Raw genomic sequence first — 56,712 nt, forward strand, 5'->3', positions numbered from 1 at the left:
CACCCACCTGCCCAAGGACGGCAAGAACAACGCGGTGGTGGGCGATGGTGTGCGCCTTTACGACTGCGGCCGGAACATGGTGCATGTCCACGATGGCCGCATCACCGTGCTGCAAGGGCTGGACGGCCATATCGTAGTGAGCACCCCGGAGGCCCTCCTCGTGTGCCGCTTGCAGGACGAGCAGCTTATCCGGCAGATCGTCAACGACCTGAAGGCCGACGGGGCCGACGATGCCCTCTGAGCCATGGGCACCGCCGGCCGGGTGACGCTGGTGGTCATGCTGGCCGTGGCGATCGTCCTGCTGTGGCATTTCACGCCCGGCCCGGACGATGGTTTCCAGGCCTGTGGTTTCCGCGCCATCACCGGCCATCGCTGCCCCGGCTGTGGCGCCACACACGCCCTGCACCACCTGCTGCACGGCCGCATCCTCGAAGCCTTCCAGCACAACGCCCTGGTGTTGCTGGCCCCGCCCCTGATGATGCTGCAGGCGGTTGTGGCGCGCCGCTGGCCCAAGCTACCCAACCCCCTGGCACCCATGGGCCTGGCCATCTGGGCCATGGTGGCGGCGATCTGGGCCATTTGGCGCGAATGGCCGTAGGCGCAGGCAGCGCGCTGGGCCAGCCACTACCTTGCGCCCCGCCGCCGAGCATCCGTCCGCAGCGATGACACCGCCAGAGCCTTACGAATTGATCACCGAGCCGGCCGTGCTGGCCGAGCGCTTGCGTGAGATCGGGTCGGAAAAGGTGCTGGCGCTGGATACCGAGGCTTCCAGCTTCCACCGCTACCGCGAAAGCGTCTGCCTGGTACAACTCAGTTCGCGGCAGCGCACCTGGTTGGTGGACCCGCTTGCCCTGCCCGACCTGGCCCCCCTTGGCTCCCTCCTGGCCGACCAGCGCATGGAAGTGGTGATCCACGATGCCGACTACGACCTGCGCATCCTGGCGAAGTACCACGGCATCCGCGTGGAGAACGTTTTCGACACGTTGGTGGCGGCGGAGTTGGTCAACGAACCGGAGATCGGTCTGGCCGCCTTGCTGGGCCGCCACTTGGGGATCCAGGTGGACAAAAAGTTCCAGAAGGCGGATTGGAGCAAGCGCCCCCTGCCGCGACCCATGCTGGACTACGCCGCCGGTGACACCAGCCACCTGATCGCGCTGCGCGACATCCTGGAAGCGCGGTTGAAGGCATTGGACCGCTGGAGCTGGGCCGAGGAGGAGTTCGCCCTGTTGACCGATGCGCCCTTCAATCTGCCGAACGAGGAGGAACCCGCCTTCCTGCGCATGAAAGGCGCCAAGACCCTCAAGCCGCACCAACTGGCCGTTCTGCGCGAAGTGCATGCCTGGCGAGAAAGCGTGGCGGCCAAGCAGGACCGCGCCACCTTCATGGTGCTTGGCAACGAGGTCCTGCTGTCCCTGGCCACAGACCCCCCCATGGACCTGAAGGGCCTGGACGGACGAAAGGGACTTTCACCCAAGTTGGTGGAACGGCATGGACGCGCCATTCTTCAGGCCGTGAAGCGTGGAGTAGATATGCCCAAGGAAGAATGGCCGCGCATCCCCAAGCCCAAGCGCTGGCAACGCGACGACGAATACGAAGAGCGCCTCAAACGGCTGAAGCAAATGCGCGACGCACTGACCAGCGCGCACGAGTTGCGTCCCGGCATCGTGGCGGCCAACCAGCTGCTCATGGACATCGCCCGCACCAAGCCCGGCGATCTGGAAGCGCTGGCCGCGCTGCCGGGCATACGCCGCTATCAAGTGCGGCATTTTGGGGAGGAGTTGTTGAAGGTCGTATAGGTTTTTGGAGCCTGCCCTGCCTGCCCACAGGCAGGGTTGTGCAGGAGGTTGGATACTGGCCAACCTCCACCCGATCAAGCCTCAACTTCCAGCCTCGGTGACCCAAGTCACATTATCACATAGCGATACGGCTATACTTTTGTGCTGTTGATGAACGCGCACATGACCATGAACTCTCTGGATGAACGCGTGGGCAGTGACAAGCTGGCCAAGGCGAGTGAACTCCTTCGTACCGCCGCGCATCCGCAGCGCCTGGCCATTCTCGACCTGTTGGGGCGCAGCGTGCGATTGTGCAACCGGGAGATCCAGGAGATGCTCGGCATCGAACAGGCCATCCTCAGCCAGCACCTCACCCTGATGCGTGACAAGGGGCTGCTGGAATTCGAGAAGGAAGGCAAATTCACCTTCTGGCACCTGAAGCGGCCCGAGTTCTTGAAGATCGTGAACTGCCTGGAGCATTGCTGCGATACCCTTTGAGCATGGAGATCATCGGCTACATAGGCGCTGTCATCATGGGTCTCTCCCTCGGCCTCATCGGCGGGGGTGGCAGCATCCTCACCGTGCCCATCCTCGTGTATCTTTTCCATGTGGACGCTGTGCTCGCCACGGCCTACTCCCTGTTCATCGTGGGCCTCACCAGCCTGATCGGCAGTGGCAGCCACATGCGCTTGGGCAACATCCACTGGCGCACGGCCATCGTCTTCGGCATACCGAGCATTCTGGCCGTTTACGCCACACGTGCCTGGCTGGTGCCCTGGTTGCCTGATCCGCTTTTCACGATGGGCGACACGGCCGTGACCAAGGCCTTGGGCATGCTCATCTTCTTCGCCTTGCTGATGGTGGCAGCGGCCTACAGCATGATCAAGAAACCCAAGGCGCCGCTCGGCCCTGACCAGCGCGCCGAAGAGGCCATCAGATTCAACTACCCGCTGATCCTGGCCGAAGGTGTCATCGTGGGCACCATCACCGGTCTGGTGGGCGCAGGAGGAGGATTCCTCATCATACCCGCACTCGTGCTGCTGGCCAAACTGCCGATGAAACAGGCCGTGGGCACCTCGCTGATCATCATCGCCGCCAAGAGCCTGTTGGGCTTCCTGGGCGACCTCAAGGGCGGCGAGTCCATCGACTGGGGCTTCCTGGGCATCTTCAGCGCGGTGGCCATCGGCGGCATCCTGCTCGGCAGCATGCTCAGCAAGCGCATCCCCAACGAAAAACTCAAACCCGCCTTCGGATGGTTCGTGCTCGTGATGGGCGTGTACATCATCGGAAGGGAGCTCTCGCAACTCTCCTAACCCACGGGCGCATCATGATGCCCCCCAACCAACCCACAACAAACAACCTCCCCTTACCATGAAGATCGAACAGATCTATACCGGCTGCCTGGCACAAGGCGCCTACTACATCGAGAGCAGCGGCGAGGCCGTGATCATCGACCCGCTGCGCGAAACCCAGCCCTACCTGGAACGCGCTGAAGCAAGCGGCGCGAAGATCAAGTACGTGCTGGAGACCCACTTCCACGCCGACTTCGTGAGCGGCCATGTGGACCTCAGCAAGAAGACCGGCGCGCCCATCGTTTACGGCCCCAACGCCAACCCAACATTCGAGGCGCATATCGCCAAGGACGGCGAGGTGCTGAACGTGGGCAAGGTGACCATCACCGTGCTGCACACCCCCGGCCACACCATGGAGAGCACCACCTACCTGCTGAAGGACGAGAACGGCAAGCCGCACGCGATCTTCAGCGGAGACACGCTGTTCATCGGCGACGTGGGACGCCCTGACCTGGCGCAGAAGATGGGTTCGCTGACGCAGGAGGACCTGGCCGGCTACCTCTACGACAGCCTGCACAACAAGATCATGACCCTGCCCGATGACGTGCTGGTATACCCCGCACACGGTGCCGGCAGCGCCTGCGGCAAGAACATGAGCAAGGAGACCTGGGACACCCTGGGCAACCAGAAGAAGACCAACTACGCGCTGAAGGCCGCCACCAAGGAACAGTTCATCAAGGAAGTGACCGACGGCCTGCTGCCACCCCCGGCCTACTTCCCGCAGAACGTGGCCATGAACAAGGGCGTGATCGAAAGCGTGGACAGCGTGAAGGAGCGCGGCATGCGCGCCCTCACCCCCGACCAGTTCGAACTTGTGGCCGAGACCGAAGGCGCGCTGGTGCTCGACACGCGCGGCGCACAGACCTTCAAGGACGGTTTCGTACCCCGCAGCATCAACATCGGCATCAAGGGCGACTTCGCTCCCTGGGTGGGCGCCATGATCCCTGACGTGAAGCACCCGCTGCTGCTGGTGACCGACGAAGGCATGGAAGATGAGGTGGTGACCCGCCTGGCCCGCGTGGGCTACGACAACGTCTTCGGCTTCCTGAAGGGCGGCATCGACGCGTGGAAGACCAGCGGCAAGGAGGTGGACACCATCGAGAGCATCTCCGCCGAGGAGTTCGCCAAGCGTTTCAAGGAGAACAAGCTCCGCGTGGTGGACGTGCGCAAGGACGGAGAGTACGAAGCGGAGCACGTGGACGGCGCCTGGCACGCATCGCTCCAGTACATCAACCAGAACCTGGCCGCCTTCAGCAAGGAGGAGCCCAATTACATCCACTGCGCTGGCGGCTACCGCAGCATGATCGCGGCCAGCCTCTTGAAAGCCCGCGGCTGGCACAACATCATCGATGTGGCTGGTGGATTCAACGCCATCAAGAAGAACCCGGACGTGAAGGTGACGGACCACGTCTGCCCGAGCACGTTGAAGAAGTAAAGCACAAGCGAATGGCGAATGGTCCATGGTGAATGGGTCGCCCCTCCGGGCATTCCCATTCACCAGTCACCTCCGACCATCCACCGATACCCTCACCCCATGCTCGAAACCCTGAAACAACCCTGGTCGTGGTATGTGGCCGGTACGCTCATCGGCCTCACCGTGCCCTTCCTGTTGCTCGTGGGCAACAAGACCTTCGGCATCAGCAGTTCGCTGCGCCACCTCTGTGCCGCCTGCATGCCGGGCGACATCAAGTTCTTCAAGTACGACTGGAAGAAAGAGGCGTGGAACCTCTTCTTCGTGGGCGGTATCGCCGTGGGCGCCTTCCTCGCCGCCACCTTTCTGAGCGACCCCAACCCCATCGTGCTCGCTGACCCCACGCAGCAATACCTCGCCAGCAAAGGCATCACGGACACCAGCCATCTGTTGCCCGCCGAGATCTTCAGCTGGGAGCAATTGTTCACCTTGCGCGGCCTGATCTTCTTCGTGATCGGCGGCTTCATGGTGGGCTTCGGCACACGCTACGCCGGGGGCTGCACCAGTGGCCACGCCATCATGGGCCTCAGCAGCCTGCAGTGGCCCAGCCTCATCGCCACCGTGATGTTCATGGTCGGAGGCATCATCATGACCTGGTTCATCCTCCCAACCCTCCTCACCCTCTGATCGCCATGGAAAAGATCGTCAACAATATCCCCGCGGTGGAAACGAACACCGACTTCGAGGTGCGTTCGCTGGACACCATGTGCGTGAATGAGAGCCAGGTGGAGCGTCCCTGGTGGGACAACCTGAAATACAGTGCTTGGGGCGTGCTCTTCGGTATCGTCTTCTTCAAGGCGGAGATCATCAGCTGGTTCCGCATCCAGGAGATGTTCCGCTTCGAGAGCTTCCACATGTACGGCGTGATCGGCACCGCCGTGGTGGTGGGCCTCATCAGCGTACAGCTCATCAAGCGCTTCAACATCAAGACCCTGCAAGGAGAGACCGTGGTCATCCCCAACAAGACCTTCAACAAGGGCCAGATCTATGGCGGCCTGCTGTTCGGTCTGGGCTGGGCCATCACCGGTGCCTGTCCGGGTCCGCTCTTCGCGCAGATAGGTGCGGGCTACTCGGTCATCGTCGTCACCTTCCTCAGCGCCTGGCTGGGCACTTACGTGTATGGCGTCTTCCGCGAGAAGCTGCCGCACTGAATGCGGCGAGAATTGTGAAAGAGGAGAGAATGGCGAGAAGGAACGGCGCTGTGCACCACCTCACCATCAGGACCACCTTCACTGCTTTCACCGCTTTCTCCACCCTCACCATTCTCACCGCCGATGCTCATCCCGATCCTCATCCTGCTCACCACCCTGCTGGTGCTGGTGGTGATGTACGTGTTGGATGACGCCGTACGCGTGCTGAACGCAAGGGCCGGTCTTCCGCCAGGCGGCAGCATGAGCTGGAGCAAGCGCATCGTATGGATCATTCTGGCAGTGGTCTTCGCACAGCTCTTCGTCCCAAAAGCGTGGCTCGAACCGCGCCCACCACAGGTGGCCACCTACGGTCCCGACAGCCTGTGGACCGGTGCGGATACCACGCGGTTGATATACCTGCCGAAGGAACGACGTGACCTGGTGCGGTACGGCCGCGAGCTCATCGCCAACACCGCACATTACCTCGGACCGAACGGCATGGTGATGCGGAACACCAACGCGCTCAATTGCCAGAACTGCCACTTGGACGCGGGTACCAAGCCCTGGGGCAACAACTACGGCGCGGTGTGGAGCACATACCCGAAGTTCCGCGCCCGCAGCGGCACACAGGAGACCGTGGCGAAGCGAATCAATGATTGTGTGGAGCGCAGCCTGAACGGCACGGCGCTGGACACCAACGGCCGTGAGATGCGCGCCATGCTCGCCTACATGGAATGGCTGGGCAGCGGGATAGAAAAGGGCTACAAGCCCAAGGGCAGCGGCATTGTGGAAATCGCCTTCATGGATCGCGCCGCCGACCCCGTGAACGGAGCGGAGATCTACACCGCGAAGTGCGAAAGCTGCCACGGTGCCGATGGCCTTGGCCAGTTGAAGGCCGATGGCCGCACCCACCAGTACCCGCCGCTTTGGGGCGAAGGCAGCTACAACGATGGTGCGGGCCTCTTCCGCATGAGCCGTTTCGCTGGCTACGTGAAGACCAACATGCCACAAGGTGTGACATGGGAATACCCGCAATTGAGCGATGAGGAAGCGTGGGACGTGGCAGCCTACGTGAACTCGCAACGCCGTCCCGTGATGGACATCACGGGCGACTGGCCGGACATCGCCGCCAAGCCGATGGACCACCCCTTCGGACCTTTCACCGATACCTTCCCGGAGTCGCAACACAAGTACGGACCATTCGGACCGATCGCAGAATTCAAGAAGAAACCCGCGGCCACGCCATAATGGGGTCGACCAATCGAATCACCATGAGCAAGATCCACCACCCACCCGGCTGCACCTGCGGCGCACACGATGAGAAGGAATACGGTGTAAGCCGAAGGCAGGCGTTGAAGTCGCTGGGTGCCCTGGGCGCCGGCCTCACGCTGGGGCCCACGGTGGCATTGGGCTCCATGGGCGATGCGCAACGGCGGGAGGAACTGATCGGCAGCCGCGCGCTACAGAGCGGCAAGGCAGGCAAGTTCAGCATCCTCTTCACCAGCGATATCCACTCGCAGTTACACACCCACGACGAGTTCTTCCTGGAGAACGGAAAACCGGTCTACAAGAAGCGCGGCGGCTACGGGGTGCTGAAGACGATGGTGGATACCCTGCGCAACGAGGACCCTGCCAACACCATCGTGATCGATGGTGGCGACTGCTTCCAGGGCGGTGGGGTGGCGGCCAAAAGCGAAGGGCGCGCCATCGTGCCGCTGATGAACCGCGTGGGCTATGACCTATTGCTGCCCGGCAACTGGGAGGTGGTGTACGGCAAGGACAACATGCTGAAGGACCTCGGCGGCTACAAGGGCGCGAAGATCTGCGCCAACATGTGGCACGAGCCCCTGGCCGACTATTGCGGCGACATGGTGGACCCCACCGCCGACATGGCCGGCGAGATGATCTTCCAACCCTACTGGACCAAGGTGGTGGCCGGAGTCAAGATCGGCTTCATCGGTTACAACGATCCGCTCACGCCCAAGCGCCAATCACCGGCTTACAGCTGCGGCATCAAGTTCACCAAGCCGGAGCAGAACGTGGCGCGCTACATCCGCATCCTGCGCGACTACGAGCAGTGCGCCATGGTATTCCTGGTCACGCACATGGGCCTTGCCCAGCAGGTGGACCTTGCCAACAAACCCGAAGTGGAGGGCGTGGACCTGATCCTCGGCGCCGACACCCACGAACGTGTGCGCAAGCCCATCGAAGCGAAATACAGCAAGGTGGTGGAGCCCGGTGCGTTCGGATCCTTCCTGGCCCGCCTAGATGTGGTGGTGGAGAACGGCGAGGTGAAAGACAGCCACTACGAACTGTTGGACGTGGACCCCGAGAAGTATCCGGCCAACAAGGAAATGCTCCAGCTCGTGGACGAGGTGAGCGCACCCTACCAGGAAGAACTTTCCAAAGTGGTGGGCAGCACCAAGAACACGCTGGTGCGCTACTACGTGATCGAGAACCCGATGGACAACCTGATCACGGACGCCATCATGTGGAAGCTGAAGCCCGATGTGGCCATCAGCAACGGTTTCCGTTTCTGTCCGCCGATCGTGGCCGATGGCAAGACACCCACGCCGATCACCAACGACCACATCTGGAGCATGATCCCCGTGGACAGTGCCGCCAAGTACGGTGAAGCCAGCGGCGAACAGCTTTGGAACTGGCTGGAGAAGGAACTGCACAACGTGTTCGCCAAGGATCCCGCCAAGCGCTTCGGCGGTTGGGTGGTGCGCTTCAAGGGCATGACGGCCAAGTTCACCATGCACAATGAACTGGGCAAGCGCGTGAACTGGATCAAGATCGGTGGCAAGCCCATCGACCGGAACAAGACCTACCTGGTGGCCGCCTGCGAACGCGAGGGCGACCCAGAGGATACCCTTTGCCGCTTGGAGAAGGTGAAAAACCCGCGCCTGGCAGGCGTCACCATGCACACCATCCTGCGCGAGTACTTCGGCAAGTTCAGCCCTGTGGCACCGAAGGTGGAGGGCCGCATCACCGCCACCGATGCGCCGCAGGATGTGCTGAGCCAGTTGGAGGGGTATGATTACGAGTTCCGTTGAACCACCCCGGAAGCCATGAAAAAGCTCCTCCTACTCTCCCTCCTCGGCCTCGGCCTCTTCGCTACGGTCCAAGCCCAGGACAAAGCCCCCCGCCAGCACCGCATCGTGATGCAGCTGGTAAGCGGCGACACGCTCGTTCACAAGGGCCTGATGCGCCAGTTGCGCAATATTCGGGAAGCGGCCCCCACCGCACATGTGGAAGTGGTGTGCCACGGCCCTGGCCTGGACCTGCTGATGAGCGATCGTAGCGTGGTGCAGGGCAAGGTGAAGGAGTTCGCCACGCAGGGCATCGTCTTCATCGCGTGTGAGAACACCCTCCGTGAACGCGATCTTGACCGCGCGTCGGTGATACCTGAAGCAGGTTTCGTGAAGGCCGGGATCATCCACATCGTGGAGCGGCAGGAGGACGGCTGGAGCTACGTGAAGGCGGGCTTCTGAGCAAGAAGACCGCGGACCTGCCTGTCGGCAGACAGGGGCACGGGAACACTGAGGAGCGCAGAGATGGCAAGGCCGATACGGAACATCAAGTGGCCGTGGATACGGCGGTCGTTGCTCCTGTCCTTGCTCGTGCTCGCGGCGGCGACCGCTTCAGCCCAGCAGGAGGAACTCGATCTGCCCCGCAGCGACACCCTGCGCAAGGGTTCCGCGCTGAACGAGATGATGCAGGGCGGCACCCTGGAAGGGCGCTTCCGCCAGTACACCATGTTCACCATCAACGATGGATCGCTGTCCGACTACCATGCGCAGGCCTTCGGTGGATCGCTGGGATTCTCCTCACGCCGCTACAAGAACTTCCAGTTCCGCATGAGCGGCGCTTACACCTTCGACCTGTGGAGCGCCGACCTGACGCAGCCCGACCCTGCCACCGGCGCCCTCAACCGCTACGAGGTGGGCCTCTTCGATGTGACCAATGTGCGGCGCGACAACCAGGTGGCCTTCCTGCAACTATTCCAACTGAACTACGAACGCAATGACGGTCGCACGCGGATCATCTTCGGCAAGCAGGATCTGAACACGCCCTTCATCAATGCGCAGGACGGCCGCATGCATCCGGGCATCGTGGAAGGCTTGTGGGGCCAGCACCGCACAGCGCGTGGCATACGTTACGAGGGCGGTTTCCTCTACCGCATGAACCCGCGATCCACCGCCGAATGGTACAGCGTGGGCAACAGCGTGGGCCTGTACCCCATCGGAAGGGATGTGGAAGGCCGCCCCAGCCTGTACCAAGGCAACATGCGCACAGCGGGTATCGCCACGGGCGGCATATCCGCTCCTCTGATCGGAAAATGGCACGCCACGGTGTGGAACGTATTCGTTGAGAACGCCTACAACACCGGCATGCTTCAGGTGGAGCGTGGCAACCGCGAGGACAAGTGGATGTGGAGCGCCATGGCCATCCGGCAGGACCGGGTGAACAACGGCGGCAATGCGGTGGACAGCCTCGCCTACTTCCAGGATCCCAGCTCGTGGACCTTCAGCACGCGCTTCCGCATGGTGCACGGCGCGTTCCGCTGGCAGGCCAATTTCACCCGCATCACCGCGCACGGACGCTACCTGATGCCCCGCGAATGGGGCCGGGATCCCATGCACACCTTCCTGCCCCGGGAACGCAACGAGGGCTATGGCGACCTGCATGCGGCAACGCTCAATCTCATCCTGCACACACGCAACGGCTGGCGCGTACAGGGCGATGCCGGACTCTACTGGCTGCCTTCCCCGGACGACTTCCGGCTCAACAAATACAACTTCCCCTCCTACCAGCAGTACGGCTTCAACATGCAACACCGCTTCGGTGGCGGCTGGCAGGGCCTCGCGATCCAGGTGGTCTATCTCGTGAAACTGCCCTTGGAAATGGAGGAACTTACCGACCGGGAGCGCTTCAACAAAGTGGACATGCACCACGGGAACATCATCCTGAACTACGCGTTCTGATGGGGCGTGAAGGAGTGGGATGGCGCTAGGCTGTGGAAGTGCCCCTCCCTCGCACCCTTGCACCATCAATCCGCCATGGCGATACGCGATCTTGCGGACCACACATAGCGGAACACTATGTGACCCACATCACTGAAAGAGGCATCATCTCCGCCGGAACTTTGTACCGCCAATGGGAACATTGGCCATCAACAAGCAAGACCACAACACATGTTCAAGACATTGTTCGGCATGAGCGGCCCCAAGGTCGACCTCGGCCAGAAGATACAGGAAGGCGCTGTCATCGTGGACGTTCGAACGCCGGACGAGTTCCGCGCGGGGCACGTCAAGGGCGCCATCAATATCCCACTGGACCGCATGCAGGGCCAGCTGGGCAAGCTTGACAAGAGCAAGCCGGTGATCACCTGCTGCCGCAGCGGCGCACGGAGCGGCATGGCGGCGGAGCTGCTGAGGAGCGCCGGTTTCGAGGCCTACAATGGAGGCCCTTGGCAGAACGTGCAAGCCATGCTGAAATGAGCTTGCTGAAGAACTGGCACTGGACACGGTGGCTGCGCGCGGCGATGGCCGGGGTGTTCATCGCACAAGGCTTCGCAAGCGGTGATGGCATAGCCCAAGCGATCGGCGCCTTCTTCGGCATCCAGGCCATCTTCAACACAGGCTGCTTCGGCACAGGCACTTGTGCCCCGGCCACGGCGACCCGGAACAACAGCGAGCGGGATATCATCTACCACGAGATCCGATGACGACACAGGAAAGGACCTTGGGCTTCAAAGAGCTGATCAGCGGCGACAAGCCCGTGCTGGTGGATTTCTACGCGGACTGGTGCGGCCCATGCAGGGCCATGAAGCCCATCCTCGAGGACCTCAAACAGCGCATCGGCGACCAAGCCACGGTGATCAAGATCGACGTGGACCGCAATCCGGCCGCCGCACAGGCCTATCGGATACAGGGGGTACCCACGCTGGCCATATTCAAGAGTGGCCAGATCGTCTGGCGCCGCAGCGGGGTGGTAGGAGCCGAAGAGCTGCAGGAGGTCATCTCCGCCTACATGTGACCCGCCATCGACGATATTCGCAAATCAAGACCAAGAACCATGAGAACCTTGTTGCACCTCACCCCGGCCCTCTTCCTTTTAATGGCAGGCTCCTGCACGGGACAGCCATCGTCCAGGGATCTCAACGTGGAGGAGTTCGGACGTGCATTGCTTGCCGACCACGTGCAGTTGGTGGATGTGCGGACACCGGGTGAGTATGCCGCAGGTCATTTGAAAGGCGCCAAACTGATGGACTGGAACGGCGGTCAGTTCCAAAAAGAAATGACCAAGCTGGACAAAGACAAACCGGTACTGCTCTATTGCGGTTCAGGCCGCCGCAGCGATGCCGCGCTGCAGGAACTTGAAAAGGCGGGATACCGGGATGTGAAGCACCTGGTCGGTGGGATCCAGGCCTGGACCCAGGGGGGCAGACCTGTGGCCCGCTGAGCCTGTCAGGGAAGCCCCAACTCCAGTGCCATGGCACCCGGTGCCATCTCCAATTGGTCCAGGTGGCCCATCATGGCACCATCGATGGTGATCAGATGCAGGTGGATGTTGCCGTCGTGATGGGTGAATACCCCGCGATGGTCCTTGGAGAAGAATCCGAGCAGTTCCACTTTACGATCCTTCAAGTCGAAATGGCGGCGGTGGCGATGCGCGTCCTCTGGTGATGAGATGACCGCACCAGGCGGGACATCCATGACATGGATGCGGGCTTGCCGCACCATTCCCGTCATGCGGAAAGCGAAGGGCACATCGCGATCACCGGCCTGCCGATCCAGGAACGCATCGAGCGAGGGCAGGTCGCGCACCCCATCATCCAATATCACAGACCGCCAATCCGCCACTTGGGCATGCACGAAGAATGGTGCCGCCACATCATCGCGCTGCTCCACCACCACGCTTCCGTCCCGGGCCACCGTGCCCACATGGCAGACGCCATCAAGCAGAATGATCTCCCCTTGCAGATACTCCAAGGGACCCAGTCCGTAGATGCCGGCCATGGCGATGGTGTCCATGCGCACCAGTCCGCCCAACCGGCCCTCCCGCATGGTGGCCCGCATGGAACCCGTGGCTATGACCTGGGCTTGGAGCGTCACGACCATCAACAGCGGAACCGATAGGAAAGCCGGGCGCATCATCCCCCGCTCACCATGTCCGCCGGATCCACCCACTTGTCGAAGTCCTCCGCCGTGACGTGGCCCAGCGCGATGGCGGCCTCCTTCAACGTGGTGCCTTCCTTGTGCGCCTTCTTCGCGATCTCGGCCGCCTTGTAGTAGCCGATGTACGGGTTGAGGCTGGTGACCAGCATCAGCGAGTTCTCCAGGTGGCGCTTGATGATGGCGTGGTTGGGCTCAATGCCCGCTGCGCACTTGTCGTTGAAGCTCATGCAGGCATCGCCGATGAGGCGTGCGCTCTGCAGCACGTTGGCCGCGATCAGCGGCTTGAAAACGTTGAGCTCGAAATGCCCGTTGCTGCCGCCAATGCCCACGGCCACATCGTTGCCCATCACCTGGGCACACACCATGGTGAGCGCTTCGGGTTGGGTGGGGTTCACCTTGCCGGGCATGATGGAGGAGCCGGGCTCGTTGTCGGGGATGACGATCTCGCCGATGCCGCTGCGTGGGCCGCTGCTGAGCATGCGGATGTCGTTGCCGATCTTCATCAGCGAAACGGCGAGCCGCTTCAGCGCACCGCTCAGCTCCACCATGGCATCGTGGGCGGCCAGCGCCTCGAACTTGTTGGGCGCGGTAATGAAGGGCAGGCCCGTCAGTTCGGCGATCTTCTTCGCCACCAGCACGCTGTAGCCCTTGGGGGCGTTGAGGCCGGTACCAACGGCCGTACCGCCCAGCGCCAGTTCTGCCACCATCCTCAGCGCGTTGTCCACCGCCCGAAGACCATTGTCCAGCTGTTGCACATAACCACCGAACTCCTGGCCCAGGGTGAGCGGTGTGGCGTCCATGAAGTGCGTGCGGCCGGTCTTCACGATGTCCTTGAAGGCCGCGCTCTTGGCGGCGAGGGTATCACGCAGCTTCCTCACCCCGGGGATGGTCACCTCCATCGTCAGCTTGTAGGCCGCGATGTGCATGGCCGTGGGGAAGGTGTCGTTGCTGCTCTGGCTCTTGTTGACGTCGTCGTTCGGGTTGAGCACCTTCTGCTCGTCGGTCAATTTTCCGCCATTGAGCACATGCGCGCGGTAGGCGATCACCTCGTTCACGTTCATGTTGCTCTGGGTGCCGCTGCCGGTCTGCCAGATCACCAGGGGGAACTGGTCGTCCAGCTTCCCGGCGAGGATCTCAAGGCAGACCTTGCCGATGAGGTCGCACTTCTCCTTGGGCAATTTGCCCAACTCCAGATTGGTGAGGGCGGCGGCCTTCTTCAGGTAGGCGAAGGCATGCACGATCTCCAGCGGCATGCTGGCCGGTGGGCCGATGCGGAAGTTGTTGCGGCTGCGCTCGGTCTGTGCTCCCCAATACTTTTCGGCGGGCACCTTCACCTCGCCCATGGTGTCCTTCTCGATACGGTATTCCATGGATCCAGTTGTCAGTTGTTGGTTGTCCGTCGCCATGGTCGGCAGCATGACGATCGACAACCCGTTTCAGACTTTCTGCGACTGCCCGTGCATCATCAGGTAGGCCTTGAGGAACTCGTCGATCTCCCCGTTGAGCACATCGTCCACACTGCTGGTCTCGTGCTCGGTGCGCACGTCCTTCACCAGTTTGTAGGGCTGCAGCACGTAGTTGCGGATCTGGCTGCCCCACTCGATCTTCTTCTTGCCGGCCTCGATCTCGCTGCGCTTGGCCCGGCGGCGTTCAAGCTCCATCTCGTAGAGCTGGCTCTTCAGCAGCTGTATCGCCTTGTTCTTGTTGTCCAGCTGGCTGCGCGTCTCGGTATTCTCGATGATGATGCCGCTGGGCGCGTGCTTCAGACGCACCCCGGTCTCCACCTTGTTCACGTTCTGGCCGCCGGCACCACCACTGCGGAAGGTGTCCCAGGTGATGTCCGCCGGATTGATGTCGATCTCGATGCTCTCGTCCACCAGCGGGTAGACGTACACGCTGACGAAGCTGGTGTGTCGCCGTGCGTTGCTGTCGAAGGGACTGATGCGCACCAGGCGATGCACACCGTTCTCACCCTTCAGCATGCCGAAGGCGAACTCCCCATCCACCTCCAGCGTGGCCTGCTTGATGCCCGCCGCTTCGCCGTCCTGGTAGTCCAGCACCCGCACCTTGTAGCCGCTCTTGTCCGCCCACATGCGGTACATGCGCAACAGCATCAGCGCCCAATCGTTGCTTTCGGTGCCGCCCGCGCCGCTGGTGATCTGTACCACGGCACTGAGAGGGTCCTCCTCGGCGCTGAGCATGTTCTTGAACTCGAGCTCCTCCAACAGATGCCCGGCCTTCTTGAACTGGCCGTCCACCTCCTCCTCGCCCACCTCCTTGGCCTTCCAGAACTCATACATCACACCCACGTCGTCCACCTCGCGTTTCACGGTCTCATACAGCTCCACCCAGCGCTTCAACTCGCGGATCTTGTGCATGGTGGCCTGTGCCTTCTTCTGGTCGTTCCAGAAGTCAGGATCGTGGGTGTATTTCTCCTCCTCCAGGATGCGGCCGCGCTTCTCCTCCACCTCGAGATAGCCCTTGAGGGCCTCGAGCCGGGTGTGCAGCTCGTCGATCTTGTCCTGGGTGATCATTGTTCGCCGGGAATTCCTGGCGGCGCGAAAGTAAGCCTGGCCGCTGGGCCGGAGCCCCGTGGCCGGTCAGTGCGGGATCTCGTTCCCCTCACCGTCTCGGATGGAGAAGGCAAGGTATTGCAGCTGCCCGTCAGGGATCACCTTTACACGCTGTTTCCACCGCCACCACCACTTGTGCGCGATGCTCGGAAGCCCCTTGGTGAGGTAGGCATGTATGAATGGATGGACCCGGAGGACGAGCCCGCTCATGCTCTGCTCACCCAGCAGGTAGTTCAGCACATTCTCGATCTCGTCCACGATGAGCACTGGGGCCTGGACCTCGCCGGTACCATGGCAGGTGGGGCAGCCTTCACTGGTCTCGATCTCGGTCTCAGGGCGCACCCGCTGACGGGTGAGCTCGATCACACCGAAGCGGCTCGGGGGCAGGATGTTGTGCTTGGCCTTGTCGTCGGCCATGGCGTCCTTCAGGGCCTTGTGCAGGGCCCGCCGGTTCTCCGGTTCGTATAGGTCCACGAAGTCGATGGCGATGATCCCGCCCATGTCGCGCAGACGCAGCAACCGGGCTATCTCCTGGGCCGCCTCGATGTTGAGTTCCAGCACATTGGTCTCCTGGTCCTTCTTGCCCGCGCCTTTGCGGCTGCCGCTGTTCACGTCGATCACGTGCATGGCCTCCGTCTTCTCTATGATGAGGCTTGCGCCGCTGGGGAGCACCACCTGCCGGCCGAAGGCCTGTTTGATCTGCTTGTTGATGCCGAACTGGTCGAAGATGTCCAGCCGTCCCTTGTGCACCTTCACGATGCCCTTTTTCTCGGGGGCGATGCGCTCCAGGTTCTGGGTGATCTCCTCGGCCAGCAGCTCGTCATCCACGTGGATGGCCGTGAAGTCCTTGTTGAGCAGATCGCGCAGCACGGCGTTGGTACGGTCGAGTTCACCGAGCACCTTCTTTGGCGGGATGCCATTGCGCAGGTTTCGGAACATCGTCTCCCAGCGGGCGAGGAGCGAATTGAGGTCGGCCTCGAGGTCCTCGGTCTTCTTGTGCTCGGCGTTGGTGCGGATGATCACCCCGAAGTTGGGCGGCCGGATGCCCTGCATGAGCTTCTTCAGGCGCGAACGCTCTTCTTCATCGGTGATCCGTGCCGAAATGCTCACCTTGTTGATGAAGGGCACCAGCACCATGTAGCGGCCCGCGAGCGTCACCTCGGCGGTGAGGCGCGGCCCCTTGGTGCCGATCGGCTCCTTGGCGATCTGTGTCAGGATCGTCTGGCTGGCGCTGACCGCGTCGGCGATCTTGCCATCCTTGGGGATGTCGGGGTCCAATTTCCAGTCATCCAGCCGATGTGAACGGATGCTTCCATTCACCGCCCCCTTGGAGAACTTGTAGGCGTTGCGGTACTGGGGACCCAGATCGAAGTAGTGCAGGAAGGCATCCTTTTCGTGGCCCACGTCCACGAAAGCGGCGTTGAGACCGGGCGCCACCTTGCGCACCTTGGCCAGGTGGATGTCGCCCACGGCGTAGCCTCGCTCGGTCTTTTCCCGGTGCAGTTCGGACAATTTCTTGTCCTTCACCAGGGCGATGGCCACTTCCGATGGACCTGAACGGATGATCAGGTCTATGCTCACTGGATGGAACGCGTTGTTGGGAAGAATGATGACGCCCGAAGGCGCCGATGACACGATAGGACCGTGCCGCGCACCGGGAACCCTTCCCGGGCGGCACGATCAATAGAGGAAGGACCTACCGGTTCTTCTTCTTGTGTCGATTCTTCCGCAGGCGCTTCTTGCGCTTGTGCGTGGCCATCTTGTGCCTCTTACGCTTCTTTCCGCACGGCATGGTGCTTATCGTTTTTCGTTCGCCAACTTTTCCATGGATCGATCCAGTTCCGCGATGCGTTCCGGATCATCCAGCAATGTCCTGTATGTCCCCAGGCATTCCAGCGCCTGGTCGATGCTGTCAAGTGCGGCATACACGTGGCCCAGATAGAACCACGCGTCCGGGTACCCCGCCTCATCCAACTCCAGCACTTTGCGCAAGCGCTCCGCGGCCTTGTCGAATTGGCCGCTCTGCGCGGAGAACATGCCCAAGTGCCACTGCACTTCGGCGTTCCCTGGATCCTCTTCGGCCAATTCGCGCAGCATCATGATGCCGCGCATGGGGTCCGGTCCATTCACCAAGGCCACGGCCTCGGCGGTGCGCATCTTGAGGGGGTCCACTTGGGCCGCCTCTTTCTTCCCGGCGGGTATCCGGGGCGCCAACATCAAAAGAACGACCGCCACCAAGGCAGCTCCCAAGGCCAGGGCCTGAGGTTTGCCCAACCGCATCACGACTTGTCACCGCCGGAGCGGTTCTTCACCTTGTCCACGAACACATCGGCAGGCTTGAACGCGGGCACGTCATGGGCCGGGATGATGATCGTGGTGTTCTTCGCCAGTATCCGCCCGGTCTTCTGGGCCCTGTGCTTCACCACGAAGCTGCCGAAGCCCCGCAGATGCACGGCCTCGCCCTTCTCCAGACTGCTCTTCACCTCCTCCATGAACGCCTCCATAACGACCAGCACCACGTTCCTTTCCACGCCGGTGCGCTTCGCGATGATGCCGACCAGTTCCGCCTTCGTCATACCCGTGGTTCTTTTTGGGGCCGCAAAGATAGACTTATGACCGATCCGCGCAATGCATCTTTGCCCTGTATGTCAAGGCTTTCTTGGCTTGGCCAGGCCCTGCTTCCGTGGTACGATGCCCAGCGGCGCGATCTGCCCTGGCGGGATTCCGCGGACCCCTACGCCATCTGGTTGAGTGAAGTGATCCTGCAACAGACCCGGGTGGACCAGGGCATGGCCTACTGGCACCGGTTCCTGGAGCGGTTCCCTGATGTGGCCACGCTTGCCGCAGCTACAGAGGATGAGGTGTTGAAGCTGTGGCAGGGCCTGGGGTATTACAGCCGGGCGCGAAACCTGCTGGCCGCAGCGCGCGAGATCGCGGCCAGGCATGGTGGCCACCTGCCCGGACGGTACGATGAGCTGCGAAAACTGCCTGGTATAGGTCCATATACGGCTGCGGCCATCTCGTCCATCGCCTTCCATGAACCCCAAGCGGCGGTGGATGGCAATGTGTATCGCGTGCTGGCGCGCGTCTTCGGCATCGACGCGCCCATCGACCAGCCTGCGGGCCAGCGCCGCTTCGCCGAACTGGCCCAGCAAGTGCTCGACCCGGCAAGGCCGGGCGACCACAACCAGGCCATGATGGAGTTGGGTGCATTGGTGTGCCTGCCGAAGCGGCCAGTTTGCACGGAATGTCCCTTGGCGACACGTTGCGTGGCGCTCGCCGATGGTTGCGTGGACCGCCTGCCGGTGAAGGCTGGCCGAACCCAGGTGCGGGAGCGCCACTTCAATTTCCTGCACATCGAAGACGCTGGCGGGATCTTCATGGAGCGACGGAATGGGCAGGACATCTGGAAAGGACTTTACCAGCTTCCACTGCTCGAGACCGCCCGTGCGGCAGGGAGGGCCGGTCTTTTGTCCGCGCTCCGCACCAACGTGCCGGGGCCTTGGACCGGAGCCTCGAAAAGGATGGAGGCGGTCCATTTGCTCACCCACCAGCGCATCCATTTGGTCTTCTGGCACTTGCAAGCCCCGTCCGGGGTCGAACCACCCAGTAACTGGTTCGAGGTGGGGCTCGAAAAGGTCGGCGAACTGGCGGTGCCCAAACCGATCGAACGCTATCTGGCGGAGGTGGTCAAGCCGGTTCGAGGGCGCCGGAGGTGAACTTCTATCTTTGGATCGCACCACAGAAAGCATTCCCCATGGCAGGCGTGAACAAAGTGATCCTCATCGGCAATCTGGGCGCCGACCCCGAAGTGCGGCACCTGCAGAACGGCGCCACGGTGGCCAACTTCCGCCTGGCCACCACCGAGAAGTTGCGCGTGAAGGTGACCGGTGCCGATGGCCAGGAAGCTTGGGAGAACCGCGAACAGACCGAATGGCACAATGTGGTGGTTTGGCGTGGCCTGGCCACCGTGGTGGAACGCTACCTGCGCAAGGGCAGCAAGGTCTTCGTGGAAGGCAAGCTGCGCAACCGGCAATACCAGGACAAGGACGGCCGCGACCGGTACGTCACCGAAGTGGTGGCCGACGAGTTGCTCATGTTGGACCGTGCCACAAGCAGCGACCCGGCGACCATGCGCCAGCCCGCCACGCAAATGGATACCGCGCCCAACGCGGCCACCGCCCCCTCCGAGGATGATCTGCCCTTTTGAACCGGCTTCCGGCCCCGGCGCGCTGCAGCACCGCTGAATGGAGCCTCCGTCCGCCAATATCACATTGTCCTTTTTCATGCCCGGCCCCATGGACGCTGGCGCCGTGGCGGCTTTGCTCACGACCGCCGTGCTCCTGGTCTGCTCAGCGGCGCTTTCCGCCAGCGAGGTGGCGCTCTTCTCCTTGTCGCCCACACAACTCAGGGACCTGAAGGAGCGCGGTGGTGCCAATGGCACACGCGTGCTGGACCTGCTGGCCAAACCCCGCCGCCTGCTGGCCACTATCCTCATCGCCAACAACTTCGTCAACATCGGCATCGTGATCCTCTCGGCCTTCGTCCTGGCCGCCACCTTGGACCTTCGCGGCCTGCCTGGGGAGGTGGTCTTCGCGGTGGAAGTGCTGGTGGTCACCTTCGTGCTGCTGCTCTTCGGCGAGGTGGTGCCCAAGGTCTACGCCACCACCGACCCCATGCGTGTGGCCGGGCGAATGGCCGGGCCGCTGCTGGTCTTGCGCTGGATCTTCACACCCCTGAGCGAGACCCTCGTCAAGAGCACCGGTTTCATCGAGAAGCGTTACCGCAAGCGTGGCAAGCAGGGCATTTCCGTGGACGCCTTGGGACACGCGCTGGACCTCACCCAGGACGCCAGCACCACCGCCGAGGAGCAGCGGATCCTGCGGGGCATCATCAAGTTCGGCAACATCGAAGTGAAGCAGGTGATGCGGCCCCGCACCGAAGTGGTCGCCTTCGACCAGGGTCTCTCCTTCCGTGAACTGCTCGCCGCCATCGTGGATTCCGGCTTCTCGCGCGTACCGGTGCATGAGGAGACCCTGGACCGCGTGAAGGGTGTGCTCTACATCAAAGATGTGCTGCCCCATATCCACAAGGACGACTTCGACTGGCACAGCCTGCTTCGCGCGCCCTACTTCGTGCCCGAAAGCAAGAAGCTGGACGACCTGCTGAAGGAGTTCCAGGAGCAGCAGGTGCACCTGGCCGTGGTGGTCGATGAATATGGCGGCACCAGCGGCATCATCACCCTGGAGGATGTGATAGAAGAGATCGTGGGCGACATCACGGACGAGTACGACGAGGAGGAATCGCTTTACACGCGCATCGACGACCGCACCTGGTCCTTCGAGGGACGTACGGCGCTGACGGACGTGTACCGCATCCTGGGAATCGACGGCAAGCTGTTCGAGGAGAACAAGGGTGAAAGCGAGACCATCGGAGGTTTCATTCTCGAACTCACCGGCCGCATACCGAAGAAGGGTGAACGCGTGGTGCTGCACGACCACGGGTTCATGGTGGAGGCATCGGACAACAAGCGCGTGCGGCGCGTGCAGGTGATCTTGCCCAAGGATGCGCAGCGCTGACCTACTCTTCTTCCTGGTCATCGCCCTGCTCCAGGCCTGCCGGCCCGAACCGGTGCCCAAGCCTCGCGGGTATTTCCGGATCGACCTGCCGGCGAAGCGATACGAGGTGATGGAAGTCCCGGCACCCTTCGTGGCCGAGATCCCCGGCCACGCCCGTTTGGAGGCGAAGGACCGCCAGCGGGACACATCGCGCTGGTTCGACCTGCGCTTCTCCGGCCAGCGCGCCATTGTCCACCTCACCTGGTCGCCCGTGGGCGACGATCTGCATGCGTTGATCGAGGACGCGCACATTTTCAAGGGCAAACACGAGGCGAAGGCGCTGGGCATCGGGCGGGAGCGCGTGATACGGGCCGAGGACCGTGTTTTCGGAACCATCTTCCACGTGGAAGGCGACGTGGCCAGTCCACTGGTGTTCTACCTCACGGACAGCACCACCAATTTCCTGTACGGCGCCCTCTACTTCGATGCGCGGCCGAACGCCGATTCACTCTCCCCGGTCACCACACGCATCCGCGAGGACATGCGCCATTTCTGCAGCACATTGCGCTGGACACCGTAAGGGCCGTAGTGGCGCTTTCACGAACTCGCTCCTGCCTTGGCACCCGTACCGTGGATGGCCACCAGCAGTATGGCCAGCAGCACCAAGGCACCGAACTGGTGCGCCACGCCGGGCACGATGTGCACGCGGGTGAGGATGGTGACCACGCCCAGCGCGAACTGCAGCAGCACACCGCCGATGAGCCAGGCCCGCATGGCGCCGATGCAGGCATGCCCACGATGCCGGACAGCGAGCCACACGAAGGCCGCCGCCACCACCCAGGCGAACCAGCGGTGCACGAACTGCACGCCGTCCTGGTGGCCGGTGAAATTCTGCCACATGCTGTCGAAGGCCGTCACGTTCTCAGGCATGACCACGCCATTCATCAAGGGCCAGGTGTTATAGCTGCGGCCCGCATCAAGGCCTGCGGTGAGAGCACCCCAGATGATCTGCAGGAATAGCAGGACCAACAAGCCGCGCGCGGCCGAACCCGCAGCACTGCCGTCGCCACGGGATCGCCTCCGCCCGCTTCGCAGATCGAGCCAGGTCCACCAGACCAGGGCGAAAACGATGAGCGCGGCACCGAGGTGGATGGCCAGCCGGTAGTGGCTAACACTCACCAGCAACTGCCCGTTGGCATCCCGCTGATCGGTCAGTCCGCTCTGCACCATGAACCAACCGAGGCTGCCCACGATGGCACCACCAAGCATGACCCACAACAGGCGCCGCATCAGCCAGTCCTTCAACAGGCCCTTCCGCCAAAAGACCATGAAGGGCACGAGGAACACCAGACCCATCAACCGGCCCCAATTGCGGTGCAGCCATTCCCAGAAGTAGATCCGCTTGAAGTCCTGCAGGCCCATGTGACTGTTCAGGAGCCGGTATTCGGGAATGGCCTGGTACTTCTTGAACGCCTCGATCCATTCCACATCGCTCATCGGTGGCAGGGCACCCATGATCGGTTTCCATTCAGTGATGCTCAGACCACTGCCGGTGAGGCGCGTGATGCCACCAATGACCACCATGAAGCCGATGAGCATGCAGCCGGCTAGCAGCCACGAACGCACCAGGCGCAATTTCGGATCGGGGCCGGTCTCCATCGGGTCCGCGAAACTATCCAACACATGCGCGGCGATGGAGTTCGCGGCACGATGTCCTGGAATGACGAAGGGGGCCGAAGCCCCCTTGCATCCATGTCCGGGTCCCGATGTCAGGGGCGCAGGATGCGGGTCAGGATGTTGATGACGCCGGGCAACAGCGCGGCGGCCGGGGCGTAGGCGTTCACGCCGCGGTCCTCGGCCTGGGTGGCCTGCAGATCGCCGGAGCCGCCCTGGCGCTTCACCTGGCGTTTGATGTCGATGGCCGTGACACGGTACTGCCCACCGTGAAGCTTGTGTACCGCCTCGATCAGTTCGGCATCGCTCACCTGCTTGTCGTCGAACACCACAATGGCGTGATCGGCCGCATCGCCCTCATGGAAGTCGACCTCGGCGGACGTGACCCCCGGCAGCTTGGCCAGCGTCCTCTGGATGGAATTGGCGCACATCATGGCGCAGCTCATGCCTTCGATCAGCAGGTTGGCGGTGGCGACCGGTTCGCCACTCTGGATGGCCACCTCGGTCACAGTGCGCAGCACCTCACCTGCCTGGGCCTCGTCGCCCTGGCCACGGTGGCCGATGCCACAGGCGGCGAAGAGCAGTATCGCGGTCAGGGTCGCAAGAGGGGCGCGGGCGGTCATGGCGGTGGGGCTTTGACGGTGATGGGACGAACTCACCAACGCGGAGGTTACAAAGTTATTCCCCGAAAGGTTCGCCGTACACCACCGCCCATGTTATTCCCGAACCTTCCATCCTCGCCGATCGCCGAAATTGCCGGTCCTTCGCATTCCCATGCGCATCGCCGTCAACACCCGCCTGCTGCTGCCCGACAAGCTGGAGGGGATCGGCTGGTTCACGCACGAGACCCTTTCGCGCATCACGCGGGCGCATCCGGAGCACAGGTTCTTCTTCCTTTTCGACAGGCCCTGCGACAAGCGCTTCATCTATGGGCCCAACGTGGAGCCTGTGGTCATGGGTCCGCCCACCCGCCACCCCCTGCTCTACCGGCTTTGGTTCAACCACCTGCTACACCGTCGTTTGAAGGCCCTGAAGGCGGATGCCTTCATCAGTCCGGACGGCTTCCTGGCTTTGCGAAGCGGTGTTCCATCCCTGGCGGTGGTCCACGACCTCAACTTCGAGCATCACCCGGAGGACCTCCCGCGCGCCTACCGCGACTATTACCGCACCTGGTTCCCGCGCTTCGCCCGGCACGCCACGCGCATCGCCACCGTGAGCGAATTCAGCCGCCGCGACATCGCCCAGCGCTACGAGGTGCCCACCGGACATATCGATGTGGTGTACAACGGTGTGGGCGAAGCTTTCCGGCCCTTGGAAGCGACGGAGCGACAGCAGGCGCGCGCGGCCTTCGCCCAGGGCGATGACTATTTCATCTGCGTGGGGTCCCTGCACCCCCGGAAGAACATCGCGCGGTTGCTGCTGGCCTTCGATGCGCTGGTGCGCACGCGCCCCGGCCCCCTGCGGCTGGTGATCGTGGGCGAACGCTTCTGGTGGGACGACCGCATGGAGCAGGCCTGGCGCCGTGTGGAGCACCAGGACCGTGTGCACTTCACCGGCCGGCTGGAACAGCAGCGGCTTCGCCAAGCTTTGGGCGGTTCGCTGGGCCTGGCATTCGTAAGCTACTTCGAGGGCTTCGGGATCCCGATGGCCGAGGCCATGCGCTGCGGCGTGCCCGTGGTGGCCGCCGAGACCACCGCCCTGCCCGAAGTGGCCGGCGATGCCGCGCATTATTGCGATCCCTTCAGCGTGGCGGACATCACCCGCGCCCTCTACGAGGTGTGGAGCGATGCGGCCTTGCGGGAAAGACTGCGCGAGGCGGGACTGAAGCGTGCCGCACGATACACCTGGGACAATGCGGCAGCGGCGCTGTGGAAGTCGTTCGAGCGCATGTGCGGTGATGCCGGACTACCGATCCGCTGAGCCACGAAAGCGCGTGTTGACGCTTTCTACCTTGGCCACATGCCAACACTCGCCGCCTACCACACCAAGGGCCTGTTGGAAGCCGGTCTGGACGAAGCGGGCCGGGGATGCCTGGCCGGCCCGGTGGTGGCCGCGGCCGTGATACTGCCGCCACGCGCGAGCCTTCCAGGCTTGGATGACAGCAAGAAGCTGAGCGCCACACAACGCGATCGCCTGCGCGCAATCATCGAACGCAAGGCCCTGGCCTGGGCCGTGGCGGCCGTGCCACCTTGGGAGATCGACGCGGTGAACATCCTGCAAGCCTCCTTCATCGCCATGCATCGCGCGGTGCAGCGACTGGAACGTGTACCCGAGCATCTGTTGGTGGACGGGAACCGGTTCCGGCCCTACCCCGGTGTGGCACACGCGTGCATCGTGAAGGGCGATGCGCGTTTCCGAAGCATCGCGGCCGCGAGCATATTGGCCAAGACGCACCGCGATGAACTGATGCTGGCCTTGCATGCGGCACACCCGGAGTATGGCTGGAACGTGAACAAGGGTTACCCCACGGCCGTGCACCGCGCCGCGATCGAGCGTTTCGGCCCCAGCGAACACCACCGGCGCAGCTTCCGCCTGCTGGCCGGGCCCACGCTGTTCACCAGCATCTGATCGCCGCAGCCTGTCCACAGCCGCGTGTGCGGAAGGACGCGCCGCAAGGGATGAAGGGCCGGTAACGCCCGGATACTTTTGGACTCCGCCATGCGCCGTCTTCCCGCTGTCATTCTGCTGCTCGCCTTGATCGGCGTGGCCACATGGACCCTCTGGACCTGGGAGCGAGGGACACAGCAGGGGGCCGACCCGTGGCGCGCGGTGCCGGAAAGGGCCGCCTTGGTCATCGTGGTGCCCGATGCCATGCGCACTTGGGACCGCTTCACGCACACCTCGCAGCTCTGGAGCGCCTTCGAAAGGATGCCCTCCGCGGCCGCCGTGGGCCGCGGCATGGCCCGCACTTGGGCCCGCATGGAGGCCGATGCCGGTCTGCGCGATGCGCTCCAGGGACAAGAGGCGCTGGTGGCGATCATGCGCCAGGGTGGCGGCAAGCTGGGTATCCTGTTCATCCTGGCCATGGATGAAAAGGGCCTTGGCGCATCCCGGGCAATGCAGGAATCCCTTGGCATGGACGCCACCTCCTGGGCGGCCCTGCTCAAAGGCGCGACCACTCTGGCCAGGCCGGACACCGCTCTTGCACCATGCGGCGCCCACCTGTTGGAAGGCTTGCTGTTACTGGCTTCCGATGGCGAGACCTTGGACGAGGCCCTGGCGCAATGGCGTGCACCCGCGTCGATCACGGCGCAGCCGGCGTTGGCCCAGGCGCTTTCCACCCTGGGCGCCGATGCCGACGCGCATGTTGTGGTGCACACCACACGTGCCGTGCGCCTGCTCCATGACGTGTGGCGCCCGGATGCGCTCGAGCACCTGGATGCTCCACCGGGATGGGCCGCGCTGGATCTGCGTGCCCGCGCCGATGCGTTCCTGCTCAGCGGGCTGCTGGTGCCGGAAGGTGAACATGCGATGCTGGCGGCCATGCGCACCCAGGGTACCGGGCGGCCCGCGCCATGGCGATCGCTGCCCGCCGAGACCCAGGTGCTGGAAACACAATGGATCAGCGATCCCATGCGCTGGGTGCGTGAACGCTGGAATGCCGACGAGGACGCCGAGGCCCTGCTCGGCTGGGTGCGCGGCCCCATGGCCATCGCCACCAGCGTGCAGGATGGTGTTGAAACGCGCTGGTTCTGGTTCGGCACGGACGATCCGATCCGCGCCAGTGAGGACCTCGATGGCCTTTGTGGGACCGCCTGCGACACCATGGGGTATCGCGGTGTCCGCATCGCCCAGCTGCCGCTTACAGCCCATGAACGCCTGCTTGGGCGCGCCTATGCCGACCTGGAAAAACCCTGGTGGACCGTACTGGGCGATGCGGTGATCCTCGCGGCAAGGCCGGATCCCTTGCGCCGTGCGATCGACGTGTGGCTCGACGGGGGGGCGCTGTCGGAGGATGCGCGCCACAACGCCTGGGCCGCCAGGGTAGGCCAGGAAAGCGGGCATGCCTGGTGGATGGATGTGGCACGTGGACGGACCCTGCTACGCGATGGCCTGACCAAGGATGCGGCGGACAGCTTCGATGGTCTGGACAGCGTGTGGTCGCGCCTCGGTGGCATCAGCCTGCAGTTGTCCCCCGGTCAGAGAGGCTATCACCATGTCTTCGCCGGGCTGGGCCATGCGCCGCTGAAGGAGGCCGCCACCGGTGCGCTATGGAGCACTCCGATCGGTAAGCCCGTGGAGCGTGCGCCGGACATCCTGCGCAACCACGTGAACGGCACACGTGAAGTGCTGGTGCAGGACACGGGACACAGCATCCATCTGCTGGGCAGCAACGGCAAGGTGCTGTGGAGCCGCGCGCTCGATGGAGTGATCATGGGCGATGTGCACCAGGTGGACCGCTTCCGCAACGGCAAGCTGCAGATGCTGTTGAATACTGCGAACTCCGTGTACCTGATCGATCGCAACGGCAAGGACGTGGGGGGGTGGCCGGTGAAATTGAAACACCCTGCCACAGCGCCACTGGCCGTGTTCGACTACGATGGCACGCACGAATACCGCATCATGCTGCCCATCGCCGATGGAACGATGATGAACCTGGGACCCGACGGCGAAATGGTGAAGGGTTGGGAGCCACCGAAAATGGCCGCACCGGTGGGCATGACGCCACGCCACCTGCGCATTCGCAACAAGGACCACGTGGTGGTGGCCGACGCCAGCGGCAAAGTATGGGTGCTGGACCGGCGTGGATCGGAGCGGGAAAAGGTGGAACAGCGGATCGATGCGGGCGCGACAGTGCTGGGGCTTTCGCCCGGTCTGGACATCCGTTCCAGCACCATGCTCTGGCATGATGCGGCAGGAAGGCTGTGGCAAGGCACCTTGTCCGGCGAGCGCAAGCCCCTCCACGACGGCCCCGGTATGGCATGGCCGATGGAGGGCGGTTCCTCCATCGCACGCATCCATGCTGATACGCTGACGATCATCGTGGACGGGCGCGAGGCCATGTCCAGGAACCTCGGCCACGTGCTGCTTCCAGAGCCTGGGATGGTGGACCTTGGCCCGGGCAGGCGCTGGCTGGCGATCACATTGCCCGATGCCGGACAAGTGACGCTGCTCGATGAACTGGGCCGCGAGCCTGGGGGCTTCCCACTCCAGGGCCATGTGCCCCTGCGCATCGCGGACCTGGACCTTGACGGACAGCCGGAAGCCATCACCGTGACCCGCGACGGCATGGTCACCGCACATCGCGCACCCGGTCTCAGCAAGCCATAGCAAGCAACATGGCAGGCACCGATCGCCCCCTAGATTTGCGCCCTTCCTATCCGCCAGGGCCGGCGATCGGCCCGGCACGATGAAACAGACGCTCCTACGAACGGCGTTGCGCAGGGAAGTGGTCGGCCTGGCCCGCATCACGGCCATCTTCCTGACCTTCTTCCTCATCCTGCTCGAGTTCGGCTTCCAGCGTGATGCCGCACGGGACGTGCTCATCGACCAGCTCGCCTATGGCCTGGTCTGCTTCGCCGCCTTCGTCACGCTGGGCAGCCTCTTGCGCGCGAACCTTCGCGGCGATCCCCAACGCAAGGCTGAGGTCCTCTGGTTCGCCGGTGCGTTGGTCATGATCGCATCGCGCCCGCTGAACTACGCCATCTGGCCGGATGACCAACACTGGCCCTACCTGGTCTTCCTGCTGGTGTTCAGTTTCATCGAACTGAGCCGCCTGGAGATCGGGCGCAATACACGTCTCTTCAATCCGGCGCTGCTTTTCGCCGCCAGCTTCTTCATTCTCATCGCCATTGGTACCGCGCTGTTCATGCTGCCCAATTCATCCACCCGTCCATTGTCCATGGTGGATGCGCTGTTCACCGCCACCTCGGCGGTCTGCGTCACGGGTCTCTCCACCATCAACGTGTCCAAAGACCTTACCTACAGCGGACAGTGGGTGCTGCTCTTGCTCTTCCAGGTGGGCGGCCTGGGCGTGATGACCTTCACCAGTTTCTTCGCCTTCTTCTTCAAGGGGCGCACCTCCTTGGAGGAACAGCTGCGCATCCGCGACATCGCACAGACCACACTGGGCAGCGCGCGCGGCTTCATCATCCAGGTGATCCTCTTCACGCTGGGTGTGGAAGCGCTGGGTGCCGCGTTCTTCTATACCATGTTGCCTCCCGAAGCATTCCCCGACATCGGCGAGCGCATTTTCTTCGCCGTGTTCCATTCCGTGTCGGCCTTCAACAATGCGGGCTTCAGCACCTGGGAAGCAGGCATGTACACCGACTCGTTGCGCTTCAACTACCCGCTGCAATGGGTCATGGCCTTCCTCATCATCTTCGGTGGGCTGGGCTTCGGCATCATCTTCAACTTCAGCCGATACGTGCGCTTTTGGATCGTGGAACGCATCAAGCGCCTGTTCACCGGCAAGCCCTGCCAGCGTTTTCCGCGTGTGGTCACTATCAGCAGCCGTCTCGTGCTCATCACCACTGCGGCCCTGCTCATCCTGGGCACGCTCACCTTCCTGGTGGGCGAGTGGAACCGCACCCTGGCCGACCACCCCACCTGGTTCGGCCGCTTCACCGTGTCCTTCTTCACCAGCGCCGCCTCGCGCACGGCCGGCTTCAACGTGATCGACTGGAGCGTGGTGAGCATCCCGGTGGTCATGCTCACCCTGCTGATGATGTACATCGGTGGTTCGCCGGGCAGCACGGCCGGTGGCATCAAGACCACCACTTTCGCCATCGCCACGCTCAACATCTTCGCCACGGCGCGCGGGCGACGGCGCATCGAGTTCATGGGGCGGGAGATCAGCAACCTCACCGTGCGGCGCGCCTTCGCCACCATTGTGCTCTCACTGGTCTTCCTCGGTCTTTCGGTGAGCATCGTGGCCTCACTGGAACCGGATCTTGCCCTGCTGCCGATCGCCTATGAGTGCTTCAGCGCCTTCAGCACCGTGGGGCAGAGCATGGGCATCACCGCTGAGTTGGGTGATACCACCCGCTTGGTGATGGTGGTGATCATGTACATCGGCCGTGTGAGCGCTCTTACTTTGTTGGTGGGCATCCTGCGGCAGGTCACCATCGCCAGCTACCGTTACCCCAAAGAGGACATCCAGATCAACTGACCCCACCATGAAGATCGCCGTATTCGGATTGGGCAATTTCGGCCGCTCGCTCTCCGTGAAGCTCACCCAGATGGGCCACGAGGTGATCGCCATAGACCATGACATGACCAAGGTGGAGGGCGTGAAGAGCGAGGTGAGCTACGCCGTGTGCCTGGAGAGCGACGACCCCGTGGCCATGAGCACCCTGCCGCTGAGTGATGTGGACGTGGCCGTGGTGGCCATCGGCGAGAACGAGGGCGCCAACATCATGACCACCGCCCTGCTGGTGAACCTGAAGGTGAAGCGCATCATCAGCCGCGCCATCACCCCGCTGCACGAGATGGTGCTCAACTCCATGGGCGTCACCGAGATCATGCACCCCGAGGAAAAGGCCGCCGAGGGCCTGGCGCGCAAGCTGAATTTGCGCCGTTTGGTGGACCAGTTCGAGCTGCCCGGCGGCTTCACCATCGCGGAGATCGTGGTGCCCGACCGTTTCGTGGGCAAACCGCTCAACGGCATCACGGAGCTCACCAAACGCCAGTTGGGCCTGGTGACCGTGCTGCGCAAGGAGAGTGAGAAGAGTTTCATGGGCCGCCGCTCCATCAAGCTGGGTGCCCTGGGGGTGATGGACCCCGACTTCGCCCCACAGAAGGGCGACATACTCGTGCTCTTCGGCACCAAGGATGAAGTGGCACGCTTCACCGGCGAGAACGATTGACGGGCGTCAGTTCAGGGGAAGGCCCGCATCATGAACTTGGCGGGCATGCCGAAGCCACGGGACATCAACACACGTGAGGATGTGCAGGCCTTGGTCATGGCCTTCTACGATTCAGCCCGGCCGGACAAGGAGATCGGTCACTTCTTCGTCGATGTGGACTGGGGTCACCACATCCCGCTCATCACCGCCTTCTGGTGCATGGTGATCCTGGGCGAACGCGACTACCAAGGCGACCCCATGACCGCCCATATGCGGCTGCACCAGCGCATGCCCATGCTGCCGGCGCATTTCGATCGATGGCTGGCCCTCTGGGAACGCACCGTGGATGACCTGTTCCAAGGGCCCAAGGCCGAGGAGGCCAAGCAGCGGGCGCGGAGCATCGCCGGAGTGATGGCGCACAGGGTGACGGGGCGGCAGGCCGGTTAGCGCTTCGGCTTGCGGAGGTGCACCTCCTGCCCGGCACTCAGGCGGGTGCCACGGTCCAGGCCGTTGTATCTGGCCAGCTTGTCCAGCTTCACGCCATACTCCTGACTCACGCTCCATAGGCTTTCGCCTTCGCGGGCGGTGTGGCTGGCGGCGGTCCTGGAGGCGTTGCGCTTGGGCTGCGTGTAGATGCGCTGGCCTTCGCTCAGCGCCGCTTCCTTGTCCAGGTCGTTCCAGCGGGCCAGCATGCCGTGGGTCATCTCCAGTTCGCGGGCGACGGAGCGGAACGTGTCACCCTGCTTGGCTCGCACGTATTTGATACGGCCCTCGAAGACCTCCACCGGCCTGCCGCCGCCGATGGTGACCGCGCCACCATCGATGGCCGGTCTGCGGCCCTGACGCTGTGGTGCGGGCTTGGGATCGCTGCGGCCGGGAGCCTTGTAGGCCACATCCACGCCTTGGTCCAGCTTGTGGAGCTCGTGCCGCTCAATGAGGTTGATGAGCTTGGAGGCGTAGCTGGGGTCGGTGGCGTAGCCCGCCCGCTTCAGCCCGTGCGCCCAGCCCTTGTAATCGGTGGAAGGCAGCTCGAACAAGGCCGAATAGCGCGGCCGTTGGAGGAACTTGGCGTGGTCCTCATAGCTCTGCTCGGCGTTCTTGTACTTGCGGAAGCACTCCCCCTTGGCGTCATCATCGTGGTAGGTCTTGCCACCGGTCCAGTCGCTGGTGCACTTGATGCCGAAGTGGTTGTTGGCATCGCGCGCCAGTTTGCTGTTGCCGTTGCCACTCTCCAGCAGCCCCTGGGCCAGGGTGATGCTGGCCGGGATGCCATGCTCCTTCATCTTGCGAACGGCCACCGCCTTCCATTGCTGGATGTATTCCTCGGCCGTGAAACGCTTCTCGTGCGGCGGGTCGCCTGCATGCACACCTCCGGCCAGGCCGAAACCCAGCCCCAGCAGGAGGGTTTTCAACATTTCCACAGACCCTGGCATACCGTGCGTTCTGGCCATGACCCGCAAACCTACCGGGGCTTCCAAGGGGTTCTCCACGATCCATCCACCAAGGATCCCACGGCCCTGTGTGAAAAGAACGTGCCGGGAGGCGGTACCGGCATGGGGTCCTTGGGAAACTTCGGGCCGCCTCCCGAACCCTTTGGTAGCCCGGGATGTTCCACGCGGTGGACAAGGAAGGGGAAGAAACCATGGATGGACAGGGTCTGCGTCAGCGGGCGGAACGCCTGCAACGGCTCGGGTTGGAGGAGGGCGACTACTATTTCAGCCCGGAAGGCTACCTGGTCTTCACCGAGCGATACCACCTGAAGCGGGGCTATTGCTGCCAGAGCGGTTGCCGGCATTGCCCCTATGGCTTCAAGGCCAAGCGGAAGCAGGGCTGACCGGCCTTGGCGCAGCAAGGGCGATCTTCGTGGCCCATCGCCTGCGGACGGCGATCCCCCGACCCATGACCACCGCCACTTCCCAAGACCTCGACCTTTTCCAGCGCACCATCCGCGAAGGCATCCCCGATGTCCTTCCGCCAGCGCAGGCGTTCGACCCCGGCGTGAGCCATGCGCCCAAACGCAAGGACATCCTCTCCGGTGAAGAGAAGAAGCTGGCCTTGCGCAATGCCCTTCGCTACTTCCATCAGAAGCACCATGCCGTGCTTGCCCCGGAATTCGCCGCCGAACTGAAGGAGCACGGCCGCATCTACATGTACCGCCTGCGACCGGAGCACCCGATGTACGCCCGGCCGATCGATCAGTACCCTGCTAAATGCTGGCAGGCGGCGGCCATCATGCTGATGGTCCAGAACAACCTGGATCCCGCCGTGGCCCAGCATCCCCACGAGTTGATCACCTACGGCGGCAATGGCGCGGTGTTGCAGAACTGGGCCCAGTACCGGCTGTGCATGAAGTACCTCTCGGAGATGACCGACGAGCAGACGCTGGTGGTGTACAGCGGCCACCCTTTGGGCCTCTTCCCCAGCCACCGCGACGCGCCGCGTGTGGTGGTGACCAATGGGATGATGATCCCCAACTACAGCAAGCCGGACGACTGGGAGCGATACAATGCCCTGGGCGTGACGCAGTATGGTCAAATGACCGCCGGCAGCTACATGTACATCGGTCCGCAGGGCATCGTGCATGGCACCACCATCACCGTGCTGAACGCCTGCCGCATGATCAAGGCATCACCCGGCACCACGGGCAAACTGTTCGTGACCGCCGGCCTTGGCGGCATGAGCGGTGCCCAGCCCAAGGCGGGCAACATCGCGGGGGTGGTCACCATCTGCGCGGAGGTGAATGCCACCGCTGCGCACAAGCGCCACAGCCAGGGCTGGGTGGATGAGGTGATCACGGACGTGGACGCGTGCATCGATGCCGCGCGTGCCTGGCAGGGGAAGGGCGAAGCACACAGCATCGCCTACCTCGGCAACATCGTGGACCTGTGGGAACGCCTCGCTGCGCGCGAGGTGCACGTGGACCTGGGCAGTGACCAGACCAGTTTGCACAACCCGTGGGCAGGCGGCTACTATCCCGTGGGCCTCAGCTACGAGGAGAGCAACGCACTCATGGTGAAGGATCCTGAAGCCTTCAAACAGCGGGTGCGGGAAAGCCTGAAGCGCCAAGTGGCGGCGATAAACACCCTCGCTGAGCGTGGCATGTACTTCTTCGACTACGGCAACGCCTTCCTGCTGGAGAGCAAGCGCGCGGGGGCGGACATCGGTGGAAGGCATGGCGAGGAGTTCCGTTACCCCAGCTATGTGGAGGATATCATGGGGCCGATGTGCTTCGACCACGGCTTCGGGCCCTTCCGTTGGGTGTGTACCAGTGGCGATCCGAAGGACCTGGCCACCAGCGACCGCATCGCGGGTGATGTGCTCCAGGACATGCTGAAAGCAGCGCCGCCCGAGATCGGCCAGCAGATCGCCGACAACCTGCACTGGATCCGCAGCGCGCAGGAGAACAGGCTGGTGGTGGGCAGCCAGGCGCGCATCCTCTATGCCGACAGCGAGGGCCGCATACGCATCGCGGAAGCCTTCAACGCGGCCATCAAGCGCGGTGAGATCGGCGCACCCATCGTATTGGGCCGCGACCACCACGATGTGAGCGGCACCGACAGTCCCTACCGCGAGACCGCCAACATCCGCGACGGCAGCCGCTTCACGGCCGACATGGCCGTGCACAACTTCGTGGGCGACGGTTTCCGCGGCGCCACCTGGGTCAGTCTGCACAATGGCGGCGGCGTGGGCTGGGGCGAAGTGATCAACGGCGGTTTCGGCCTGGTGCTCGACGGCAGCGCCGACAGCGAGCGCAGGCTGAGGAGCATGCTGCACTGGGACGTGAACAACGGCATCGCGCGCCGTGCCTGGGCCAGGAACCCCAATGCGGTATGGAGCATCGAGCAGGAGATGAAGCGCACGCCACTGCTGAAAGTGACCCTGCCCAACGAGGCGGACGATGGGCTGATCGACAGCGCGCTGGCCTGAACCGGAGAAAATTCCCGGCCATACCCGCCCGCCGCCGATCTTTCGCACATGGAACGCCTGGCCATCCTGGTGATGTGCATATCCTTGGGATGCGTGCATCATGAAGAGGACAAGGAAAGTGTGGAAATGAGGACCCCGGAGACACTTGTGGCGGAACCCGCCCCCGGACCGCTCAACGCGGTGATCGAGATCCCCGCAGGGACCGTGGAGAAGCGCGAGTACGATCCCGCGACCGGCACCTTCCCGATCTCGCACCGGAATGGCAAGCCCCGGCTGATCCGCTTCCTGCCCTACCCCGCCAACTACGGCTTCATCCCCGGAACCCTGATGGACGCTGACGATGGCGGCGACGGCGATGCGCTGGATGTCTTCGTACTGTGCGGCGCAGTGCCCGCCGGCACCGTGCTTGGGGTGGTGCCCATCGGCATCATCGAATTGCTGGACGCCGGCGAAAGGGACGACAAGCTGTTGGCCTTGCCGGCCGATCCATCCCTGCGGACGATCGATGCCGGCGACCTGGACCAATTGCCAGAAGGCGTGCAGGAGATCCTCGTGACCTGGTTGCTGAACTACGACCCGGAGGACGGCGCGGAACTGCTGGCTGTGAAGGGCAGAGCGGAAGCGCTCGCGGCCGTGGCGCGCTGGCGCACGAAGACGAACTGATCGCGGACGTTCAGCTCCGCACCACCGCGCCGGCTTCCTGCTCCAAGGCTTGCCGGATGCGGCCCATCGCCTTGTCCACCTGTTCGTCGGTCAGGGTCTTGGCAGGGTCCTGCAGGATGAAGCTCAGCGCGTAGCTCTTCTTGCCGGAGGGCAACTTGTCGCCCTGGTACACATCGAAAAGCCCGACATCCTGCAGCAATTTGCGTTCGGCATTGAAGGCCAGCTTGCGCAGCGCGTCGAAACGCACGGCCTCGTCGAGCAACAGGCTCAGGTCGCGACGCACGCTGGGAAAGCGCGGCACCTCCATGTGGCCGATCTCCTGCGCGCGGCAGGCCTCGAGCAAAGCGTCCTCATCAAGCTCGGCATAGTACACCGCTTGCGATACATCGCTGGTCTTCAGCACAGGCTTGGCCACTTCACCGAGTTCGCCACAGCGGCGGCCTTTGATGCGCAGGGCGTGCGCATCGCGAAGCAGGGCATGTCCGGTCGGCTCCCAAGTGGCGAGCGTATCCAAGCCCAGCCGCTGCAGCAGGCTTTCCACCTCCTCCTTCGCATCGAAGAGGTCGGCCTTGCGTGCTGTGCTCCGCCAGTTCTCGGCGAAACGCCGCCCGGTGAGCACGATGCCAAGCGATTCCGTTTCGATGACCTTGTCACCATCGCGGCGATAGGTGCGGCCCCGCTCGAAGCAGGCCAGGTCGCGTTGCTGCCGATTGAGGTTATGGGCCACGGCCTGCAGCATGCCGAAAAGCATGGTGGGGCGCAGCACGTCCAACTCCGAGCTGAGCGGGTTGGCGAGTGTGACGAGTTCTTCCGTCGCGGCCACCCCGCTATTCACGCAGCGTTCGCCGTTCACCAGCGAGGGGGTCATCACCTCACGAAGGCCACGCGCGGCGAGGTGCGCGGCGCCTTGCTGACGAAGGCTTTCCAGGGTGAGCGCCTCGTGGACCACCGGCGGCATCATCAGATGCGCCGGCAGCGGCACCTGGTCATAGCCGTGGACGCGCAAGATCTCCTCGATCACATCCGCAGGGCGGTACACGTCCGTGCGGTAGGCGGGCACCACCACGTGCAGCCCATGCGCATGGCGCTCCCGGATGCGGAAGTCGAGCGACTCCATGATGCGGACGATGTCGTCCGCAGCGATACGCACACCGGTGAGATGTTCCACCTCGGCGAAGCGCAATGGCACTTCGCGCGCGGTGCGTGGTTTGTCGTTGATGTCGGTGATGGGCGATGCGATACGCGCACCGGCCACATCCTTCAGCAGCAAGGCCGCGCGCTTCAGGGCGTACACGGTAAGATCGGGGTCCACACCGCGCTCGAAGCGGAAGGAGGCATCGGTGTTGAGGCTGTGGCGGCGCGCCGTGCGGCGGATGTGCGCCGGATCGAACCACGCGCTCTCCAGAAAGACCGCGGTGGTGCCTTCAGCAACACCGCTCCTCAGACCGCCGAAGACACCCGCGATGCAGGCCGGCTTCTCCGCATCGGCGATCACCAGGTCGCCCGCATCCAGTTGGCGCTCCTTCTCATCCAGCGTGACAAAGGACTCACCGGCCTTCGCCATGCGCACCACGATGCGGCGACCGGCGAGCCTGTCGGCATCGAAGGCGTGGAGGGGCTGGGCGAGTTCGTGCTGTACGTAGTTGGTGGCGTCCACCACGTTGTTGATAGGCTTCAGGCCGATGGCCAGCAGGCGGTCCTGCAACCATTGTGGCGAAGGGCCCACGCGCACATCGGTGAGCGTGACCCCGGCATAGCGCGGCGCGGCCACCGGGGCCTGCACCTCCACCTTCACCGCATCGCCGTCGTGGTCCTGCGCAAAGGCCGACACATCCGGCAGCTTCAATTCCAGCGAGAGGCCACGCCGGTGGTTCAACGCGGCGATGAGGTCGCGCGCCACACCCACATGGCCCATGGCATCGGTGCGGTTGGGCGTAAGGCCGATCTCCAGCACATGGTCGCTGGTGAGCTTCAAGTAGTCCGCGGCGGGTGTGCCTACGGCGGCACCAGGATCGAGCACCAGGATGCCTTCGTGGCTTTGGCCCAGGCCCAGCTCATCCTCGGCGCAGATCATGCCGTGGCTTTCCACCCCGCGGATCTTGCTCCTCTTGATCACCAGGCTGCCGCCATCATGCATGTGCAGCGTGGTACCCACGGTGGCCACGAGCACCTTCTGCCCGGCCGCCACGTTGGCAGCGCCGCACACGATCTGCGCCTGCTGCCCGCCGAGGTCCACCACGGTCACGCTCAGGCGGTCGGCATCGGGGTGCTTGGCGCATTCCAGCACCTGGCCCACCACCACCCCGGCCAGCATGCCCTTCAACGGCTCGAAGGTCTCCACGCTCTCCACTTCGAGGCCGGTACTGGTGAGCACCTCGGCCGCCTCATGCGGGGTCAGGTCGCTATCGATGTACTGCTTGAGCCAATTCCAGGAGATGCGCATGGGGTGCTCGGGCGCCCGCCTGTGACGGGCAGGCGGCGAAGTTATCCGAATGGCCCATGGTCACTGGTCGATCGGCGATCGACACCCTTGTAATTTCGCCCTGCTCCCATGGACTACATCGCGCTGGCCATTCCGCTCTTCTTCCTGCTCATGGGCCTGGAACTGTCATGGAGCGCATGGACGAACCGGAAGGTCTACCGCTTCAACGATTTCATCGCGAACATGGGCTGCGGCATCGGCTCGCAGATCGTGGGGGCCTTCACCAAGGCGGGCATCTTCGCCGTGTACCTGGCGGTGTACGACCATTGGCGGCTGTTCACCCTGGAGAACTCGGCCCTCACGTGGGTCGTCACGTTCCTGCTGATCGACCTGCTGTACTACTGGTTCCATCGCCTGAGCCACGAGGTGAACTTCCTCTGGGCCGCGCACATCGTGCACCACCAGAGCGAGGAGTACAACCTGAGCGTGGCGCTGCGGCAAAGCTGGTGGCAGGGGCTGTTCAGCTTCTGGTTCTATGTGCCCGTGGCCTTCCTGGGCGTGCACCCGCTCACCATCGTCACGGTGGGCGCCTTCGTCACGCTGTACCAGTTCTGGATACACACCAAGGCGCTTGGCAAACTGGGTCCGCTGGAATGGCTGTTCAACACGCCCAGCCACCACCGCGTGCACCACGGCAGCGATCCCAAGTACATCGACCGGAACCATGCGGGCACGTTGATCATCTGGGACAAGCTCTTCGGCACCTTCCAGGTGGAGGAGGAGGAACCCGTGTACGGCATCACCACGCCCCTGAACACCTGGGACCCGCTGAAGGCGAACTTCCACTACTACCAGGACCTCTTCCGCTGGGCACGACAGGCGCGCACCTGGAGGGACAAACTGCTGATCTTCCTCAAGCCACCCGGTTGGAGACCGGCCTACATGGGCGGTTTCCAAGGGCCCACGGCGAAGGACCGCGCGACGTACCGCAAGTACGACACCCAGGTGCCGCGCACGGTGAGCGGCTATGTCGTCGCACAATTCGCGCTGCTGCTGTTGGTCACCACTTTCTTCCTGTTCCGCCAAGGTGAGCTGGGGCCGGTGCGCATGTGGGCCACTGCTGCGCTGGTGGTGCTGTGGGTGATGGACCTGGGCCTGTTGATGGACGGCCGTCGATGGCCGATGGCGGTGGAGGTGGGGCGCGTGCTGGCGTTGGGCGCCATGCTCCTCTTCAGCACGGACCTGTTGCCTTTCCCATGGGCAGCGATGACCAGCGCCGTGGTGGTCGCAGGCTCGCTGCTGGGCTTGTGGTGGATGTCCCGCACCATGGCCGTTGTCTCCCCTGCGCATTGACCCTCGCGGCTCGGGGCCTTGACTAACTTGGCGGCCGCGCACCCCATGGACATCCGGAAGAACATCCCCATCAACGGGGCGGCCTATGGGCTGGCGCTGCTGGGCACCATCATCGGCGACACCCAGGACATCCGTCCGCTGGTGTACCTGTGCAAGCCGCTGCTGCTGCTGATCCTCTCGTCGTGGTTCTTCTTCAGCAGCCGCCGTGTGGGCGACCGCTTCACCCTGCTGGTACAGGCGGGGCTGTTCTTCTCCCTGGCGGGCGATGTGGCGCTGATGTTGCCGAGCGCGGACCAGTTCTATTTCCTCATCGGGTTGGCGGCCTTCCTCATGGCGCACCTCTGTTACACCATGGCCTTCGCCCAGAACATCGCCGACGCCGGACCAGGCGCTGGTCCGCTGGTGCCCCTGCTCATCGCCATCGCGCTGGTGGCCTTCGGTTTCTTTTTCGCGCTGGACCTGGTGCCCAAGGTGGACGATAGCGTTTCCCTGCCGGTGATCATCTATGTGGTGGCCATCACGCTCATGGGCATCGCCGCTGCCTTCCGCTACGGCCGCACCTTTCCAAGAAGCTTCATGCTGGTGATGGCCGGGGCCGTGCTGTTCATCCTCTCCGATGCGCTGCTGGCCACGAACCGTTTCATGAAGCCGTTGGACCATGCGGCCTGGAGCGTGATGCTCACCTATGGTCTGGCGCAGTTGCTGATCGCGGCCGGCTGCCTGGCCCATGTGCTGGATCCCGAGGAGATCCGCCGCCGCGCCGCGCTGGACACCTGATCAGCTGATCCGGCCCCACACACGATCGCTGCGCAATTGCTCCTGCAAGTTGCCGGCGATGGCCGCATGCGAACGGTCAGTGAGCGTGGGGTCCTGCTCCAGGATGCGCCGGGCCACCTCGCGCGCCTGCTGCATCAGGCCACCGTCCTCCACCAGGTCGGCGATGCGCAAGGGTGGCAGGCCACTCTGCTGCGTGCCCATCAGGTCACCGGGCCCACGCAGCCGCAGGTCCTTTTCGGCGATCACGAAGCCGTCGTTGGTGGAGACCATCGCCTGTATGCGTGCCCCGGCGTCGGCGCCGAGCTTGTCGCCCGACATGAGGATGCAGTAGCTCTGCTCGGCGCCGCGCCCCACGCGTCCGCGCAACTGGTGCAGCTGGCTCAGCCCGAAGCGCTCGGCGTTCTCGATCACCATCACGCTGGCGTTGGGCACGTCCACGCCCACTTCGATCACCGTGGTGGCCACCAGGATGTCCGTCTCGCCCTTCTTGAAGCGCGCCATTTCGAAGTCCTTCGTGGCCTGGTCCATACGGCCATGTACGATGCCCACGGCGTAGCGCGGCAATGGGAAGCGACGCGAAAGGCTCTCATAGCCGTCCATCACGTCCTTCAGATCGGTCTTCTCGGACTCTTCGATCAAAGGGTAGACCACATACACCTGCCGCCCCTTGGCGATCTCCTGTTCCAGGAAAGCGAATACCGCGTTGCGCGACGAATCGAAGCGATGCACGGTCCGAACGGGCTTGCGGCCTGGTGGCAACTCGTCGATCACACTGGTGTCCAGGTCGCCATAGAGCGTCATCGCCAGTGTGCGTGGGATGGGCGTGGCGGTCATCACCAGCACGTGCGGCGGGGTCTCGCCCTTCGCCCACAACCGGGCGCGTTGTGCCACGCCGAAACGGTGCTGCTCATCGATCACCACCAGACCCAGCTTGTGGAACACCACACGGTCCTCCAGCAGGGCATGCGTGCCCACCAGGATGTGGACCTCGCCCAAGCGCAATGCCGCCAGGATGCTTTTCCGCTCCGCGGCCTTGGTGCTGCCGGTGAGCAGGCGCACCGTGATGGGCATGTCCTTCAAAAAGCCGGTCAGGGTGTTGAAGTGCTGCTGCGCGAGGATCTCCGTGGGCGCCATGAGCGCGCTCTGGAAACCGTTGTCCAGCGCGATGAGCATGGCGAGCAGGCCCACGAGCGTCTTGCCGCTGCCCACATCGCCCTGCACCAGCCGGTTCATCTGGTGGCCGCTGCCCAGGTCGCGGCGGATCTCCTTCACCACGCGCTTCTGCGCACCGGTGAGTTCGAAAGGCAGGTGTTCCTTGTAGAAGGTGTTCAGCAAGGTGCCCACCTGGGCGAAGACCAGGCCGTGGACCCCATCGCGCAACATGCGCTGGCGCACCAGCAGGCGCAACTGGATGAAGAACAACTCCTCGAACTTCAAGCGGCGGCGGGCCTTCTCCAGCAACGACGGGTCCTGCGGAGCATGCACCTGCCGCAGGGCCTGCTCGCGCCCCAGGCCACCCAGCATCTCCACCAGTTCGGCGTTGAGCGTTTCGGGCAATTGCCCCGCGATCTGCCCCAGGAGCGCCACCTGCAATTTCCATAGCGCGCGGCCCGTGAGCCCTCGTGCTCCGAGTTTCTCCGTGGTGGAATAGACCGGCCGCATCGCCGTCTCGAGGCCCTGGTCCCACACGGCGGCGCTCTCCAACTCGGGGTGCGCGAAATTCAACTGGCCTTTGAACACCGATGGTTTGCCATAGAGGATGTACTCCTCGCCCGGCTTCAGCGACCCCTGCAGCCAGCGGGTGCCTTGGAACCACACCAGGTCCACCGCGCCGCTCGCGTCGGTGAAGGTGGCCGTGAGCCGCCTGCCGCGCTTTTCGCCCACCGTGCGCAGGGGTCCCAGCACGCCGCGCAATTGCACCGCCTCGCCATCGGGCCGCACATCGGCCACGCGGTGGAAGCGGCTGCGGTCCACGTAACGGAATGGGAAGTGGTACAGCAGATCGCCGAAGGTGCCGATGCCGAGCTCCTTGCGCAGCAACTCGCCACGCTGAGGACCCACCCCTTTCAGGTACTCGATCGGGGTCTCCAGCACATGCGCCATGGCGGGCGGAAATTACGCGCCGCCTTGCGCCACACCTGACGACGGTTAACATGGGCTTCACACCACGCGTCTACCTTGCCCAGGATGGCCTTCCTGCTCGCCGGACATGGACGCGAACTGCTGGAGCGCTTCGGCGAGGCGCTGCGGGTGGCACGCGAGCGGCCCACCGAGAAGCGTGTGCACGGCTTGCGCGTACGCATGAAGAAGTTGCGGAGTCTGCTGCGGCTTGCCGAGGCGATGGCGCCGGGAGATGGCCCGCCCAAGGGCCCCATGCGCCGGTTGCTCGCGCTCTTCAAGATGGCTGGCGAACAGCGCGAGACGGTGGTCTCCGCCAAGGTGGTGCGCTCGCTGCCGCTGCGCGATCCCACCTCGGCGGAGCCCTACGTGACCGATCTCGGCGATCGAGGCCGCAAGGCGGGCAAAGCCATGCGGAAGGCCATGGACGACCTGCGACCTCGCGACATCCAACGGCTGCGGCGCCACCTGGGTACGGTGGGCAATGCGCTCACGCACACACAGGAGCGCAAGGCCGCGCGGCGCTACGTGGCGATGGAGATGCGGCGGGCCCGCACCCTGCTGCGGCGCGGCGCCCCGGGTGAGGAGTTGCACGAGGTGCGCAAGCACCTGAAGAATGCCTGGCACACGCTGCGTCTCCTGGGTGACACAGGACCACTCGACGAGCGGCAAAATGATCTGTTGGGGCGGTTGGACGGCCTGCAGGAAAACCTCGGCGACTGGCACGACATCCAGGTGGTGGTGGAAGACCTGGACCGGACCGAACGCCGGCCAGCCGTGCTGCGCCGGGCCGCCATGGCCAGACAGCGCCGCGAACGAAATAGATTGATGCGGTCGCTGCAGAAAGCGCTTGAGCCTTGAACCCCGGCGATACGGCTGTTCAGATCGCTCCCACGCCCAGCATCAGCGCAGGTTCCTCCATCAACGTTTTGAACATGTTGAGGAACTCCGCACCGGTAACGCCGTCCACCACACGGTGGTCACAGCTCAGGGTCACCTTCATGGTGTGGCCCGGCACGATCCGCCCGTCCCGCACCACAGGCTTCTCGTGGATGCCACCCACCGCCAGGATGCAGGCATCGGGCGGATTGATGATGGCGGTGAATTCCTCGATGCCATACATGCCCAGGTTGGAGATGGTGAAGGTGTTGCCTTCCCAGTCCTGCGGCTGCAGCTTCTTTTCCTTGGCCTTCTTCGCGAAGTCGCGCACCTCGGTGGCGATGTTGCGCAGGGGTTTGCCATCGGCGAAGCGCACCACCGGCACCAGCAGACCTTCATCCACCGCTACGGCCACACCGATGTGCACATGCTGGTTGTAGCGGATGCGGTCACCGAGCCAGGCACTGTTCACCTTGGGGTGCCGCTTCAGCGCCAACGCGGCGGCCTTGATGACCAGATCGTTGTAGGAGATCTTGTCCGGTGCGATCTGCTTGTTGATCGCTTCGCGCACTTGCATGGCGCGCTCCATGGCGATCTCCAGGGTGAGGTAGAAGTGCGGTGCGCTGAACTTGCTCTCCGCCAGGCGGCGCGCGATGGTCTTGCGCATCTGGCTCACGGCCACTTCCTCGAAGGCTTCCACTTGCGCGACCTGATAGGCGCCGCCGCCCCCGGTGAAATTCTCGATGTCGCGCTTGGTGATGCGGCCCTCGGGGCCACTGCCCTGTACGCGTCCCAGATCGATACCCTTTTCTTCCGCCAACCTCCGCGCCAATGGACTCGCGGTCAAACGGCCATTGCCTGTTGCCGGTGCCACGACCGTTGCCGGCGCACCACCGAATAGCGGCTTAGCGGCGGGTGCTTTGACCGCTGTGGCCGCGGGTGCCGGCGCATTCTTTTCCTCCTCCTTGTCATCCCGAGCGGATCGAAGGGATCCCTCCTTCTTCTCTTCCACTGGTCCCTTATCCTCCTTCACCTCCTGCACCACCGCCTTCGCTCCTTCCGCCTCGGCTTCAGCCAGCAGCTTGGTGATGTCCTCGCCCTTCTTCCCCAGCACGGCCAGCACGCTGTCCACCGGAGCGGCCTTGCCGGCCTGCACACCGATATGCAGCAACACGCCATCGGTGAAGCTTTCGAACTCCATGGTGGCCTTGTCGGTCTCGATGTCGGCGAGCACCTCACCGCTCTTCACGGTATCTCCCACCTTCTTGTGCCAGGCGCTCACCACCCCTTCGGTCATGGTGTCGCTCAACTTGGGCATGCGTACGATCTCGGCCATGGTCTGGAAGCTGGGTCGTGGTCAGTCCTTCAGAAAAGGGTAATCACCCTGCTTGTACACGTCGATGTGGAGTTCCTCTTCCGGCGGTGCGGGGCTTTCCTCGGCGAACTTCACAGAGGCTTCCACAGCTTTTTTCGCGTCGGCGTCGATGGCGTCGAGCTCCTTCTCCGTGGCCCATTTGTTCTCCATCAGCGCTGCACGCACCTGCTCGATGGGGTCCTGCTGCTTGTAGCTCTCAACCTCTTCCTTGGTGCGGTACTTCTGGGGGTCGCTCATGCTGTGACCCTTGTAGCGGTAGGTGCGGATGTCCAGCAGGACAGGACCGTTCCCGGCGCGCACATGCTCACAGGCCTCGGCGATGGCGAGATGCACATCCTCGCAGCGCATGCCGTTCACCGAGCGGCCGGGCATGTCGTAGCTCTCGCCGATGGTGCTGAGGTCGTGCACGTTGCTGGTGCGCTCCACGCTGGTGCCCATCGCGTAGTTGTTGTTCTCGATGATGAAAATGACCGGGAGCTTCCAGGTCATGGCCATGTTGAAGGTCTCATGCAGGATGCCCTGGCGCACAGCACCGTCGCCCATCATGCAGAGGGTGACATGGTCCTCGCCGCGGTATTTGTCGGCGAAAGCGATACCGGCGCCCAGGCCGATCTGCCCGCCGACGATGCCGTGGCCGCCGAAGAGGTTGCGGGCCTTGTCGAAGTAGTGCATACTGCCGCCCTTGCCCTTGCTGGTACCGGTGATCTTGCCATAGAGTTCGGCCATCACATGGTTCGGCGATTCGCCCAGGGCGAGCGGGTGGCAATGGTCGCGATAGCCGGTGATGATGCGGTCCGATGGCCGGATGGCGGTGACCATGCCGGCCAGCACGGCCTCCTGCCCGATGTAGAGGTGGCAGAATCCACCGAACTTCTGCATGGTGTAGAGTTGACCGCACTTCTCCTCGAAGCGGCGCATGAGGATCATGTCCTTGAACCAGCGCAGGTAGGTGTCCTTGCCGAAGGAACGGTCTTGGGCGCGGCCGTCCGGCTTCTTCGATCCCGTCTTGGCCGTGGCGGTCTTGGTGCTCATGTAGGGCTTGGATGGCGCCGGGAAAGTCGCGGTTCCGGCGGGGTGGGCAAATATAGCCCGGCCCCTTGTGGTCCCACGGTGGCTATGACTTCAGGAAGGAGGCGTCGAAGGACCAAGGCAGGAGGTCGCCCGCTCGCTCCAACACGTGGATCGGGCCATTTTGTGCGGCCATGATCAAGCGCACAGGACCATGCTGTCTGGACTCCTGCTCCGCCAGGGCTTGGCGGCAAATGCCGCAAGGGGACACGGGGCGGCCCTGCGGCGCATCGGGTACCACGATGGCCATGGCCTCCACCAAGCCCTGTGGATGCGCTGCCATGGCGGCATGCAGGGCGGTGCGTTCGGCGCAGATGCCTGCCGGAAAGGAGGCGTTCTCCTGGTTGCTGCCAGCCACGATCTCGCCACTGTGAAGCCGCAACGCCGCACCCACGCGGAAGTGCGAGTATCGGGCGTAGGCACCCAAGGCGGCCTGGCCGGCGCGTTGCACGAGCTCGCGGTCGCCTGCGGACAGCTCGTCAAGTTCGGTGACCGTGCATCGTACCTCGAATCGCTCCTCTTTCGCCATGTGCCGGGGAATGCGCCAAAAGTAGACCCGCCCGATCGAACCACGGTTCGCCGCCCTCGTCCTACGGGGCCGTTGGCTAAGTTTGACCCCCTGACCAGTTCCGTGAACACGCCGCTGCCCGCCATAGCACGCTTCGCCCCCATCTCCCTGGCGGAAATGGATGGTGTGAAACTGCAGGACCGCAACGACACGAAGTATGTCTTCGGCCAGGAACAGTTGGCCGCCGTGCTCGAGCGCATGTTGGACGAGTACCGCATCCTGGAAGTGGGTGGCGTGCGGGGCACGGCCTACCGGAGTCTCTACCTGGATACGCCTGACCTGCGCCACTACCGCGACCACCACAACAGCCGCACGCTGCGGAGCAAGGTGCGCTTCCGCGAATACGTGGGCAGCGGACTGGTCTACCTGGAGGTGAAACGCAAGACCGGGCGCGGACGCACGGACAAGGTGCGCATGCTGGTGAAGTCCATCCCCGATACCCTGAGCCCGGAACAAGCCAGTTTCGTGGCTAGTGCCAACGGTGGCCAGGAAGTGCTGGTGCCCTCGCTGTGGAACCACTTCACGCGCTACACCTTCGTGCACAAGCGGCTGCCGGAGCGCCTCACCATGGACCTGGACCTGCGCTTCTCAGGCCCGGATGGCGAAAGTCCACTGGGCGGCATCGTCGTGGCCGAATTGAAGCAGGAGCGCATCGACCGGCGCTCCACCTTTGCCCGCATCATGCGCGACATGGGCATCCGGCCGGCCGGCATGAGCAAGTATTGCGTGGGGATGCTGATGTTGCACCGACCCGTGAAACACAACGCTTTCAAACCCGTGCTGCGGATGCTGGAGCGCATCCGGCAGGCGGCCTGACCAACAAGGGACCAGCAGATGAAAGTATTCGGCATGCCGCTCTTCCACCCCGACATGTGGGAGCTGCTCTTCAAGTTCGGCATCAACATCACGGTGCTGTTCATCCTCATCCGGCTCATCTATTACCCCATCCACCGGAAGAAGGACTACCTCTTCACCTACTTCCTGTTCAATGTGCTCATCTTCTTCCTGTGCGTGCTGCTGAACAGCGTGAAACTCAGCATCGGCTTCGCCTTCGGCCTGTTCGCCATCTTCGGCGTGCTGCGCTACCGCACCGAGCAGATCTCCATCAAGGACATGACCTACCTGTTCGCGGTGATCACCATCGCGGTGATCAATTCACTCGCGAGCAAGAAGGTGAGCCTGGCCGAACTGCTGTTCACCGATGGCATGATCCTGCTGGTGACCTTCGCGCTGGAGCATCTCTGGCTCACGCGGCATGAGGCCATGAAGCAGCTGATCTACGAGCGCATCGACCTGATCAAGCCGGCGAACCGCGCGCAGCTCTTCCAGGACCTGCAGCAGCGGCTCGGGGTTAAGGTCTCACGCGTGGAGGTGGGCCGGATCGATCTGCTGCGCGACACGGCCCAGATGCGTGTGTTCTATTACGAGGACGAGCAGGACCACGGCTCCTTCATGGACGCGCCCCGCGACGACGGGGATGACTGAGCGGAGCGCGTTCAGGCGCGGTGCACGAGCGCGATGGCATAGGCGCAGGCGCCTTCCTCGCGGCCCACGAATCCGATCTTCTCGTTGGTGGTGGCCTTGATCCCCACGGCATCATCGCCCACACCCAGGATGGGCGCGATGGCCGCGCGCATGGCCGGCACATGGGGCATGATCTTCGGGCGCTCCATCACCAGCGTGCAGTCCACGTTGCCGACGCGCCAGCCGACCGCGCCGAGCTTGTCCACCACGGCCTTCAGCAGCAGCTTGCTGTCAGCGCCTTTCCAAGCGGGATCGGTGTCGGGGAAGTGCTGGCCTATGTCGCCCATGGCCACGGCTCCCAGCAGCGCATCGCACAAGGCATGCAACAGCACATCGGCATCGGAGTGGCCCAGAAGTCCTTGGTGGTGCGGAATGCGGATCCCCCCGATCCAAAGTTCCCGGCCGTCGGCCAGCCGATGCGTGTCGTAGCCGAAACCGACGCGGAAGTCGGTCATCCCTCCGAAGGCTTCTTCTTGGGTCCCTTCCCGTCGAAACGGAAGCCCAGGGTGAAGCGCAGCGTGTTGGCCAGCGGACTGCGCTGCATGTTGGCGATCAGGTAGCTCAGATCGAGCGAGAAGATGTTGTAGCGCACCCCCGCCCCGATGGTGAAGTACTTGCGGTTGCCCTTGGTATAGTGCTCCCAGAAATAGCCGGTGCGGAAAGCGAATTGGTCCGCGTACCAATACTCAAAACCACCGGCCAGGTTGATCTCGCGCATCTCCTCGCGGAAGCGGCTGCCCGATTCGATCAGGAGGTTGCCGTTGTCATCGTAGTAGACCACGCCCGGGGCGTCGGAGAAGGAACCGAACATGCCGGCCGCCACACCCACGGTGGGGTCCACGCCGCTGGCCACCGCGGGCCGGCCGGTCACGGGGTCGATCACCACGGCGCCATTCTCATCCAGCAGGTACACCGGCGGGGTGGGCACCAGCAGCTTGTTCACATCGAAGGCGAAGGTGATGCTGTTGTACTCGTCGAGGTCCAGTTTGAAGCTGGGGCCCAGACGCAGGTTGATGGGGATGAAGTCCTGCGCGGCGGTCTCCGTGTAGGACATCTTGGCGCCGATGTTCGAGATGTTGATCCCGAAGGCCAGGGTGGCATCGCGCCCGCTCACTTGCATCTCATCATTCACGTAGTAGGCGCTCACATCGGCCGCCACGCTCTGGCCCGCTTTGGAATTGGCGCCCTGCACGCTGATGCCGCCGGTGAGGTTGCTGTTGACGTAGCGGATGGCCACACCACCGGAGACGCGATCGCTGAACTGCTGGGCGAAGGCCAGGTCCACGGCGAACTCGGCCGGCTTGAAGTCCCGGATGGTGGCCCCATTGATATCGGTGAACAGGATGCTGCCCAGGTTGAAATAGCGGAGCGAGCCGCCCACGGCGCTGCGCTTGTTGCTCAGGCGCTTGTAGCCCGCCAGGTAGGCCAGGCTCATGTCGGGCACCAGATTGCGCAGCCAAGGGCTGTAGCTCATGAAGAACTCCCCGTCATTCTCGGCGAAGGCCAGTTTGGCGGGGTTCCAGTGGATGGCATTGGCATCGGGCGAAACGGCCACGCCGGCATCACCCATGCCACCGGCCCGCGAATCAGGGGAAATGATGAGGAAGGGGACCGCCGTGGTGATGGTGTTCAATTGATCGCCGCACTGCTGGCCCGCGGCCTGGAACTGGGGGTCGCAGGGCTGGGCGTGAACAACGGAAGCCGAGGTCCACAGAACAAGCACGAGCAACAGGGGCGCCAGGGGTCGTAAAGCAAGCATCAGCGAAGGGTTCGGGCCGGAAAGGGCCGCAAATATACGCGGCGGGACAGGGGTTTATTGTGCGTATCAGCGCAGGATCACGAGCTTCTCGAACTTCTCGGCACGCTCGCCTTCCGGGGTGACGACGCCCACCCGGTACACATAGACGCCCCGGCCCAGCTTGTCGCCGAAGTCGTCCCGGCCGTCCCAAGGCAGACCTTCGATGCGGTAGCCCTCGCAGGCCAGTTGGCGGCTGATGGTCTTCACCAGCCTGCCCGCCACGGTGAAGACCTGTACCTGCACCTGCAAGGTGGTGCAGGGCCGGTTGTGCTCGAAGAAGAACTCCGTGTAGGTGGTGAAGGGGTTCGGATAGTTGAGCACATGGGCCAGGGCCAATTCCGCGGAGGGCGCCACAACGAACTCCGTGGTGGCCTCGCTGCTGTTGTTGAACACGTCCCAGGCCTTCAGGTGCAGGGTGTGGGGACCATCAGCAAGGTCCTTGAAGCGATACCGCACCGTACCGCTCTTGTAGGTGTCCAGGTCGGCCTCATAGAGGTCGTTGAGCACGATGGCCTGCTCGCTGTTCTCGTTGAGGGTGGCCAGCAGGTCGTGGCCAATGCTGCTGCCCACCGTGTTGATGCCATTGTCATCGAAGAGCTTGGCGAAAAGCAAAGGACTCTCATCGGTCATGCCCCCGCGCACGAAACGGTCATCATTCATGTACAGGTCGATGCGTGGCCCTTCCGCATCCTCGGCCACGTCGCTGGCGGTGCCTCCCACGATGGGGTCGTTGTCGTACCCGCAGGCGTTCTGGTCCCAGCTTTCGGCATAGCAGCTGACACGCCCGGTGCCGAAAGCGTAGTTGATGTCCTTGGGTACCACGAAGGTGAAGTTGAACTCGCCATTGGTCACGGAGGCCTTGCCCCGGTAGATGATGTTCTTGCGGATCTTGAAATCATAGGGCTGACCGCCATCGTTCGCCAGGGTGGCCTGTTGCAGTTCCTTGTCGTACACGGTGGGGATCACCAGACCGTTGAAGCCTGCCAGCGGTTGTCCGCCGCCATCGTCGATGAAGCCCCGGATGCGCACCGTGCTCAAGGCTTTCAGCGTATCCAAGGTGTTCCCCATCGTATCGGTAATGGCGGTGATACGAGCGTCCAGCCGGGGCATGGCCAGGCGCTGGCTGGGGTCGCCCAAGAGGGAGAAGTTGCGGTGGTTCACGCTGTTGGGGCTGGCCGTGGAGATGGCGCGCTTGGTCTCGCGGTAAATGTCGCCCAGCATCTGGGGCCTTCCATCCGGGCCGACCTTGTTGAACACATGGTCGTAGAATTTCTGGCCCAAGGCGAAATTCTCCCCAGCGAAGGCCAGGCGCGTGGTGCTCATCAGGCCGATGCCCCCACCGCCGGGGTTGAGCAGTACATACTCGCCAGCACTGGTGCGCCCCGGATCATCCCAACGGGAGAACTCACAGGTGGCGGTCATGAACAGGGGCAGCCGGTCGCGGTTTGTCCAACCCAGTATGGTGCTGATGTCCAGGATCCGTTCGTGCGCCCAACCCACCTCACCACCGTGGCCGATGTAATTCACCAGCAGCACGCCTTTCTGCACCTTCTCGCGGATGTCCGTATTGGCCTGGGGGTAGCGCTGGCCGCCGGGGGTGCTGATCTGCTGGTAGGCGTCCAGCAGGATCTTGTCCACATTGAAGCAGGGGTGCTCGGTTTCCACCCGGGTGGCGAGGATGTTGCTCTGCGACATGTGTATCCAGCCTTCGAAGGAATCGCCGGTCTGGTCGTCGCTGACGAAGAGCACCTGGGAGCGCCAGTCGGCCATGCCACCATCGCCGGTGGTGGAGCAGACGTCGCCGGTGGCGCTCAGCATCAGCAGGCGGTCATGGTCCAGGATCTTGTCCACCACCTCGCGTGCCTGCTGGGCGGTATGCACGGGCAGCCGACCGATGCCGATATCCACCAGGTCGCCGGAGAACTCCCCCTCATTGGCATCCAGCAGGCCGAAATAGTCGTCCGAGGTGTAAGTCTGTGTGGGCAGTGTGGAGTTCTCGGTCTGGTAGCTGGGAACGAAATTCTGGTTGCTCTCGGCCAGTGAGATGTTGTTGTATGAGCCATCACCGAAGAGCAGCAGGTAGCGCGGCATCAACTCCTCGTCCGTGCCGGCGCGATCGTAAAGCATCCGCATGTAGCGCTTGATCGCCGTGGCGTCGCGGGCGCCCGAACTGAATTCGTTGAAGACCTGTTGCGGGGTCGCGATGCGCACATTGAACCCGTCGTCCACCCGGCGCTGGGCCAGGCGCTGCGCCTGCGCCATGAAGATGGGCGGGCACACGATGACCAGGTCGGTGGGCAGTGCTGTGGCGTGCAGGTCCTGGTTGGTTACGGCACCACGCCCCACCGGCGTGAGATAGCCCGCATCACGGAAGGCGATGAACTCACGAAGCGTGTCGGTGTGAAGCCTGAAGATGGCATTCTGGCCTTCGAGGATGAAGGGCAGGGTACGTACGTTCACCGGGTCGCCGATCTCCCAGATGCGATGCACCGCCTGCGCCTGCTGCACCACGAACTCAGCGATCTCCCCGGTTCCCACCGACGCCAGGTCGCGGAACGCGAGTTGGTCGCCGATCATGCGCAGCTCCCTCCGGCAATTCAAGGACAGGAAGTTCAACCAGGCCACCGAGGTGATCGGATTGAACTTGTTGAAGGTCATCGACACGGGCACTGTGCCGCCCGATGGCGACAAGGTCATCAACTGATTGAAGGGACGCGCGAAAAGTGACGTGTATTGTTCCGGCACGCCCTGCACGTTGAAGGTGTTGTTGAGGGCACCACCGGAGGTAATGGTGAATGAACTGATGTTCTGCTGCCCGATCGTGCGTGCCGCCCCATTGACGATGAGCGTGGCCTCCGCGCCCGGCTCCAGGAAAGGGGTCTCGAAACTGAAATTGTAGGTGGTGACCACGTCGAAATGCTCACCGAAGAAGGTGCGGCCGGACTTGAGCAGATTCACCAGGTCGCGTTCAATGAACTGCCGGTCATCAAAGTTGGTCACCGTGCGTGTGGGCGCTTCATTGGCGAGTGGTACCGTGGTGATGCGCTTGGGCGGGTCGATACCAATGCCGATGAAGTAGCTGGCCGAATCGCTGTAGACGTTCTTGGTGTGCTCGAAGCGGCCGTTCTTCAGGTCCCATCGATTCGGTCCCGAGGCATAGAACAGGATATGGTCTCCAGGACCGAATACCCCATCACCACCGTCCACCACCTCGATCGCGTTCAGCAGCAGGTCCGTTGGCCGATCCACGTTGTTCTGGAAAGGCAGCATGCCGAAGTGGTTGCCATAGACGTTGATCTGGTCCGATGCCAGGCCGTTCACATTCAGCCCCAGGCTGTTCAGGAATTCATAGGTGAGCCGGTACACCCCGTCACGATGCACAGTGAAGCGATACCAGTCCCCTGCGGCCAGCCTGGAGGTCTCGGGGTAGGCCTTCGCCACGCCGTCCTTTGCCATGCCCACCTGCTCCACGATGTCCAGCCGGAAGGAGACCAACTTCTCCAAGCGGCCTGTGGCCGGGTCGCGCCGGAACGGCAGGATGCTGACCATGGCTTGGGGGCGCTTGCGGTACCAACCCAAGTGGGTGAGCACCTCGGGGGCGCTGCCGATGGTGTCGAGCGTGGGCCATTGGCCGCGTTCGGCCATGGTGAGTTGCGCATACTGGGCGTTGCTCAGGTGGGCGGTAAAGCCCGTGGCACCCATGCGCAAGGGCAGGGTCTCCTGATGGAAGGGCAATTCGCCACGCGCACGGTCGATGAAGGCGCCTTGGAAAGTAGAAGGTTGGACAAGCTCCCCTTGGGGCGTGCGTTGTTGGTCCATCGGTGCGGCCTGCCCTCTGACCTGCGGGGTGGCTTCCACAAGCATGGATGTCCATTGGAGCACGCGATCCACACCCACCTGGCCCATGGTGGGAATGTGGATCAGAAGAACGACGAGGAGAACGGCAGCGACGAGGTACCGAGGGCGCGTCATGAACAGGGATGAACAGGTTATCAACAGTTCGGGCCAAAGTACTACCTTCGGCCCTTGCGTAATTGGAACACCCGACGAACGGTCTTGGATCGCCCTTATTGCCAAGACCTTCGGGGCAACCGTTATGCAGGGGGATCCGTATACTTGGCGCTGGCTCCATAGCCTAGATCGATCGAGAGCATGATGGAATGGACCATTCGGCGTGCGGCCATGGGCCTTGCACTGGGGGTGATCGTTGGCCTGCACGCGGGTGCTCAGGATCCGCAGTTCACGCAGTTCTACGCCAATCCCTTGTACCTGAATCCCGCGTTCGCGGGCACCGCCCGTTGCCCGCGGGTGGTGATGAACTACCGCAACCAATGGCCGGCGCTCACGGGGACCTTCGTCACCACCAGCGCCAGCTACGACCAGCATGTGGATGGCATGATGGGCGGCCTTGGTCTGTTGGTCACCCACGACCAGGCCGGCAAGGGCACCCTCAACACCACCACGGTCAGTGGCATCTACTCCTACCAGCAGGCCATTTCGCGCAAGTTCTCCATGAAGGTGGGCTTCCAGGCCACCTACTTCCAGAAATCGCTCGACTGGAGCAAGCTCACCTTCGGCGACCAGATCGACCCGCGCCGGGGCTTCATCTACAACACCAATGACGTGCCCCGTGGCGGCTCCATCGGCAATGCGGACTTCAGCGCCGGGGTGCTGGGATACAGCGATGTGTTCTTCGTGGGCTTCGCCGCGCACCATCTCACCGAACCCAACGAATCGTTGATCGTGGGCACCAGCAAACTGCCCATGAAACTCACCGGCCACGCCGGCGCCGCTATCCCGGTGGGCATGCGCGGGAAGTATGGTGATGCCCGCACCCGCATCTCCCCGAACATACTTTATCAGCAGCAGGCGGCGTTTCGCCAGTTGAACCTGGGCCTCTACGTGGACCATGGTCCGATCACGGCGGGGGTCTGGTACCGGACCCGCGATGCCTTCATCGCCTTGATCGGCTTCCAAACCGAGAAGTTCAAGTTCGGCTACAGCTATGATGTGACCACTTCGCGCCTGACCACGGCCACCGCAGGTAGCCATGAGATCAGCGTGCAACTGCTCTTCAACTGCAAACCCAAGTCGAGAAGGTTCCGGGTCGTAGCCTGCCCCACCTTCTGAACCAGTCCAAGCCACGAATCCCTGAAAGGACCATGAGCCTCGCAAGGAATATCGCCATCATCACCGCCTGCGGCGCGCTGCTCAGCGCCTGCCAGTTCGAGAAAAGCGGTGCCACCGGGTGGAACTACAACGACTCCAAGAACGGCGGCTTCGAGAAGGTCGGATTCGAGGAGCAGGAGAATGGCCCCGGCCTCGTGCTGATCGAGGGCGGCCAGTTCACCATGGGCCGTGTCACCGACGATCTGCGGCACGAGTGGGACAACGTGCCACGCACCGTCACGGTGTCCTCTTATTACATGGATGAAGTGGAGGTGACCAACTTCTTCTGGCTCGAGTATCTCTATTGGCTCGAGCGCGTCTTCGCGGCCGACTACCCGGAGATCCACAAAAAGGCCCTGCCCGACACCCTGGTCTGGCGCAGCAAGCTGGCCTTCAACGAACCCTACGTGGAATACTACCTGCGCCACCCGGCCTACCGCGACTACCCCGTGGTGGGCGTGAACTGGCTGCAGGCGAACGACTACTGCGCCTGGCGCACAGACCGCGTGAACGAGATCATCCTCATCCGCGAGGGGCTGTTCGAGCACTACCCCAACCAGATCAACGAGGACCACTTTACCACGGACTCCTATCTGGCCGGACAGTACGAGAGTGGCAAGAAGGTGGACGGTGTGACGGACTTCAACCCCAACCGTGACACGCGCAACATCAAGATGGAGGACGGCGTGCTGCTCCCCCGTTACCGCCTTCCCACCGAGGCCGAGTGGGAATACGCCGCGTACGGTCTGGTGGGCAATACGGTGGACGAGCGCATCATCGAGCGGCGCATCTACCCTTGGAACGGCCATTGGGTGCGTTACGACAGCCGCAAGAAAGGCGGCGCCTTCTTCGGCGATTTCCGCGGCAATTTCATGCGCGGCCGTGGCGATTACATGGGCGTGGCGGGCAGCCTGAACGACAATGCCGACGTGACGGCACCCGTCTACTCCTACTGGCCCAATGATTACGGCCTCTACAACATGGCCGGCAACGTGAGCGAATGGGTGATGGACGTGTACCGCCACCTGAGCCCGGAGGACAAGGACGACTTCCGCCCCTTCCGAGGCAACGTGTTCAAGACCAAGGTGCTCAACAGTGACGGCGTGGTGCAGGACAAGCACGACCTGGTGAACTACGACGTGGACGGCATCAAGTATTACCTCACCGAGTTCCAGACGCTGATGCAGGGCCGCGCCACGGATGAGGAGGCCCAACTCATCGACGACCTGCTGGAGCAGGCGGAACAGGCCATCGACTTCAAGAACACCCGCAAGCACGACGCCGCCATGCAGCGCGTGCAGGACATGGTGGACAACATCAAGAGCAAGGACCTGGACATCTGCCCGAAGCTTCTGAGCGGCATCAGCGACTACCAGTCCGACCAGCCGGGTGACGTGCGCTGGCGGAACGTTTCGGTGGAGGAGAACATCGACCGCCGCAACTACCGGAATTCAGACAACATCAACTTCCGCGACGGCGACGTGGAGAGCAGCATCTATTTCGACCAGGCCGATTTCGAGGGCAATCCGATGTACGACTGGGGCAAGACCTCCTTGCTCAACGACCGCAGCCGCGTGTACAAGGGCGCCTCCTGGGCAGACCGCATCTACTGGGCCAACCCCGGCACACGCCGCCACCTGGACGAGCGCCAAAGCACGGCCACCATCGGTTTCCGTTGCGCCATGACCCGCGTGGGCAGCCCACGGGGACTCAACGACTCCAAGCGTCGCGACAAGCTCAAGCGCTGAGCACGCACCGCGATCTACTTTCGAGCCCCCGGCCCATCCGCCGGGGGTTCTTGCATGGATGACCACCATTGAACAGATCCACAAGGCCTTCCTCGGCTCCAGTGGAGCCTGCACGGATACGCGGGACATCGCGGAGGGCGTTCTCTTCTTCGCCCTGAAGGGGCAGCGATTCGATGCCAACGCATTCGCGGCGGAAGCGCTCGGCAAGGGAGCCCGCCAGGTGGTGGTGGACGACCCGCAGGTGGTGCGCGATGAGCGGTACCTGCTGGTGCCCAACGTGCTCGTGGCACTGCAGGAACTCGGACGTCATCATCGCCGCACCTTCAACATCCCGGTGATCGGCATTACGGGCAGCAACGGCAAGACCACCACCAAGGAGCTGCTGCACGCCGTGCTGGCCGTGGACCGACCCACGCTGGCCACCACGGGCAACCTGAACAACCACATCGGGGTGCCGCTCACCCTGTTGGGACTCACCGGGGAGCACCGGATCGCCATCATCGAGATGGGCGCCAACAAGCCGGGTGACATCGCCGAATTGGCGGCCATCGCGGAACCGACGCACGCGCTGATCACCAACATCGGACGCGCGCATCTGGAAGGCTTCGGTGGCCTCGAGGGGGTTGTGCGCACGAAGACCGAACTCTACGCGCACATCAAAGCACATGGTGGCCAGCTCTTCGTGAATGCGGACGACGGCCTGCTGATGGAGAAGAGCGCCGGTCTGCGCAGGGCCACCTACGGCACCACCCCGAAGGCGGACACCTCCGGCGCACTGGTCGGCGAAGGTCCCTTCATGGAACTCGTATTCGCAGG

Annotated in this window: 54 protein-coding genes (2 of these 54 running past the window's edge); 37 read left to right on the forward strand and 17 right to left on the reverse strand. The window is 63.3% G+C overall.

All coding sequences use genetic code 11. From position 1 onward, the window contains the following. From KIT10_07580 to KIT10_07655, 16 genes are all read left to right on the forward strand, one after another. Window positions 1-241, forward strand: the end of a protein-coding gene (locus tag KIT10_07580; protein MCW5899117.1) for an NTP transferase domain-containing protein. It extends 821 nt beyond the left edge of the window; 241 of the gene's 1,062 nt are visible here — the last part of the coding sequence; its start codon lies beyond the left edge, outside the window; its stop codon occupies window positions 239-241. A gap of 3 nt (window positions 242-244) precedes the next feature. Next, the gene (locus tag KIT10_07585) at window positions 245-598 is read left to right on the forward strand and encodes a DUF2752 domain-containing protein (GenBank protein MCW5899118.1); all 354 of its coding nucleotides are present in this window, start codon (window positions 245-247) and stop codon (window positions 596-598) included. Between the two features lie 64 nt (window positions 599-662). Then, window positions 663-1,796: a ribonuclease D gene (locus KIT10_07590; protein ID MCW5899119.1), complete on the forward strand. Its 1,134-nt coding sequence runs from the start codon at window positions 663-665 to the stop codon at window positions 1,794-1,796. A 150-nt stretch (window positions 1,797-1,946) separates the two neighbouring features. Then, window positions 1,947-2,273: a helix-turn-helix transcriptional regulator gene (locus tag KIT10_07595; protein ID MCW5899120.1), complete on the forward strand. Its 327-nt coding sequence runs from the start codon at window positions 1,947-1,949 to the stop codon at window positions 2,271-2,273. A 2-nt stretch (window positions 2,274-2,275) separates the two neighbouring features. Next, complete coding sequence (locus KIT10_07600; GenBank protein MCW5899121.1) at window positions 2,276-3,088, forward strand: sulfite exporter TauE/SafE family protein; 813 nt, start codon at window positions 2,276-2,278, stop codon at window positions 3,086-3,088. 58 nt (window positions 3,089-3,146) lie between these two features. Then, complete coding sequence (locus KIT10_07605; protein MCW5899122.1) at window positions 3,147-4,562, forward strand: MBL fold metallo-hydrolase; 1,416 nt, start codon at window positions 3,147-3,149, stop codon at window positions 4,560-4,562. Window positions 4,563-4,661: 99 nt separating this feature from the next. After that, on the forward strand, window positions 4,662-5,225 hold the full coding sequence (locus tag KIT10_07610; protein ID MCW5899123.1) for a YeeE/YedE family protein: 564 nt from the start codon (window positions 4,662-4,664) through the stop codon (window positions 5,223-5,225). 5 nt (window positions 5,226-5,230) lie between these two features. Continuing rightward, window positions 5,231-5,749 carry a YeeE/YedE family protein gene (locus KIT10_07615; protein ID MCW5899124.1) on the forward strand — a complete coding sequence of 173 codons (519 nt, stop codon included), beginning with the start codon at window positions 5,231-5,233 and terminating at the stop codon, window positions 5,747-5,749. A gap of 123 nt (window positions 5,750-5,872) precedes the next feature. Further along, a complete protein-coding gene (locus tag KIT10_07620; GenBank protein MCW5899125.1) occupies window positions 5,873-6,976 on the forward strand; it encodes a c-type cytochrome in 1,104 nt (367 codons plus the stop codon). 23 nt (window positions 6,977-6,999) lie between these two features. Further along, the gene (locus KIT10_07625; protein MCW5899126.1) at window positions 7,000-8,787 is read left to right on the forward strand and encodes a 5'-nucleotidase C-terminal domain-containing protein; all 1,788 of its coding nucleotides are present in this window, start codon (window positions 7,000-7,002) and stop codon (window positions 8,785-8,787) included. Window positions 8,788-8,802: 15 nt separating this feature from the next. Continuing rightward, window positions 8,803-9,225 carry a DsrE family protein gene (locus KIT10_07630; protein ID MCW5899127.1) on the forward strand — a complete coding sequence of 141 codons (423 nt, stop codon included), beginning with the start codon at window positions 8,803-8,805 and terminating at the stop codon, window positions 9,223-9,225. A gap of 123 nt (window positions 9,226-9,348) precedes the next feature. Continuing rightward, window positions 9,349-10,719, forward strand: coding sequence for a hypothetical protein (locus KIT10_07635; protein ID MCW5899128.1), 1,371 nt, complete (start codon window positions 9,349-9,351; stop codon window positions 10,717-10,719). Between the two features lie 210 nt (window positions 10,720-10,929). After that, window positions 10,930-11,235 carry a rhodanese-like domain-containing protein gene (locus tag KIT10_07640; GenBank protein ID MCW5899129.1) on the forward strand — a complete coding sequence of 102 codons (306 nt, stop codon included), beginning with the start codon at window positions 10,930-10,932 and terminating at the stop codon, window positions 11,233-11,235. Next, window positions 11,232-11,462, forward strand: a complete 231-nt coding sequence (locus KIT10_07645; protein MCW5899130.1) for a hypothetical protein — start codon at window positions 11,232-11,234, stop codon at window positions 11,460-11,462. Before KIT10_07640 ends, KIT10_07645 begins: the two co-directional genes overlap by 4 nt. Next, window positions 11,459-11,773: a thioredoxin gene (gene trxA / locus KIT10_07650; protein MCW5899131.1), complete on the forward strand. Its 315-nt coding sequence runs from the start codon at window positions 11,459-11,461 to the stop codon at window positions 11,771-11,773. The genes KIT10_07645 and trxA overlap by 4 nt, the downstream gene beginning before the upstream one ends. Before the next feature lie 39 nt (window positions 11,774-11,812). Further along, the gene (locus KIT10_07655; protein ID MCW5899132.1) at window positions 11,813-12,199 is read left to right on the forward strand and encodes a rhodanese-like domain-containing protein; all 387 of its coding nucleotides are present in this window, start codon (window positions 11,813-11,815) and stop codon (window positions 12,197-12,199) included. Window positions 12,200-12,204: 5 nt separating this feature from the next. Here the strand turns inward: KIT10_07655 and KIT10_07660 are convergent, their stop codons facing one another. The 6 genes from KIT10_07660 to KIT10_07685 form a co-directional block, all read right to left on the reverse strand. Next, window positions 12,205-12,858, reverse strand: coding sequence for an acetolactate decarboxylase (locus tag KIT10_07660; protein ID MCW5899133.1), 654 nt, complete (start codon window positions 12,856-12,858; stop codon window positions 12,205-12,207). Between the two features lie 32 nt (window positions 12,859-12,890). Continuing rightward, window positions 12,891-14,285, reverse strand: a complete 1,395-nt coding sequence (fumC, locus tag KIT10_07665; GenBank protein ID MCW5899134.1) for a class II fumarate hydratase — start codon at window positions 14,283-14,285, stop codon at window positions 12,891-12,893. A 66-nt stretch (window positions 14,286-14,351) separates the two neighbouring features. Beyond that, window positions 14,352-15,449 carry a peptide chain release factor 2 gene (gene prfB, locus KIT10_07670; GenBank protein ID MCW5899135.1) on the reverse strand — a complete coding sequence of 366 codons (1,098 nt, stop codon included), beginning with the start codon at window positions 15,447-15,449 and terminating at the stop codon, window positions 14,352-14,354. 66 nt (window positions 15,450-15,515) lie between these two features. Further along, window positions 15,516-17,069: an Rne/Rng family ribonuclease gene (locus tag KIT10_07675; GenBank protein ID MCW5899136.1), complete on the reverse strand. Its 1,554-nt coding sequence runs from the start codon at window positions 17,067-17,069 to the stop codon at window positions 15,516-15,518. Between the two features lie 216 nt (window positions 17,070-17,285). Further along, on the reverse strand, window positions 17,286-17,705 hold the full coding sequence (locus tag KIT10_07680; GenBank protein ID MCW5899137.1) for a tetratricopeptide repeat protein: 420 nt from the start codon (window positions 17,703-17,705) through the stop codon (window positions 17,286-17,288). A gap of 62 nt (window positions 17,706-17,767) precedes the next feature. After that, entirely contained in the window at window positions 17,768-18,064 is a 297-nt protein-coding gene (locus KIT10_07685) for an integration host factor subunit beta (GenBank protein MCW5899138.1), read from the reverse strand. A 69-nt stretch (window positions 18,065-18,133) separates the two neighbouring features. Between KIT10_07685 and mutY the strand changes: the two genes are divergently transcribed. The 4 genes from mutY to KIT10_07705 are packed head-to-tail and all read left to right on the forward strand — an operon-like array spanning window position 18,134 to window position 21,626. Then, window positions 18,134-19,207: an A/G-specific adenine glycosylase gene (gene mutY / locus KIT10_07690; protein MCW5899139.1), complete on the forward strand. Its 1,074-nt coding sequence runs from the start codon at window positions 18,134-18,136 to the stop codon at window positions 19,205-19,207. A gap of 38 nt (window positions 19,208-19,245) precedes the next feature. Continuing rightward, window positions 19,246-19,698, forward strand: a complete 453-nt coding sequence (ssb, locus tag KIT10_07695; GenBank protein MCW5899140.1) for a single-stranded DNA-binding protein — start codon at window positions 19,246-19,248, stop codon at window positions 19,696-19,698. 37 nt (window positions 19,699-19,735) lie between these two features. Then, entirely contained in the window at window positions 19,736-21,067 is a 1,332-nt protein-coding gene (gene gldE / locus KIT10_07700; GenBank protein MCW5899141.1) for a gliding motility-associated protein GldE, read from the forward strand. Continuing rightward, window positions 21,054-21,626: a hypothetical protein gene (locus tag KIT10_07705; GenBank protein MCW5899142.1), complete on the forward strand. Its 573-nt coding sequence runs from the start codon at window positions 21,054-21,056 to the stop codon at window positions 21,624-21,626. The genes gldE and KIT10_07705 overlap by 14 nt, the downstream gene beginning before the upstream one ends. A gap of 17 nt (window positions 21,627-21,643) precedes the next feature. On the opposite strand, the gene KIT10_07710 is transcribed toward KIT10_07705, so the two are convergent. Both KIT10_07710 and KIT10_07715 read right to left on the reverse strand, forming a co-directional pair. Then, entirely contained in the window at window positions 21,644-22,705 is a 1,062-nt protein-coding gene (locus KIT10_07710) for a COX15/CtaA family protein (protein MCW5899143.1), read from the reverse strand. A 110-nt stretch (window positions 22,706-22,815) separates the two neighbouring features. Next, a complete protein-coding gene (locus tag KIT10_07715; GenBank protein MCW5899144.1) occupies window positions 22,816-23,343 on the reverse strand; it encodes a heavy-metal-associated domain-containing protein in 528 nt (175 codons plus the stop codon). A 151-nt stretch (window positions 23,344-23,494) separates the two neighbouring features. Here KIT10_07715 and KIT10_07720 point away from each other — a divergent pair, with 151 nt between their 5' ends. From KIT10_07720 to KIT10_07745, 6 genes are all read left to right on the forward strand, one after another. Then, window positions 23,495-24,640: a glycosyltransferase family 4 protein gene (locus tag KIT10_07720; GenBank protein MCW5899145.1), complete on the forward strand. Its 1,146-nt coding sequence runs from the start codon at window positions 23,495-23,497 to the stop codon at window positions 24,638-24,640. A gap of 39 nt (window positions 24,641-24,679) precedes the next feature. Then, a complete protein-coding gene (locus KIT10_07725; protein MCW5899146.1) occupies window positions 24,680-25,288 on the forward strand; it encodes a ribonuclease HII in 609 nt (202 codons plus the stop codon). Between the two features lie 90 nt (window positions 25,289-25,378). Beyond that, window positions 25,379-27,991: a hypothetical protein gene (locus tag KIT10_07730; GenBank protein MCW5899147.1), complete on the forward strand. Its 2,613-nt coding sequence runs from the start codon at window positions 25,379-25,381 to the stop codon at window positions 27,989-27,991. 79 nt (window positions 27,992-28,070) lie between these two features. Further along, window positions 28,071-29,831 carry a hypothetical protein gene (locus tag KIT10_07735; protein ID MCW5899148.1) on the forward strand — a complete coding sequence of 587 codons (1,761 nt, stop codon included), beginning with the start codon at window positions 28,071-28,073 and terminating at the stop codon, window positions 29,829-29,831. A gap of 7 nt (window positions 29,832-29,838) precedes the next feature. Continuing rightward, the gene (locus KIT10_07740) at window positions 29,839-30,528 is read left to right on the forward strand and encodes a TrkA family potassium uptake protein (GenBank protein ID MCW5899149.1); all 690 of its coding nucleotides are present in this window, start codon (window positions 29,839-29,841) and stop codon (window positions 30,526-30,528) included. Window positions 30,529-30,573: 45 nt separating this feature from the next. Continuing rightward, window positions 30,574-30,954, forward strand: a complete 381-nt coding sequence (locus tag KIT10_07745) for a group III truncated hemoglobin (GenBank protein MCW5899150.1) — start codon at window positions 30,574-30,576, stop codon at window positions 30,952-30,954. Here the strand turns inward: KIT10_07745 and KIT10_07750 are convergent. Further along, window positions 30,951-31,958 carry a glucosaminidase domain-containing protein gene (locus tag KIT10_07750; GenBank protein ID MCW5899151.1) on the reverse strand — a complete coding sequence of 336 codons (1,008 nt, stop codon included), beginning with the start codon at window positions 31,956-31,958 and terminating at the stop codon, window positions 30,951-30,953. The two genes, KIT10_07745 and KIT10_07750, sit on opposite strands and share 4 nt — an antisense overlap. Before the next feature lie 191 nt (window positions 31,959-32,149). Here KIT10_07750 and KIT10_07755 point away from each other — a divergent pair, with 191 nt between their 5' ends. The 3 genes from KIT10_07755 to KIT10_07765 all read left to right on the forward strand — a co-directional run bounded on the left by KIT10_07755 (window position 32,150) and on the right by KIT10_07765 (window position 35,097). Beyond that, window positions 32,150-32,341 carry a hypothetical protein gene (locus KIT10_07755; protein MCW5899152.1) on the forward strand — a complete coding sequence of 64 codons (192 nt, stop codon included), beginning with the start codon at window positions 32,150-32,152 and terminating at the stop codon, window positions 32,339-32,341. A gap of 65 nt (window positions 32,342-32,406) precedes the next feature. Beyond that, complete coding sequence (locus tag KIT10_07760) at window positions 32,407-34,434, forward strand: urocanate hydratase (GenBank protein ID MCW5899153.1); 2,028 nt, start codon at window positions 32,407-32,409, stop codon at window positions 34,432-34,434. Between the two features lie 48 nt (window positions 34,435-34,482). Further along, entirely contained in the window at window positions 34,483-35,097 is a 615-nt protein-coding gene (locus KIT10_07765; protein ID MCW5899154.1) for an inorganic diphosphatase, read from the forward strand. A gap of 10 nt (window positions 35,098-35,107) precedes the next feature. On the opposite strand, the gene pheT is transcribed toward KIT10_07765, so the two are convergent. Further along, a complete protein-coding gene (gene pheT / locus KIT10_07770) occupies window positions 35,108-37,540 on the reverse strand; it encodes a phenylalanine--tRNA ligase subunit beta (protein MCW5899155.1) in 2,433 nt (810 codons plus the stop codon). Window positions 37,541-37,648: 108 nt separating this feature from the next. Here pheT and KIT10_07775 point away from each other — a divergent pair, with 108 nt between their 5' ends. Next, window positions 37,649-38,872: a sterol desaturase family protein gene (locus tag KIT10_07775; GenBank protein MCW5899156.1), complete on the forward strand. Its 1,224-nt coding sequence runs from the start codon at window positions 37,649-37,651 to the stop codon at window positions 38,870-38,872. Window positions 38,873-38,899: 27 nt separating this feature from the next. After that, the gene (locus tag KIT10_07780) at window positions 38,900-39,649 is read left to right on the forward strand and encodes a lysoplasmalogenase (protein ID MCW5899157.1); all 750 of its coding nucleotides are present in this window, start codon (window positions 38,900-38,902) and stop codon (window positions 39,647-39,649) included. Here the strand turns inward: KIT10_07780 and recG are convergent, their stop codons facing one another. Continuing rightward, window positions 39,650-41,752: an ATP-dependent DNA helicase RecG gene (recG, locus tag KIT10_07785; GenBank protein MCW5899158.1), complete on the reverse strand. Its 2,103-nt coding sequence runs from the start codon at window positions 41,750-41,752 to the stop codon at window positions 39,650-39,652. Between the two features lie 84 nt (window positions 41,753-41,836). Between recG and KIT10_07790 the strand changes: the two genes are divergently transcribed. After that, window positions 41,837-42,628: a CHAD domain-containing protein gene (locus tag KIT10_07790; GenBank protein MCW5899159.1), complete on the forward strand. Its 792-nt coding sequence runs from the start codon at window positions 41,837-41,839 to the stop codon at window positions 42,626-42,628. A gap of 19 nt (window positions 42,629-42,647) precedes the next feature. Here the strand turns inward: KIT10_07790 and KIT10_07795 are convergent, their stop codons facing one another. The 3 genes from KIT10_07795 to KIT10_07805 all read right to left on the reverse strand — a co-directional run bounded on the left by KIT10_07795 (window position 42,648) and on the right by KIT10_07805 (window position 45,618). Next, window positions 42,648-43,982: a 2-oxo acid dehydrogenase subunit E2 gene (locus KIT10_07795; GenBank protein ID MCW5899160.1), complete on the reverse strand. Its 1,335-nt coding sequence runs from the start codon at window positions 43,980-43,982 to the stop codon at window positions 42,648-42,650. A gap of 21 nt (window positions 43,983-44,003) precedes the next feature. Further along, window positions 44,004-45,053 carry a pyruvate dehydrogenase (acetyl-transferring) E1 component subunit alpha gene (gene pdhA, locus KIT10_07800; protein ID MCW5899161.1) on the reverse strand — a complete coding sequence of 350 codons (1,050 nt, stop codon included), beginning with the start codon at window positions 45,051-45,053 and terminating at the stop codon, window positions 44,004-44,006. Window positions 45,054-45,135: 82 nt separating this feature from the next. Then, window positions 45,136-45,618 carry a cytidine deaminase gene (locus tag KIT10_07805; GenBank protein ID MCW5899162.1) on the reverse strand — a complete coding sequence of 161 codons (483 nt, stop codon included), beginning with the start codon at window positions 45,616-45,618 and terminating at the stop codon, window positions 45,136-45,138. 72 nt (window positions 45,619-45,690) lie between these two features. Here KIT10_07805 and KIT10_07810 point away from each other — a divergent pair, with 72 nt between their 5' ends. Together KIT10_07810 and KIT10_07815 are read left to right on the forward strand one after the other, a co-directional pair. Next, complete coding sequence (locus KIT10_07810; GenBank protein ID MCW5899163.1) at window positions 45,691-46,473, forward strand: polyphosphate polymerase domain-containing protein; 783 nt, start codon at window positions 45,691-45,693, stop codon at window positions 46,471-46,473. A gap of 18 nt (window positions 46,474-46,491) precedes the next feature. Further along, window positions 46,492-47,142 carry a DUF4956 domain-containing protein gene (locus tag KIT10_07815; protein ID MCW5899164.1) on the forward strand — a complete coding sequence of 217 codons (651 nt, stop codon included), beginning with the start codon at window positions 46,492-46,494 and terminating at the stop codon, window positions 47,140-47,142. Window positions 47,143-47,153: 11 nt separating this feature from the next. Here KIT10_07815 and ispF read toward each other — a convergent pair whose 3' ends face one another. The 3 genes from ispF to porU all read right to left on the reverse strand — a co-directional run bounded on the left by ispF (window position 47,154) and on the right by porU (window position 52,951). Next, a complete protein-coding gene (gene ispF / locus KIT10_07820) occupies window positions 47,154-47,636 on the reverse strand; it encodes a 2-C-methyl-D-erythritol 2,4-cyclodiphosphate synthase (protein ID MCW5899165.1) in 483 nt (160 codons plus the stop codon). Continuing rightward, entirely contained in the window at window positions 47,633-48,940 is a 1,308-nt protein-coding gene (gene porV, locus KIT10_07825) for a type IX secretion system outer membrane channel protein PorV (GenBank protein MCW5899166.1), read from the reverse strand. Before porV ends, ispF begins: the two co-directional genes overlap by 4 nt. Before the next feature lie 66 nt (window positions 48,941-49,006). Next, window positions 49,007-52,951, reverse strand: a complete 3,945-nt coding sequence (gene porU, locus KIT10_07830) for a type IX secretion system sortase PorU (protein ID MCW5899167.1) — start codon at window positions 52,949-52,951, stop codon at window positions 49,007-49,009. 210 nt (window positions 52,952-53,161) lie between these two features. Between porU and KIT10_07835 the strand changes: the two genes are divergently transcribed. The 3 genes in view from KIT10_07835 to murF are tightly spaced (at most 58 nt apart) and all read left to right on the forward strand, a layout consistent with a single transcriptional unit that may run on beyond the window. Then, the gene (locus KIT10_07835) at window positions 53,162-54,109 is read left to right on the forward strand and encodes a type IX secretion system membrane protein PorP/SprF (GenBank protein ID MCW5899168.1); all 948 of its coding nucleotides are present in this window, start codon (window positions 53,162-53,164) and stop codon (window positions 54,107-54,109) included. 32 nt (window positions 54,110-54,141) lie between these two features. Beyond that, a complete protein-coding gene (locus KIT10_07840) occupies window positions 54,142-55,896 on the forward strand; it encodes an SUMF1/EgtB/PvdO family nonheme iron enzyme (protein MCW5899169.1) in 1,755 nt (584 codons plus the stop codon). 58 nt (window positions 55,897-55,954) lie between these two features. Continuing rightward, a protein-coding gene (gene murF, locus KIT10_07845; GenBank protein ID MCW5899170.1) for a UDP-N-acetylmuramoyl-tripeptide--D-alanyl-D-alanine ligase crosses the window boundary here: on the forward strand, window positions 55,955-56,712 show its 5' portion. The gene runs 529 nt beyond the window's last position; the window shows 758 of its 1,287 coding nt (coding positions 1-758); the start codon lies at window positions 55,955-55,957; its stop codon lies beyond the right edge, outside the window.

It is taken from the genome of Flavobacteriales bacterium, assembly GCA_026129465.1.
Classification (GTDB): Bacteria; Bacteroidota; Bacteroidia; order Flavobacteriales_F; family PHOS-HE28; genus PHOS-HE28.

What these genes read in the sequence shown, in the direction of transcription:
- recG (MCW5899158.1), bottom strand. Translation starts at nt 41,752, where the DNA reads ATGGCGCATGTGCTGGAGACCCCGATCGAGTACCTGAAAGGGGTGGGT.
- KIT10_07645 (MCW5899130.1), top strand. Translation starts at nt 11,232, where the DNA reads ATGAGCTTGCTGAAGAACTGGCACTGGACACGGTGGCTGCGCGCGGCG.
- KIT10_07790 (MCW5899159.1), top strand. Translation starts at nt 41,837, where the DNA reads ATGGCCTTCCTGCTCGCCGGACATGGACGCGAACTGCTGGAGCGCTTC.
- pdhA (MCW5899161.1), bottom strand. Translation starts at nt 45,053, where the DNA reads ATGAGCACCAAGACCGCCACGGCCAAGACGGGATCGAAGAAGCCGGAC.
- KIT10_07740 (MCW5899149.1), top strand. Translation starts at nt 29,839, where the DNA reads ATGAAGATCGCCGTATTCGGATTGGGCAATTTCGGCCGCTCGCTCTCC.
- KIT10_07610 (MCW5899123.1), top strand. Translation starts at nt 4,662, where the DNA reads ATGCTCGAAACCCTGAAACAACCCTGGTCGTGGTATGTGGCCGGTACG.
- prfB (MCW5899135.1), bottom strand. Translation starts at nt 15,449, where the DNA reads ATGATCACCCAGGACAAGATCGACGAGCTGCACACCCGGCTCGAGGCC.
- KIT10_07630 (MCW5899127.1), top strand. Translation starts at nt 8,803, where the DNA reads ATGAAAAAGCTCCTCCTACTCTCCCTCCTCGGCCTCGGCCTCTTCGCT.
- KIT10_07685 (MCW5899138.1), bottom strand. Translation starts at nt 18,064, where the DNA reads ATGACGAAGGCGGAACTGGTCGGCATCATCGCGAAGCGCACCGGCGTG.
- ssb (MCW5899140.1), top strand. Translation starts at nt 19,246, where the DNA reads ATGGCAGGCGTGAACAAAGTGATCCTCATCGGCAATCTGGGCGCCGAC.
- KIT10_07710 (MCW5899143.1), bottom strand. Translation starts at nt 22,705, where the DNA reads ATGGAGACCGGCCCCGATCCGAAATTGCGCCTGGTGCGTTCGTGGCTG.
- porV (MCW5899166.1), bottom strand. Translation starts at nt 48,940, where the DNA reads ATGCTTGCTTTACGACCCCTGGCGCCCCTGTTGCTCGTGCTTGTTCTG.
- KIT10_07680 (MCW5899137.1), bottom strand. Translation starts at nt 17,705, where the DNA reads ATGTTGGCGCCCCGGATACCCGCCGGGAAGAAAGAGGCGGCCCAAGTG.
- KIT10_07605 (MCW5899122.1), top strand. Translation starts at nt 3,147, where the DNA reads ATGAAGATCGAACAGATCTATACCGGCTGCCTGGCACAAGGCGCCTAC.
- KIT10_07735 (MCW5899148.1), top strand. Translation starts at nt 28,071, where the DNA reads ATGAAACAGACGCTCCTACGAACGGCGTTGCGCAGGGAAGTGGTCGGC.
- fumC (MCW5899134.1), bottom strand. Translation starts at nt 14,285, where the DNA reads ATGGAATACCGTATCGAGAAGGACACCATGGGCGAGGTGAAGGTGCCC.
- KIT10_07835 (MCW5899168.1), top strand. Translation starts at nt 53,162, where the DNA reads ATGGGCCTTGCACTGGGGGTGATCGTTGGCCTGCACGCGGGTGCTCAG.
- KIT10_07600 (MCW5899121.1), top strand. Translation starts at nt 2,276, where the DNA reads ATGGAGATCATCGGCTACATAGGCGCTGTCATCATGGGTCTCTCCCTC.
- KIT10_07775 (MCW5899156.1), top strand. Translation starts at nt 37,649, where the DNA reads ATGGACTACATCGCGCTGGCCATTCCGCTCTTCTTCCTGCTCATGGGC.
- KIT10_07730 (MCW5899147.1), top strand. Translation starts at nt 25,379, where the DNA reads ATGCGCCGTCTTCCCGCTGTCATTCTGCTGCTCGCCTTGATCGGCGTG.
- KIT10_07660 (MCW5899133.1), bottom strand. Translation starts at nt 12,858, where the DNA reads ATGGTCGTGACGCTCCAAGCCCAGGTCATAGCCACGGGTTCCATGCGG.
- mutY (MCW5899139.1), top strand. Translation starts at nt 18,134, where the DNA reads ATGTCAAGGCTTTCTTGGCTTGGCCAGGCCCTGCTTCCGTGGTACGAT.
- KIT10_07750 (MCW5899151.1), bottom strand. Translation starts at nt 31,958, where the DNA reads ATGGCCAGAACGCACGGTATGCCAGGGTCTGTGGAAATGTTGAAAACC.
- KIT10_07765 (MCW5899154.1), top strand. Translation starts at nt 34,483, where the DNA reads ATGGAACGCCTGGCCATCCTGGTGATGTGCATATCCTTGGGATGCGTG.
- KIT10_07725 (MCW5899146.1), top strand. Translation starts at nt 24,680, where the DNA reads ATGCCAACACTCGCCGCCTACCACACCAAGGGCCTGTTGGAAGCCGGT.
- KIT10_07815 (MCW5899164.1), top strand. Translation starts at nt 46,492, where the DNA reads ATGAAAGTATTCGGCATGCCGCTCTTCCACCCCGACATGTGGGAGCTG.
- KIT10_07625 (MCW5899126.1), top strand. Translation starts at nt 7,000, where the DNA reads ATGAGCAAGATCCACCACCCACCCGGCTGCACCTGCGGCGCACACGAT.
- KIT10_07840 (MCW5899169.1), top strand. Translation starts at nt 54,142, where the DNA reads ATGAGCCTCGCAAGGAATATCGCCATCATCACCGCCTGCGGCGCGCTG.
- KIT10_07805 (MCW5899162.1), bottom strand. Translation starts at nt 45,618, where the DNA reads ATGGCGAAAGAGGAGCGATTCGAGGTACGATGCACGGTCACCGAACTT.
- pheT (MCW5899155.1), bottom strand. Translation starts at nt 37,540, where the DNA reads ATGCGCATCTCCTGGAATTGGCTCAAGCAGTACATCGATAGCGACCTG.
- porU (MCW5899167.1), bottom strand. Translation starts at nt 52,951, where the DNA reads ATGACGCGCCCTCGGTACCTCGTCGCTGCCGTTCTCCTCGTCGTTCTT.
- KIT10_07715 (MCW5899144.1), bottom strand. Translation starts at nt 23,343, where the DNA reads ATGACCGCCCGCGCCCCTCTTGCGACCCTGACCGCGATACTGCTCTTC.
- KIT10_07620 (MCW5899125.1), top strand. Translation starts at nt 5,873, where the DNA reads ATGCTCATCCCGATCCTCATCCTGCTCACCACCCTGCTGGTGCTGGTG.
- KIT10_07795 (MCW5899160.1), bottom strand. Translation starts at nt 43,982, where the DNA reads ATGGCCGAGATCGTACGCATGCCCAAGTTGAGCGACACCATGACCGAA.
- KIT10_07720 (MCW5899145.1), top strand. Translation starts at nt 23,495, where the DNA reads ATGCGCATCGCCGTCAACACCCGCCTGCTGCTGCCCGACAAGCTGGAG.
- KIT10_07615 (MCW5899124.1), top strand. Translation starts at nt 5,231, where the DNA reads ATGGAAAAGATCGTCAACAATATCCCCGCGGTGGAAACGAACACCGAC.
- KIT10_07595 (MCW5899120.1), top strand. Translation starts at nt 1,947, where the DNA reads ATGAACGCGCACATGACCATGAACTCTCTGGATGAACGCGTGGGCAGT.
- KIT10_07655 (MCW5899132.1), top strand. Translation starts at nt 11,813, where the DNA reads ATGAGAACCTTGTTGCACCTCACCCCGGCCCTCTTCCTTTTAATGGCA.
- trxA (MCW5899131.1), top strand. Translation starts at nt 11,459, where the DNA reads ATGACGACACAGGAAAGGACCTTGGGCTTCAAAGAGCTGATCAGCGGC.
- ispF (MCW5899165.1), bottom strand. Translation starts at nt 47,636, where the DNA reads ATGACCGACTTCCGCGTCGGTTTCGGCTACGACACGCATCGGCTGGCC.
- KIT10_07585 (MCW5899118.1), top strand. Translation starts at nt 245, where the DNA reads ATGGGCACCGCCGGCCGGGTGACGCTGGTGGTCATGCTGGCCGTGGCG.
- KIT10_07590 (MCW5899119.1), top strand. Translation starts at nt 663, where the DNA reads ATGACACCGCCAGAGCCTTACGAATTGATCACCGAGCCGGCCGTGCTG.
- KIT10_07640 (MCW5899129.1), top strand. Translation starts at nt 10,930, where the DNA reads ATGTTCAAGACATTGTTCGGCATGAGCGGCCCCAAGGTCGACCTCGGC.
- KIT10_07755 (MCW5899152.1), top strand. Translation starts at nt 32,150, where the DNA reads ATGGATGGACAGGGTCTGCGTCAGCGGGCGGAACGCCTGCAACGGCTC.
- gldE (MCW5899141.1), top strand. Translation starts at nt 19,736, where the DNA reads ATGGAGCCTCCGTCCGCCAATATCACATTGTCCTTTTTCATGCCCGGC.
- KIT10_07745 (MCW5899150.1), top strand. Translation starts at nt 30,574, where the DNA reads ATGCCGAAGCCACGGGACATCAACACACGTGAGGATGTGCAGGCCTTG.
- KIT10_07760 (MCW5899153.1), top strand. Translation starts at nt 32,407, where the DNA reads ATGACCACCGCCACTTCCCAAGACCTCGACCTTTTCCAGCGCACCATC.
- KIT10_07705 (MCW5899142.1), top strand. Translation starts at nt 21,054, where the DNA reads ATGCGCAGCGCTGACCTACTCTTCTTCCTGGTCATCGCCCTGCTCCAG.